44 protein-coding genes and 2 pseudogenes are annotated in these 49825 nt (G+C 40.0%); 23 read left to right on the top strand and 23 right to left on the bottom strand.

The features are described from left to right. Positions 1-1380 precede the first annotated feature (1380 nt). A pseudogene (locus ACP69Y_RS15330) lies at positions 1381-2128 on the top strand (IS5 family transposase). A gap of 387 nt (positions 2129-2515) precedes the next feature. Here ACP69Y_RS15330 and tyrS read toward each other — a convergent pair. Continuing rightward, complete coding sequence (tyrS, locus tag ACP69Y_RS15325) at positions 2516-3730, bottom strand: tyrosine--tRNA ligase (protein ID WP_425919323.1); 1215 nt, start codon at positions 3728-3730, stop codon at positions 2516-2518. 80 nt (positions 3731-3810) lie between these two features. Between tyrS and ACP69Y_RS15320 the strand changes: the two genes are divergently transcribed. Beyond that, on the top strand, positions 3811-4938 hold the full coding sequence (locus ACP69Y_RS15320) for an anhydro-N-acetylmuramic acid kinase (RefSeq protein WP_425919322.1): 1128 nt from the start codon (positions 3811-3813) through the stop codon (positions 4936-4938). A 70-nt stretch (positions 4939-5008) separates the two neighbouring features. Here the strand turns inward: ACP69Y_RS15320 and ACP69Y_RS15315 are convergent, their stop codons facing one another. The 4 genes from ACP69Y_RS15315 to ACP69Y_RS15300 form a co-directional block, all read right to left on the bottom strand. Continuing rightward, positions 5009-6295: a lytic murein transglycosylase gene (locus tag ACP69Y_RS15315; RefSeq protein ID WP_425919321.1), complete on the bottom strand. Its 1287-nt coding sequence runs from the start codon at positions 6293-6295 to the stop codon at positions 5009-5011. A gap of 643 nt (positions 6296-6938) precedes the next feature. Then, complete coding sequence (locus tag ACP69Y_RS15310) at positions 6939-8060, bottom strand: 5-(carboxyamino)imidazole ribonucleotide synthase (RefSeq protein ID WP_425919320.1); 1122 nt, start codon at positions 8058-8060, stop codon at positions 6939-6941. A 27-nt stretch (positions 8061-8087) separates the two neighbouring features. Then, a complete protein-coding gene (purE, locus tag ACP69Y_RS15305; protein ID WP_425919319.1) occupies positions 8088-8600 on the bottom strand; it encodes a 5-(carboxyamino)imidazole ribonucleotide mutase in 513 nt (170 codons plus the stop codon). Positions 8601-8996: 396 nt separating this feature from the next. Further along, complete coding sequence (locus tag ACP69Y_RS15300; RefSeq protein ID WP_425919329.1) at positions 8997-9335, bottom strand: DMT family protein; 339 nt, start codon at positions 9333-9335, stop codon at positions 8997-8999. 254 nt (positions 9336-9589) lie between these two features. On the opposite strand from ACP69Y_RS15300, the gene mpl reads away from it, so the two are divergent. Further along, complete coding sequence (gene mpl, locus ACP69Y_RS15295; protein WP_425919318.1) at positions 9590-10954, top strand: UDP-N-acetylmuramate:L-alanyl-gamma-D-glutamyl-meso-diaminopimelate ligase; 1365 nt, start codon at positions 9590-9592, stop codon at positions 10952-10954. Positions 10955-10996: 42 nt separating this feature from the next. Here the strand turns inward: mpl and ACP69Y_RS15290 are convergent, their stop codons facing one another. Continuing rightward, the gene (locus ACP69Y_RS15290; RefSeq protein WP_425919317.1) at positions 10997-11470 is read right to left on the bottom strand and encodes a BLUF domain-containing protein; all 474 of its coding nucleotides are present in this window, start codon (positions 11468-11470) and stop codon (positions 10997-10999) included. Between the two features lie 217 nt (positions 11471-11687). Here ACP69Y_RS15290 and ACP69Y_RS15285 point away from each other — a divergent pair, with 217 nt between their 5' ends. Both ACP69Y_RS15285 and ACP69Y_RS15280 read left to right on the top strand, forming a co-directional pair. Continuing rightward, positions 11688-12002 carry a hypothetical protein gene (locus ACP69Y_RS15285; protein WP_425919315.1) on the top strand — a complete coding sequence of 105 codons (315 nt, stop codon included), beginning with the start codon at positions 11688-11690 and terminating at the stop codon, positions 12000-12002. 479 nt (positions 12003-12481) lie between these two features. Next, positions 12482-13564 (top strand): zinc-dependent alcohol dehydrogenase family protein, encoded by a 1083-nt coding sequence (locus tag ACP69Y_RS15280; protein ID WP_425919314.1) that lies wholly within the window; start codon positions 12482-12484, stop codon positions 13562-13564. 54 nt (positions 13565-13618) lie between these two features. On the opposite strand, the gene ACP69Y_RS15275 is transcribed toward ACP69Y_RS15280, so the two are convergent. Then, positions 13619-13903 carry a GNAT family N-acetyltransferase gene (locus tag ACP69Y_RS15275; RefSeq protein WP_425919313.1) on the bottom strand — a complete coding sequence of 95 codons (285 nt, stop codon included), beginning with the start codon at positions 13901-13903 and terminating at the stop codon, positions 13619-13621. 52 nt (positions 13904-13955) lie between these two features. Beyond that, complete coding sequence (locus tag ACP69Y_RS15270) at positions 13956-14240, bottom strand: GNAT family N-acetyltransferase (protein ID WP_425919312.1); 285 nt, start codon at positions 14238-14240, stop codon at positions 13956-13958. Between the two features lie 173 nt (positions 14241-14413). Here ACP69Y_RS15270 and ACP69Y_RS15265 point away from each other — a divergent pair, with 173 nt between their 5' ends. The 5 genes from ACP69Y_RS15265 (at position 14414) to ACP69Y_RS15245 (ending at position 19581) form a co-directional block, all read left to right on the top strand. Next, on the top strand, positions 14414-15604 hold the full coding sequence (locus ACP69Y_RS15265; RefSeq protein WP_425919311.1) for a sugar transporter: 1191 nt from the start codon (positions 14414-14416) through the stop codon (positions 15602-15604). 312 nt (positions 15605-15916) lie between these two features. After that, positions 15917-16873: a TerC family protein gene (locus ACP69Y_RS15260; RefSeq protein ID WP_425919310.1), complete on the top strand. Its 957-nt coding sequence runs from the start codon at positions 15917-15919 to the stop codon at positions 16871-16873. A gap of 204 nt (positions 16874-17077) precedes the next feature. Further along, on the top strand, positions 17078-18415 hold the full coding sequence (guaD, locus tag ACP69Y_RS15255) for a guanine deaminase (protein WP_425919309.1): 1338 nt from the start codon (positions 17078-17080) through the stop codon (positions 18413-18415). A 201-nt stretch (positions 18416-18616) separates the two neighbouring features. Then, entirely contained in the window at positions 18617-19144 is a 528-nt protein-coding gene (gene hpt / locus ACP69Y_RS15250) for a hypoxanthine phosphoribosyltransferase (RefSeq protein ID WP_425919308.1), read from the top strand. 179 nt (positions 19145-19323) lie between these two features. Beyond that, complete coding sequence (locus ACP69Y_RS15245) at positions 19324-19581, top strand: GlsB/YeaQ/YmgE family stress response membrane protein (protein WP_425919307.1); 258 nt, start codon at positions 19324-19326, stop codon at positions 19579-19581. A gap of 87 nt (positions 19582-19668) precedes the next feature. On the opposite strand, the gene ACP69Y_RS15240 is transcribed toward ACP69Y_RS15245, so the two are convergent. Next, entirely contained in the window at positions 19669-20370 is a 702-nt protein-coding gene (locus tag ACP69Y_RS15240; protein WP_425919306.1) for a DsbC family protein, read from the bottom strand. A gap of 81 nt (positions 20371-20451) precedes the next feature. Further along, positions 20452-21423: pseudogene (gene dmeF / locus ACP69Y_RS15235) on the bottom strand (CDF family Co(II)/Ni(II) efflux transporter DmeF). Positions 21424-21478: 55 nt separating this feature from the next. On the opposite strand from dmeF, the gene ACP69Y_RS15230 reads away from it, so the two are divergent. Both ACP69Y_RS15230 and ACP69Y_RS15225 read left to right on the top strand, forming a co-directional pair. Further along, on the top strand, positions 21479-21745 hold the full coding sequence (locus ACP69Y_RS15230; RefSeq protein ID WP_425919304.1) for a metal/formaldehyde-sensitive transcriptional repressor: 267 nt from the start codon (positions 21479-21481) through the stop codon (positions 21743-21745). A 153-nt stretch (positions 21746-21898) separates the two neighbouring features. Next, on the top strand, positions 21899-23038 hold the full coding sequence (locus ACP69Y_RS15225; protein ID WP_425919328.1) for an MFS transporter: 1140 nt from the start codon (positions 21899-21901) through the stop codon (positions 23036-23038). 41 nt (positions 23039-23079) lie between these two features. On the opposite strand, the gene mnmE is transcribed toward ACP69Y_RS15225, so the two are convergent. The 5 genes from mnmE to rpmH form a co-directional block, all read right to left on the bottom strand. Beyond that, positions 23080-24435: a tRNA uridine-5-carboxymethylaminomethyl(34) synthesis GTPase MnmE gene (gene mnmE, locus ACP69Y_RS15220; protein ID WP_425919303.1), complete on the bottom strand. Its 1356-nt coding sequence runs from the start codon at positions 24433-24435 to the stop codon at positions 23080-23082. Positions 24436-24534: 99 nt separating this feature from the next. Further along, the gene (gene yidC / locus ACP69Y_RS15215) at positions 24535-26289 is read right to left on the bottom strand and encodes a membrane protein insertase YidC (RefSeq protein ID WP_425919301.1); all 1755 of its coding nucleotides are present in this window, start codon (positions 26287-26289) and stop codon (positions 24535-24537) included. A gap of 5 nt (positions 26290-26294) precedes the next feature. Then, positions 26295-26615, bottom strand: a complete 321-nt coding sequence (yidD, locus tag ACP69Y_RS15210) for a membrane protein insertion efficiency factor YidD (protein WP_424620776.1) — start codon at positions 26613-26615, stop codon at positions 26295-26297. 9 nt (positions 26616-26624) lie between these two features. Next, the gene (gene rnpA, locus ACP69Y_RS15205) at positions 26625-27014 is read right to left on the bottom strand and encodes a ribonuclease P protein component (RefSeq protein ID WP_004650901.1); all 390 of its coding nucleotides are present in this window, start codon (positions 27012-27014) and stop codon (positions 26625-26627) included. A 29-nt stretch (positions 27015-27043) separates the two neighbouring features. After that, positions 27044-27178 (bottom strand): 50S ribosomal protein L34, encoded by a 135-nt coding sequence (gene rpmH, locus ACP69Y_RS15200; protein WP_000831329.1) that lies wholly within the window; start codon positions 27176-27178, stop codon positions 27044-27046. Between the two features lie 659 nt (positions 27179-27837). Here rpmH and dnaA point away from each other — a divergent pair. The 5 genes from dnaA to ACP69Y_RS15175 all read left to right on the top strand — a co-directional run bounded on the left by dnaA (position 27838) and on the right by ACP69Y_RS15175 (position 34646). Further along, the gene (gene dnaA / locus ACP69Y_RS15195) at positions 27838-29217 is read left to right on the top strand and encodes a chromosomal replication initiator protein DnaA (RefSeq protein WP_425919300.1); all 1380 of its coding nucleotides are present in this window, start codon (positions 27838-27840) and stop codon (positions 29215-29217) included. Between the two features lie 108 nt (positions 29218-29325). Next, positions 29326-30471, top strand: coding sequence for a DNA polymerase III subunit beta (dnaN, locus tag ACP69Y_RS15190; RefSeq protein ID WP_425919298.1), 1146 nt, complete (start codon positions 29326-29328; stop codon positions 30469-30471). Between the two features lie 27 nt (positions 30472-30498). Beyond that, on the top strand, positions 30499-31581 hold the full coding sequence (gene recF, locus ACP69Y_RS15185) for a DNA replication/repair protein RecF (protein WP_425919297.1): 1083 nt from the start codon (positions 30499-30501) through the stop codon (positions 31579-31581). A gap of 54 nt (positions 31582-31635) precedes the next feature. Next, positions 31636-34107, top strand: coding sequence for a DNA topoisomerase (ATP-hydrolyzing) subunit B (gyrB, locus tag ACP69Y_RS15180; RefSeq protein ID WP_425919296.1), 2472 nt, complete (start codon positions 31636-31638; stop codon positions 34105-34107). Between the two features lie 173 nt (positions 34108-34280). Continuing rightward, positions 34281-34646 carry a hypothetical protein gene (locus ACP69Y_RS15175; RefSeq protein ID WP_425919295.1) on the top strand — a complete coding sequence of 122 codons (366 nt, stop codon included), beginning with the start codon at positions 34281-34283 and terminating at the stop codon, positions 34644-34646. A gap of 339 nt (positions 34647-34985) precedes the next feature. On the opposite strand, the gene ACP69Y_RS15170 is transcribed toward ACP69Y_RS15175, so the two are convergent. Continuing rightward, positions 34986-36920 carry an ATP-binding cassette domain-containing protein gene (locus ACP69Y_RS15170; RefSeq protein WP_425919294.1) on the bottom strand — a complete coding sequence of 645 codons (1935 nt, stop codon included), beginning with the start codon at positions 36918-36920 and terminating at the stop codon, positions 34986-34988. A gap of 234 nt (positions 36921-37154) precedes the next feature. On the opposite strand from ACP69Y_RS15170, the gene ACP69Y_RS15165 reads away from it, so the two are divergent. From ACP69Y_RS15165 to erpA, 4 genes are all read left to right on the top strand, one after another. Then, a complete protein-coding gene (locus ACP69Y_RS15165) occupies positions 37155-38162 on the top strand; it encodes a putative solute-binding protein (protein ID WP_425919293.1) in 1008 nt (335 codons plus the stop codon). Between the two features lie 229 nt (positions 38163-38391). Continuing rightward, the gene (locus tag ACP69Y_RS15160; protein WP_425919291.1) at positions 38392-39402 is read left to right on the top strand and encodes a putative solute-binding protein; all 1011 of its coding nucleotides are present in this window, start codon (positions 38392-38394) and stop codon (positions 39400-39402) included. Positions 39403-39639: 237 nt separating this feature from the next. After that, positions 39640-40650: a putative solute-binding protein gene (locus ACP69Y_RS15155; protein ID WP_425919327.1), complete on the top strand. Its 1011-nt coding sequence runs from the start codon at positions 39640-39642 to the stop codon at positions 40648-40650. 117 nt (positions 40651-40767) lie between these two features. Further along, positions 40768-41103 carry an iron-sulfur cluster insertion protein ErpA gene (erpA, locus tag ACP69Y_RS15150; RefSeq protein ID WP_067723871.1) on the top strand — a complete coding sequence of 112 codons (336 nt, stop codon included), beginning with the start codon at positions 40768-40770 and terminating at the stop codon, positions 41101-41103. 58 nt (positions 41104-41161) lie between these two features. Here erpA and ACP69Y_RS15145 read toward each other — a convergent pair whose 3' ends face one another. The 6 genes from ACP69Y_RS15145 to ACP69Y_RS15120 all read right to left on the bottom strand — a co-directional run bounded on the left by ACP69Y_RS15145 (position 41162) and on the right by ACP69Y_RS15120 (position 46823). Continuing rightward, positions 41162-41539: a hypothetical protein gene (locus tag ACP69Y_RS15145; RefSeq protein ID WP_425919326.1), complete on the bottom strand. Its 378-nt coding sequence runs from the start codon at positions 41537-41539 to the stop codon at positions 41162-41164. Between the two features lie 119 nt (positions 41540-41658). Then, positions 41659-42570: a matrixin family metalloprotease gene (locus tag ACP69Y_RS15140; RefSeq protein ID WP_425919290.1), complete on the bottom strand. Its 912-nt coding sequence runs from the start codon at positions 42568-42570 to the stop codon at positions 41659-41661. Between the two features lie 120 nt (positions 42571-42690). After that, positions 42691-44634, bottom strand: coding sequence for a molecular chaperone DnaK (dnaK, locus tag ACP69Y_RS15135; protein ID WP_425919289.1), 1944 nt, complete (start codon positions 44632-44634; stop codon positions 42691-42693). 122 nt (positions 44635-44756) lie between these two features. Further along, the gene (gene grpE / locus ACP69Y_RS15130) at positions 44757-45305 is read right to left on the bottom strand and encodes a nucleotide exchange factor GrpE (RefSeq protein ID WP_425919325.1); all 549 of its coding nucleotides are present in this window, start codon (positions 45303-45305) and stop codon (positions 44757-44759) included. Between the two features lie 447 nt (positions 45306-45752). Further along, positions 45753-46217 carry an IS30 family transposase gene (locus ACP69Y_RS15125; protein WP_425919324.1) on the bottom strand — a complete coding sequence of 155 codons (465 nt, stop codon included), beginning with the start codon at positions 46215-46217 and terminating at the stop codon, positions 45753-45755. Positions 46218-46322: 105 nt separating this feature from the next. Continuing rightward, entirely contained in the window at positions 46323-46823 is a 501-nt protein-coding gene (locus ACP69Y_RS15120) for a hypothetical protein (RefSeq protein WP_425919287.1), read from the bottom strand. A 202-nt stretch (positions 46824-47025) separates the two neighbouring features. Between ACP69Y_RS15120 and ACP69Y_RS15115 the strand changes: the two genes are divergently transcribed. After that, a complete protein-coding gene (locus tag ACP69Y_RS15115; RefSeq protein WP_425919286.1) occupies positions 47026-48096 on the top strand; it encodes an alpha/beta hydrolase in 1071 nt (356 codons plus the stop codon). Between the two features lie 57 nt (positions 48097-48153). On the opposite strand, the gene ACP69Y_RS15110 is transcribed toward ACP69Y_RS15115, so the two are convergent. Next, positions 48154-48822, bottom strand: a complete 669-nt coding sequence (locus tag ACP69Y_RS15110) for an acetoacetate decarboxylase family protein (RefSeq protein WP_425919284.1) — start codon at positions 48820-48822, stop codon at positions 48154-48156. A gap of 102 nt (positions 48823-48924) precedes the next feature. Between ACP69Y_RS15110 and ACP69Y_RS15105 the strand changes: the two genes are divergently transcribed. Beyond that, a complete protein-coding gene (locus tag ACP69Y_RS15105; RefSeq protein ID WP_425919282.1) occupies positions 48925-49494 on the top strand; it encodes a peptidylprolyl isomerase in 570 nt (189 codons plus the stop codon). Positions 49495-49825 lie beyond the last annotated feature (331 nt).

Genomic DNA, 49825 nt, shown 5'->3' with positions numbered 1-49825 from the left:
CAATGAAAATAATTTCGATCAATCAACCAGTAAAAATCCACACAAGTTGTTCTTCATAATCTCTTAATGATCTATCTCGCTCTTCGTCAGAGACAAGTTTCAACGCAATAAACTCAACAACTTAACCAAATCAGCTAAGTCCGTTTGCTGTATCGCGTCGGGATGCTGCGTATTCTATACAGTTTATTAAGGGACGCAACCCCTAAAATGATATATTTATCACGCATGTCTGTTTTTTCTACAAAATCAGTGAAAAAACATGTTTTTTAGTCATTTTCTATACTTTTCTGATGAAAAAAATTAGTTTTTTTCAATTTTCTTGGAATTTTATATTTTTAATTACCGTCCTAAATGCTCAATCCCTTCTTGATATACCTATATCTATCGTCAAAATTCCCAATAGAGCTAAAAACGCTATTTACTTAACTCAAATCTACATACACCCGCTAATCCATCTACCTAAATGACCTTTTATCTATAGCTAAGAATATTTAAAACCAAATATTTGTCATGAATGATTCCATCGTTACGAATAACGATCATTGCTTCAAAAAAGTGATTTTTATAACTATCTAGGTGAATAATAACAATCAAGCAGCTGCTTAAAATTGGTTTTATTTTTCTGTTTGAAATGATGCCAACTCAATTTCCATTGCGGCTCTTATTCTTTTAGTGGACTGGCCTTATTGGGCCTTGGTGTAGTTCTGACTATTCGCTCAAATTTAGGCACATTGCCCATTTCATCTATTCGCTAGGTTTACAGCTTTATTGTTCCATTTTTTATAGGAACGCTGACCATCATGATGAATATATTGATGATGGTATTGCAGATGATTATTCTGGATTCTAAATTTTTTAATGATATCAAGGGTTACCACTCCCAGTGGCCCTCATATTTGGTTTTTTGATTGATATCATTCTTGGGTTAATGCTGCCTTGGTCATTCGACAATTACGCCATTCAAGTATTGCTATGCTTATTAAGCTGTTTGATCACGGCATTTGGAGTGTGCTTAGTGGTAAAAGCAAGTTTAGTCTTTTTGACTCGGAAAGCTTTGTATTAAATATTTGCAACTCGTTTTAATTGCAGGAGTCAGCACTTATTTATGTTTACACATTATTATAAGTGGGGGAGAAGGAATCTCTATTACTGCCTTATATATCGGCAACTTAATTAAAATGATTTTACCCAAACTCAATTTCATTGACTTTGACGCCGAAACATCTATCACTCATGAAAAATGAACAAGCTCAGTAAAATCTTCTTAAATGTAGATTTTTTTACTATATAAGTAGTAGGAAAAATGAAATAAATTAAAATTGACTAGGGTCTGTCATCAATTAGGTTGATAAAATCTGACGATTCCTTATTATCATTTTTATGACGAAACGCTATGCATTACGAGATGATCAATGGGAACAGATTAAAGATCTGTTACCTGGACGGAAAGGCACTGTTGGAGTAACTGCAAAAGACAACCGATTATTTGTTGAAGCAGTACTTTATCGGTACCGTTCAGGTATCCCATGGCGAGACTTACCAGAACGCTTTGGTGATTTTAGAGTCATACATACTCGTTTTAGCCGTTGGGCTAAAACAGGTGTGTGGCAGAGAGTTTTTGAAGTACTATCACATAATAGTGATAATGAATATGCCATGCTGGACTCAACCATTGTGCGTGCTCATCAACACAGTGCTGGAAAAAAAAGATCAGGCAATCGGACGTAGTAAAGGTGGCTTAAGCACCAAAATTCATGCCCGTACTGATGCTTTAGGCAATCCTACAGGATTCCATCTCACTGCTGGACAGACCCATGACTTAAGTGGTGCTGATGTGCTACTGGACTTATCCATAAGCCAGACTTGGCTTATGGATAAAGCTTACAATTCTCAGGATCGGGTGATTGATCCGATTCATAAAAACAATGGTCAAGTTGTGATGCCGTCCAAAAGTAATGCGATTGAGCAGCGTGCTTATGACCATCATCTTTATAAGGCCAGACATTTAATCGAGAACTTCTTTGCCAAGCTCAAGCAGTATCGAGGTATTGCAACGCGCTATGACAAATTGGCTCAGAACTTCTTGTCAGCAATCTATCTTGCTTCAACTATAATTTGGCTTAATTGATGACACGCCCTAAATTTTAGATAGAAAAAAAGAAAGAGATCTCTCCCAAAACCTCTTCCTTGGAGTTGAATCTATAGTTCGATCCATGATGTCATTATTATAATTATCGGTAAAAAGTAAAAAAAGTCTCTTGGGGAAGAGACTTAAAACTGTGGAGCTTTTTGTTACACACTTAGCCTCTAGATATGTTTTCTACACAGTGTCTAGATGGATAAATCTTATACATAAGCAAAAGATAATGCAACAGGTTTGGAAAAATTTAACTGTTGTTTTTATAAGGTTTTTTTTGAATTTGCTTATTTAAAATATGAATATACGATATAAGAAACAAAAGCAGGCCAAAGCCTGCTTTTATTTCAATAACTTAAACGAAAGTTTAAGAAATCATTAGTCTGTGAAGGTCACTTTAGCGATCGCTTTTTTACCTGCCTGAATGATGAAAGTTTTATTCTCATTCACCGAGAAACCCGCATCAACCACTTCCCAATCGACTTTTACAGCACCACGTGCCACCGCATCTTTGGCTTGGGCAGCATTTTTAGTTAAACCGGCAGTACGTACAATAGAAGCAATAAACATTTCACCACCAAATTCAGCACGTGAAATAGTGACTTCTGGTGTACCTTCTGGCAGTTCACCTTCCGTAATAATATTACCCGCACCTTTATGCGCATGTTCAGCCGCTTCCGCACCATGGAAACGCTCTACCAGTTCTAATGCAAGGATCTTTTTAATCTCTTGAGGATTGCGACCTTGTTGCATTTCTTTCAATAACACTGCAATTTCTTCCAGTGATTTAAAACTCAGCAGATCAAAGTAACGCTCGATTAAAGCATCTGGCATTGAAAGGACTTTTTGGTACATCGCACCCGGTGCATCAAATACACCAATATAGTTGCCCAAAGATTTAGACATCTTATTCACGCCATCTAAACCTTCAAGAATAGGTACTGTAATACAGACCTGCGCTTCTTGATCATAACGACCTTGCAGCGTACGACCCATCAACAGGTTAAAGGTCTGGTCTGTACCACCCAGCTCGACATCTGCTTCAAGTGCTATTGAGTCATAGCCCTGTACCAATGGATACAGAAATTCATGAATCGCAATTGGTTGATGGTTGTTATAACGCTTGGTGAAGTCATCACGTTCAAGCATGCGTGCAACAGTTTGCTGAGACGCCAATTGAATCAGATCGGCTGCAGTTTTTTGTGCAAACCATTCAGAGTTAAAACGAACTTTGGTTTTATTCGGATCAAGAATTTTGAAGACTTGTTCTTGATAAGTTTTTGCATTTTCCAGCACTTGTTCACGCGATAATGGCGGACGTGTTGCACTTTTACCTGTCGGGTCGCCAATCATTGCCGTGTAGTCACCAATCAGGAAAGTCACTTCATGACCTAAGTCTTGGAACACTTTTAGCTTGTTAATCAGTACAGTATGACCTAAATGTAAGTCAGGTGCGGTTGGGTCAAAACCCGCTTTAATTTTTAATGGACGATTTTCTTTAAGTTTCTTTAACAGATCCTCTTCAGAAATAATCTCATGAGTGCCTCGTTGGATGAGGGCAAGTTGTTCTTCAGCCGGCAGGAAATTTGACATCACAAAACCCAATACATCAGTTATACAATTTGTGCGATATACTAACACTTTTTCAGCATAATGCAGGCTTAACTATCATCATGACAGCGATCTATATTGGGGTAATGACCGGCACCAGCATGGATGGCGTTGACATCGTGGCTGCTTCATTTAATCCATTACAGCTTCATGCCACCCTCACCTTGCCCTTTGATTTGGACTTACGTGATGAACTCATGGCACTGACTTTGCCGGGGGACAACGAAATTGATCGCATGGGCAAAGCCGATGTAGCTCTGGCACAAATGATTGGCCATGGCATTAACCAGCTGATTGAAAAAAATAATTTAGATCGTAGCCAGATTAAAGCCATTGGCTCGCATGGACAGACCATTCGTCACCGTCCTGAACATGGTTTTACCTTGCAAATTGGTGATCCGAATATCATCACTGAAATAACGCAAATTCCAGTGATTTCAGATTTTCGTCGTCGTGATATGGCCGCTGGTGGTCAAGGTGCACCTTTGGTTCCTGCATTTCATCAGGCCTTGTTCCAGCATCCTAGCATTCACCGGGTCATATTAAATTTAGGCGGTATTGCCAATGTCAGCATGTTACCTGCCGGCAATCCAGATGGCGTGTATGGTTTCGATACAGGTCCTGCCAATATTTTAATGGATGCCTGGTGTCATCGTTATACCGGTCAGCCCTATGATGAAAATGGTAACTGGGCAGCATACGGTCAACCGATTCGCAGCCTGCTCGATCGCCTTCAGGGTCATGAATATTTTTCTAAAGAACCGCCAAAAAGTACCGGACGTGAAGATTTTAATCTTGAATGGTTAGATGAACAGATTGCCGACTGGTATAATGATCTAGAATATGATGAGTTAGAAAACACACCGGAAAATGTTCAGGCAACTTTATTAAAACTGACTACACGTTCGATTAAAAAAGCCATTTACCGCTCCGACATGGATACCGGCGAAGTCTATGTCTGTGGCGGCGGGGCCTATAACTCACATTTACTGGAACAGTTGCGTTGGCGTTTACGTAAACACAATTGGTCAGTTCAAACTACTTCTGCAATTGGTTTAGCACCGACATGGGTTGAAGCGACCGCTTTTGCCTGGTTGGCGATGCGCTTTGTCAACCAACAAAGTGGTAACTTGCCTAACGTGACAGGCGCTGCAGGCTATCGTGTTTTAGGTACCATTACCGCTCTATAAATAGCTATTAAAAATGCTTCGCAATAAAGAGGGCCTGCCAAATGCAGACCTTTTTATTTCCAGAATATGATTATTGCATCATCTTCTGGGCATTTTCATTTCTAATTGCACGTAAAATTTGTTGACCTGCACGACCGGTTGGGCTTAAACCCAAACGTGTTTGTTCTTGGCGAATGGCTTGACGGGTTTTGTCACCAATCAAACCGTCTGCTGCACCAATGGCATAACCTTTATTGAGTAAAAATTGCTGAATTTCACGTCGTTCTGCACGCGATGTTCCGGCATCATCTGTTGGCCAGGCTTTGCTGAAACTACCCTGACCCTGTAAACGATCGGATAAATGTGCAATCGCCAAGGCATAACTTTCTGCCGCGTTATAACTATATATAGCATCGAAATTTTTAAAGACTAAAAATACCGGTCCATTTGCTCCTGCAGGTGCCATTAATCCCGCCGAACTACTTTCAGACAAGTTGCCCTGGATTAAAGGACTGCCATCGGCACGAACCACGCCACGACTTACCCAACTACTTAAAGCCTTTTTATTGCGACGCCCTTCACCACTAATCGACATGCCTTCAGGTATACGGACTTCAAAACCCCACGGCATGCCGGTTTGCCAGCCGCGTTTTTTCAAGAAATTTGCGGTCGAAGCCAAAGCATCAGTGGTACTGGAAACCAGATCGCGACGGCCATCGCCATCAAAATCAACCGCGAGCTCTTCATAGGTCGAAGGCATAAACTGGGTATGACCAAATGCACCGGCCCACGAGCCTTTCATTTGCTGCTCGGTTAAATCCCCGCGTTGTAAAATTCGCATCGTGGTAAAGAATTCTCCACGGAAATAACTCTGACGACGTCCCTCACAACTTAAAGTCCCCAACGCCCGTAATAAAGGATAACTTCCTGAAATACCACCAAAGTTACTTTCCACCCCCCAAACCGCAACCACGGTTTCAGCCGGCACACCATAGGCGGCCGCCACACGATTTAAAACTTCACGGTGCTGAGCCAATTTTTGTCGCCCCAGTTGCACACGTTCTTCATCCACTAAACCCGATAAATAATCCCAAATTGGGGTAGAAAATTCAGGTTGATAATTCAGTTTTTCAATCACGGAATAATCAGGCACTAAATTTTGCGTATAGCGATCATAGGTCGAAGCACTTACCCCAGAAGTGATGGCTTGAGTACGTAGATTTGTAATACATTGCTGAAAATTATTTTGGGGGCTAAAAATTGGAGTGGATGATGGGGTTGAAGTGGTCGTAACAGGTTGACCATTAATAATCAGCTCAGCATTGGCTTGAGTCATTGCAAGGAAAACTGAACCTAAAACGAAAGCTAAGCGATGCATAGTATCCCTTTACGATATTTGAATTTAAATTATGTTTTTACCTTACCATTAACCCTTCATAATTTCTGAATCAAATCGTAAATTTAAATTCATTTTCCTTCATTTTAAATTCATATTCTATTTTTAAATTTAAAAACTTATCCACAACCCCTATTTTTAAAACATTTAAATTCAAAAGTAATCAAAATATGAATTTAAATTTATTCCTTTAAATTTAAAACACGGTTTATAAATTCAAACATACTGTTGATAAGTTAATTTTCTTTATTTATATGTTTTTAAATGCATAGAACTTTAAATTCAAAAGTTTGTTTTTAAATTTAAAGTTTAAATTCATATGACAAAGTGCGAGTTTGAATTTAAATTCATATGACTTTAAATTTATTTTTTATCTTTTGAATTTAAAATTTTTTGCATTTTTTATTTATCGTTTTACAGCAGCAAAAATTAAATACAGCACAATTCTATTTGTTTGTTTTTTATGCAACATATTTATAATAGATTGTAAGAAATACATACAGTTATTTTCTATTCTTTCCGATAAACAATGTATTAACCCGAAAGAGGCGCAATCATGCCCGAACTTCAGGCATAAAAAAAGCGGTCATTGGCATGACCGCTTTTTTATCATTCAATCGAAGGATTAAATGCTCATATCTTGAGTTAATGCCAAAGGTTCTGGCAAAATTTTCGCCAATTGACGGCATAAACTCGTTAATTCAGCGCTATCGTTTGGCATTAGCGTGATATGACCAATTTTACGACCTGTACGTTCAGTTTTGTTATACAGGTGCAAATGGGCGCCATTTAAAGCCAAAACATCTTCAGATTTCGGATGCTTGCCAATAATGTTGACCATGACTGTTGGACGAACCACTTCAGTTGAACCCAGCGGTAAACCTGCCACCGCACGAATATGGTTTTCAAACTGCGAGCAGATAGCGCCCTCAATTGACCAGTGACCTGAGTTATGCACACGTGGTGCCATCTCATTGGCATACAAGCCTTTGTCAGTTACAAACAGTTCAAGCGTCAATACACCCACATAATTCAAATGATTGAGCAGGCGAGTGATGTAGTCCTGCGCTACAGGTTGTAAATCTGCACTGTTTGGCGCAGGAACAATTGAATGTGACAAAATGCCATTATGATGGTGATTTTCAGCCAATGGCCACGTTTTCACATCACCATTTTGACCACGCACTGCAATAATTGACACTTCACGCGAAAAGGTCACAAAGCTTTCAGCAATCAATGAACCCGCTGGCCCAAGTTCTACCCACGCTTGATCAATTTGATCGGTAGTACGAAGAACGAATTGACCTTTACCGTCGTATCCACCTGTTGCTGTTTTTAAAACAATCGGCAAACCGAGTTCGGCAACTGCAGCTTTTAAACTATCTAAAGAATCGACTGCTTTATACGGCGCAACAGGAATCTCGAGTTGATCGAATAAAGCTTTTTCCAGCAAACGGTGTTGCGCGGTGGCCAAAGCCTGACGTGGCGGATGCAGTTCTTTTTGCTGGGTTAAAACATCAACATCTGCCAGTGGGGTATTTTCAAACTCCAGACTGAAAACATCTGCGCTTTCGATGAACTGCTGTAAGCCATTTTCAGCTTTGCTTGAGATCACCTGACCCATCGCTGCGGAAGGGCAATCTGTATTGGCTTCAAAGAAGGTACATTGAATATTCAGCGGTAGGGCAGCTTGCGCCATCATACGGCCGAGTTGACCACCACCAAAAATACCGATGGTTTTATCCATAACGTGTGTCCCGTTTTAAGCTTGGCTTTAGATTTGACCAGGAATATTTTTGCTTGCCACTTTTTCAGTTTGCGTAGCACGGAATTGGGCAACATTTTTTGCAATTTCAGGACGTGTTAAACCTAAAATTTGCGCTGCCATAATCGCGGCATTGGTTGCACCAGCAGGACCAATCGCCAATGTACCCACTGCGATACCGGCAGGCATTTGCACGATTGAAAGCAATGAATCAACACCATTCAAGATTGAAGATTTTACGGGCACACCCAGTACTGGTAGATCAGTTTTTGCTGCACACATACCGGGTAAATGCGCTGCACCACCGGCACCGGCAATAATCACCTGAATACCGCGCTCACGTGCGGTTTCAGCATATTCGAATAAACGGTCTGGCGTACGATGCGCAGAAACAACTTCCGCTTCAAATGGGACGCCAAGTTGTTTAAGCATATTGGCAGTGTTTTCGAGAGTTGCCCAATCAGATTGAGAACCCATGATAATTCCAACGAGAGGTTGAGTGTCTGCAGCAGCCGCATTCATTGCAAATATTCCATAAACGAATGTAAGGAAGGATAAATCTCGACAAGTGCCAAGCTTTAAATGAATCACAAGCCCGATATTATAGACTGATTTTTCATCTCACCAAAATTTAACAGATACTTTACTGCTATATTTACGCTGCTTTATAGGTAAATAATAAAAAAATCATCAATTCTAAAAAAGTATTAGATTATTATTTCCAACGAGGCTATGGCGTAAAGGCGACATGAAAGTCGCCGCTGAGCTGTGATAGAAGGAAGTATTGTCAAATCAACAAAAGATTTTTGTTACTTTTGATCTCTCAAAAGTCAAGCCATGCCTCCACAAATTATTCTGGATCATAATCTGAGAGGAAAGCCGTTATGTAACTCAAATTCCAAATAAAATGATCAAGTTTTACTGACTTCTAAAAACAAAATATACACAACCTAAAAGACACAATCCTGCCCATAAATAATCCAGTTTAAAAGGCTGCTTAAACATAAAAATCATAAAGGGTACAAACACTAGCAAGGTCACCACTTCCTGGGTAATTTTCATTTGCCCCACCGCCCAGCCTTGTTGTGCAAGCAGCCGGGTGGCAGGAACCATAAAACTGTATTCCAGAAGGGCAATCACCCAGCCAAATAAAATCGCTTGCCAAAGCGGTGCGCCATGTAAAAACTTCAAATGACCATACCAAGCCAAGGTCATAAAACAGTTAGAAATAACTAAAAGCAGCAGCGGAAAGAACATAGTCAATTTATCTGAAACAATCGTGAATATTTTACGTTTTTTCACTAAAAAAGCATGTCATTTCATCCATGATTTTTCCAGCAAACCATAGCCATATAACAGCGATATAAAACCCATGATGCAATCCTATGAATAGATACAAGAAAGACTATCTTTTCCGCAAGACCCTTGATATCGTTGCTTTCAAATCGAATCAATAATGACACCACCAACAACAACGTGATGTGTCAAAAAAGTAGTGGAGTTAAAACGGAATGCATCTGCATATTTTGGGTATCTGTGGCACCTTTATGGGTTCGCTGGCGTTATTAGCACGTGATTTAGGACATAAGGTGACGGGTTCAGATGCGAACGTCTATCCACCCATGTCAACCCAACTGGAAAATGCAGGTATTACCTTAATGCAAGGCTATGACCGCAGTCATTTGCAACCGCATCCCGATTTGGTGATTGTCGGTAATGCCATGAAACGTGGCATTGATGCTGTGGAATATATGTTAAATGAAGGTTTACCCTATATTTCAGGTCCGCAATTTTTGGCAGATCACGTTTTACAAGGTAAGCATGTTTTAGGTGTTGCCGGTACACATGGTAAAACCACGACGACGACGATGCTGGCTTGGGTACTGGATCAAGCCGGTTTAAACCCGGGCTTTTTGATTGGTGGCGTACCACTCGGTTTTAATGAAAGTGCACGTTTAGGAGGTGGAAAATTTTTCTGCGTTGAAGCAGACGAATATGATTCTGCCTTTTTCGACAAGCGTTCCAAGTTTGTACATTACCATCCTAAAACGGCCATTTTAAATAACCTTGAATTTGACCATGCCGATATCTTTGATGATCTGGCTGCCATTCAAAAACAATTCCACCATCTAGTCCGTACCATTCCTAGTGAAGGTCGTATTATTGCACCGATTACTGAAAGCAATATTGATGAAGTTCTGGACATGGGTTGCTGGACACCAGTGGTTCGTACAAGCTTAGATGCCAATGAAAAAGCATCGCTTTCTGCGGAACAATTATCTGCTGATGGTTCTCACTTTAAAGTGCTAGAGAATGGTGTAGTTAAAGGCATCGTTAAATGGAATATGACTGGGCAGCACAGTGTAGCCAATGCCTTGGCGACCATTGCTGCAGCTGAACATGTGGGTGTTTCTATTGAAACTGCGTGTGAAGCACTTTCAAACTTTGGCGGTGTAAAACGCCGTATGGAACTGCTGGATACGATAAAAGGCATTGAAGTGTATGACGACTTTGCCCATCATCCAACCGCGATTGAAACCACTTTAGACGGTGCGCGTAAACGTTTAGGCGAACGCAAACTCTGGGCAATTATTGAACCGCGTTCCAACACCATGCGTATGGGGAGTCATAAAGATGGTTTGGCACATTCTGCACGTTTGGCGGATGAAGTCATCTGGTATCAACCGGAAGGTCTGGACTGGGATTTGCAACCCGTGATTGACGCTGCACCGAATAAAGCCATTGTGGTCCGTACACTGGATGACATCATCAAAACTGTGGCTCAAGAGGCAGGCGAGGGTGATGCTGTGGTGATTATGTCGAATGGTGGTTTTGGTGGTTTACATCAGAAGTTGATTACAGCTTTAAAATCATAAGTAGCGCAGTATTTAAAAGCCCACATCATGTGGGCTTTTTATTTAAAAATAATTTTGATAGCCCCGATTTTTTATACCCACCCTGGCTTTTGTACTATGTCCGGTTTCTTTCATTTTTAACAGTAAATCGAGAAACTGGTTGATTTGCTGATAATCTAATTGATGCGGCGAGAATTTATCTAAACCCATTCTCTTGAAAAGATTGGTGATTTTTCCATGCTGATTGACATATTTCATAGACCATTGCTTGAAGTGAATCTGTTCAATAACATGATCGGGAAAACGGTAAATCTGATTATGGCGAGCATCTTTCGAAATCTGTGCAAATAGCATTTCAACCTGATTTTGCTCGCCTTCCAAACATTGAAAATAAATCCCTTCTGCATAGTAAAGTACGCCATAAATGGTATGCGCTTGATTAAACGAACGCGCACTTGCCAAAATATCACTTAAATCCTGTAATAGATCATTGCCATCTTCAACACGACTACTGGCATAACACAACTGGGTAAGCATAAAGACCTATTATTATTCAGATGACTCTGAAATTTTCTGAGTGATACAGTTTAATTTTTAAAGTTCATTTCAAAATAATATTGACTGTTTTTTAATCAAATGTAATTTATTTCTTACACACAGCATAGCTTAAAATAACTTATTTTTTACCATTCGGTGTATTAAAATTGATTTAGCCAAATTAAAACAAATAATTACCTAGAATCAGGGGAAAAGCATGTTAAAAAAACTTTTCATCACGATGGGATTAGTTTGTAGCTATTTATGTCTAATCATCATCTTACATCGTAATGGTATTGAAGAAATACTGAACATTGCTATTTGCTCAGGTCTACTTGGCATTTCACTCAAAATTTGGGTTCAAAATAGTCTATATATATGTTCCAGTTTGGGTATTTTGGCTTTATGTTTTTTCTGGGTACAAGAATATGCCCTGCTGGAAATGATGCTAATGACCTCAGTGCTCGGTATTTTTTTAACCCAACTGATCCGCTCTCAAAGCCTGCAATTTAGTAAAACCCAATCCTTATAATCGTCTAAGGATTGGCAACGCTTTTAAGCGTATAACAGAATCATTGAACGATGCAGATGTTAAAGGATGACATCTGCAAAGCTGACGACTCATTAAGACATTTGCTCGACATGGAACATGTTTGGAATCATCTTTAATTATTTTTATAAGCTTATCCATCACAAACCCGCTGAAATAAAATTCCGGATTTATTATTTTTTTTTCGTAGCCAGTTTCACTCTCCCTTCAAATCAGATCTTTCTGTAAGCAAACCTGTACAAGTAATGACTTCATCCATCACTGTTGATAGCTTAGAAAGGCAATCTCTGTGTATTCATGCTCGAGACTTTAATATCCTATTAATACAGCAGAGCCAACGATGAACTTCTTTCATCCTGCCGTTAAGCTTTCCGCCTTTCATTGAATCTAGGGATTTAAATTTTTAAGAAGGAAATGAACGCGATAGCTTGAAAGAGAGGGAATAGAAAAGGAATAAGCAGATGACTACAATGAAAGCCATGGTCTACTATGGCGCAAATGATATCCGTTTTGAAGACCGTCCGATTCCCCAGATTATTGATCCAACCGATGCGGTTATCCGGGTCACCAAAACCACCATTTGCGGTACTGATTTAGGCATCTGGAAAGGTAAAAATCCTGAAATACAGGAACATGCCAAAACCATAAGCGGGCAATTTAATGGCCGCATTTTAGGTCATGAAGGCATCGGAATTATTGAAGAAGTCGGTTCCGCAGTCAAAAATTTCAAAAAAGGCGATCGGGTGATTATCTCCTGCGTCAGCCACTGCGGGACTTGTGAAAATTGTCAGAAACAACTCTATGCTCACTGCCTTAACGGAGGGGGTTGGATTATGGGCTATATGATTGATGGTGCTCATGCAGAATATGTACGGACGCCCTTTGCCGACACCTCACTTTATCCTTTACCTGAAGGTTTAAACGAAGATATCGCAGTTTTTTTATCCGATGTATTGCCGACCTCCCATGAAATTGGCGTGCGATACGGCGATGTCAAACCGGGCGATAGCATTGCAATCGTGGGAACAGGACCGATCGGGATGGGTTGCTTACTTACTTCACAATTCTATTCACCCGCAACCATTATCGCCATTGATATGGATGATAACCGCCTTGCACTTGCCAAAGAATTAGGTGCAACGCATACCATTAATTCCGGCAAGGAAGATGCGATCCAACGGGTACTTGATATTACCGAAGGACGAGGGGTCGATTGTGCAATAGAAGCTGTAGGTGCAGAGCCAACCTGGAATATTTGCCAGAATGTGGTCAAAGAGGGAGGTCATATCGCCAATGTCGGTGTACATGGCAAGCCGGTTAATTTTGAACTGCAAAAGCTCTGGATTAAAAACCTGACCATCACCACCGGTTTGGTCAATACCAATACTACCGGCATGTTGCTGAAAACCTGCTGTTCTGGAAAATTACCTTTGGAACGCTTGGCCAGCCATCACTTTAAATTTGCTGAATTTGAAAAAGCCTATGATGTGTTTAAACATGCCGCAGACGAGAATGCGATGAAGGTGATTATCGATCTTGCTTAATTGGCTCAAAAAACAAAAGCCCAATTTTTTGGGCTTTTTTACATCGCTGCCAACTCAGGCCACCACATCTGTAAAGCTTTTATCGCGTTTAAACATCACATCGACATAAGAACAGGTTGGGACAATTTTCAACCGCTTTTGACGTGCAAATTCTACTAATACATCTAGCAACTGGCGCGCTACGCCATGTCCACGCAAGGCATCATCCACCCAGGTATGATTGGCGATAATTTTATGCTCACCTGTCCAGATATAACTGATTTCTGCAATCCGTTGACCTGAATCATTCAAAGTAAAAAATTCGCCGTTTTGACCATTATCATCATGTTGAAACTGCATAGTTATCCCTCAATTTTTTATTTGACTGACATCCGAATACTTTAAAAATAACTTATTTCAACACATCCTGGATAGATGAATCTTTATCAAAAACCGATTTAGCAAAAGGGCAGAGCGGAATGATTTTGACATTTTTTTCTCGCGCAAAAGTGACTGCACAATCGAGTAATTTATTGCCTATTCCTTGTCCACGCAGGGAATCGTCTACATCGGTATGTTCAATAATAAATACGTTTTCACCCGCCCAGGTATAGATCATTTCCGCTAAATGATGATGATTTTCACCAATGTAAAATTCACCTTTTTTACCATCGTCATTTTGCTTAATTTCCAACATTTTTATTCTCTCATTCAGGTGAATATAAATAAACATGCCATAAATAGCTGCGCAATAGTGTTAAGTTTTTTGTTGTTTCTATAAATGTTTAGCACATTTCATCCTAATGATTAAACTTAACAAGTTTAGGATTTAAGCCTAAACTTTAACGCTACTTATCAAATTATCTGACTATGTCATCTCTATCTTCTGAAACACCACCCAATCCGACCCGGCAATGGATTTGTGTGATCACTTTAGCTTTTGCAGCCTTTATTTTTAATACCACCGAATTTATTCCTGTGGCCTTGCTCAGCGATATTGGTCACAGTTTCAATATGCAAGCCACTGACGTCGGCATCATGATTACCCTCTATGCGTGGGTGGTTGCCCCCATCTCACTACCCATGATGCTGATGACACGGAATATCGAACGGCGTTTTTTACTGATTGCGTTATTTTTCGTATTTATTGTCAGTCATGGCGTATCGTATTTCGCCTGGAACTTTAATGTGCTTTTGGCCAGCCGCATCGGCATAGCATTTTCACATGCGCTGTTCTGGTCGATTACTGCTTCTTTAGCGGTGCGTGTTGCCCCGAAAGGTAAAGAATTTCAGGCTCTGGGTTTACTGGCGACAGGCACAGCTTTAGCGATGGTATTGGGAATTCCATTTGGTCGCATGATTGGTGAAGCATATGGCTGGCGCAATACCTTTGCTTTAATTTCCCTTGGTGCGGCAATTGTCTGTCTGACCCTGGCAAAAACCCTACCGAAACTGCCCAGTGTCAATTCAGGTTCACTGAAAAGTATTGGCCTCTTATTTAAACGTCCAAGTCTGGTGATCGTGTTTGCTTTAACTATTATTATCATTAGCGCGCAATTTACCGCTTATAGTTATATCGAACCGTTTACCCTGAATATTGCCCATTTTAGTTCTAGCCAAACCACGACTTTATTGCTCATTTACGGCGGTGCAGGTTTTATTGGTTCTTATCTGTTTGGTAAATTTGGTAATCAATATCCCAAAATTGCGATTCCTTTAAGCAGTGCTTTATTGGCGATGTCCATGTTACTCATTCTGCCACTGGCGCAAGGTTTTAACAGTTTAAGTATTCTGAGCTTATTTTGGGGCATGAGCATCATTTGCTTTAGCCTGGCGCTGCAAGCCAAAACCCTGAACCTCGCTTCAGATGCTACCGATGTCGCTATGGCAATTTATTCAGGTCTTTATAATGTCGGTATTGGCGGTGGTGCATTATTGGGGGGAATAGTCACGGCACGTTATGGTTTAAGTCAGATTGGCCTGGTAGGGGGCTTGATTGCTGTCTTGGGTACAGTATTGGCATGCATTTTAGTGCAACGTAAAGACTTCATTAAAATGTAAGTAGAGTAGATAAAATTTGCACAATTTACATAAATATGCGATTCTTCTGCCATATTTGGATTAGATCCAAAACAAAATTGAGTTGAACAAGGGGAGTAGCCTCCTCCAAGCGTCCTTAGAAGCAATTCTGGCGGACGTGTCAGAATATCGTCATTACACTTTGCAAAAAGTCGGTATCTGAGCATCTGAAATTACAAAATATTGGTATTCAGATGTAGGCAAGACCTTGATCATGTTGACACAGATGTTTAAATCATCTGGCAACAGGTCAAGGTTTTTTTATGGCCAGTTGTCGGGTGTGGAGATTTTTTTATGGAAACCATCGGCAATCCTTGGTTGTATCTGGCATTTTTTGCGATGGTGGCAGTGATGCTCATCATCGACTTCATTGGCTTCAAACACAAAGAAGACCAACCGGTTAAAATTAAATCAGCAGCCTATTGGAGCATTGCCTGGGTCAGTGTGTCCATGCTGTTCGCTGGCGGTTTATGGCTTTATTTGCAGCAAACAGCGGGTGTTGCTTTAGCCAATCAAAAAACCATGGAATATTTCGCAGGTTATCTGTTAGAGAAATCACTGGCGATTGATAACGTATTTGTCTGGCTAATGATTTTTTCTGCCTTTGCTATTCCTCCCGCATTACAGCGTAAAATTTTACTCTATGGGGTACTGGGCGCTATTGTATTGCGAACCATTTTTATTTTTATTGGCGCGTGGTTCGTTCAGGAATTCTCCTGGATCCTGTATATTTTCGGTGCCTTCTTAGTCTATACCGGCTTTAAATTTCTTCAAGGCCATGAAGAAAACCCGAATATCGAAGATATGGCCTTACTCAAGTGGTTACGTAAACGTATGCGTATTACGCCGCAGCTAGAGGGTCATAACTTCTTCGTGCGTCAAAACGGTGTGCTCTGGGCCACGCCATTATTCTTGGTATTGATTTTGGTTGAAGCATCTGATGTGATTTTTGCAGTGGATTCTATTCCGGCTATTTTTGCAGTGACCAGTGATCCCTTTATTGTGTTAACCGCAAACTTAATGGCTATTTTAGGCTTGCGTGCCATGTTCTTCTTATTGGCAGGTGCTGCATCTAAAATGCATTATTTACCTTATGGCCTCGGGATTATCCTGCTGTTTATTGGTTTCAAAATGCTAATGCTCGATGTGTTCCATATGCCAATCTGGATTTCACTTGGTTTTATTGTGATTGTACTGGCGATTACCACCTGGTTATCAGTTCGCTACAACAAACAGCAAGAGCAACTGTAACCTTTAAATAAAATGATCAGCCTTCCATCGCATAGCTGGAAGGCTTTTTATTGCATCTTTTATAATTTATGAGCACTTTTTCCAATCCTAAATATCAGGTTTAATTTATAGGACAGGGGCAGGCTTAAAACTGATGGGATGGGGTTTAAAGGAAAAAATTCAGGTACAATCAATCGAAAAAATGAGAAATTAAAAGGTTATTGCATGTCTCCTCTTCAGGCTCAACGCGCCGTTCGTGGCCGCTTTCTTGATCTTCAACACACTGTCACTCAAGCCTCAGACATTGCCCCAGCCATCCGTTATGTTGAAGATGGCTTGCTCATCACTAATGCGGGAAAAATCACCTGGTTTGGAACATGGCAAGAAGGGCAGCATTTGCTGAATCAAGATACGCCCCTTGAACATTATCCTGAGCAACTGATTGTGCCGGGGTTCATCGATACGCATATTCATTTTCCACAAACCGAAATGGTGGGTGCCTATGGGGAACAGTTATTACAATGGCTGAATACCTATACATTCCCCACGGAATTGCAGTTTAAAGACAAAGCCTATGCCGATAAAATCGCGCAATTTTTTGTTCAGGAATTATTAAAAAATGGCACCACGACCGCTTTAGTTTTCTGTAGCGTCCATGCCGAATCAGTCAACGCCTTATTTGAAGCCGCAGAACAGCATCAAATGCGTTTAATTGCCGGCAAGGTAATGATGGACCGTCATGCTCCTGATAATCTGTGTGACACAGTAGAAAGTTCTTATAAGGACTCTAAAGCCCTAATTGAAAAATGGCATGGCAAAGGTCGTAATCTGTATGCGATTACTCCACGTTTTGCACCGACGTCTACCCCAGAACAACTTGCAAAAGCTGGGCAGTTAAAAGCTGAATATCCTGAAGTTTATGTACACACTCATTTAAGTGAAAACAAGAATGAAATTGCCTGGGTTAAAGAACTCTTTCCAGAACAAAAAGGCTATCTGGATGTGTATCACCACTATGGCTTAACAGGGCAGCGCTCGGTATTTGCCCACTGTGTCCATTTAGAAGATGCCGAATGGGACTGTATGCATCAGACCAACTCGGCGATTGCCTTTTGCCCAACCTCAAATCTATTCTTGGGCAGTGGTCTATTTCCTTTGAAAAAGACTTGGGAAAAACAGGTCAAAGTCGGCTTGGGTACTGACATTGGTGCCGGCACTTCATTTAACCAGCTGCAAACTTTAAATGAAGCCTATAAAGTGCAACAGCTTCAGGGCGATAAACTCTCTGCATTTGAGTCCCTGTATCATGCGACATTGGGTGGAGCCAAAGCCTTGGATCTGGACGATAAACTGGGTAACTTTCATCTAGGTAAAGAAGCTGATTTTATTGTGTTAAATTTAAAAGCCACAGCCCTTCAGGCACTGCGCCAAGAGCGCGCCAAAAGTATAGAAGATGCTTTATTTGCACTGATGACCCTGGGTGATGATCGTAATATTCAGGCGACTTATATTTATGGAGAACTGGTATATGTCAAAGAATCAGACAACAAAAACATCCCATAAAAATATTTTCCTGTGGATTGGAATAGGTCTGGCTTGTGCTGTGTTGCTTAAGCGTGATACCCCACAAATCAAGGCTTGATTACATTTTCAGCCGCAAAAAGGATGCATCTCTTGAGCAGATGTATTAAAATTAAAACATCTTTAGAGGTGTTGCTGGTCAACACCTTTTTTATTTTTTGATTTGCTTTTAGGTATCTACCCATGACCGTTCATATGAGCGTAATGATCTCAGCTGAAGAAATTCACGCTAAAGTCAAAGAGCTTGGTGCAAAAATTGATGCTCACTATGCCAATAGTGACAAAGAACTTGTTCTGATTGGTTTACTGCGTGGTTCAGTCATTTTTATGGCAGATTTATGTCGTGCAATTGCTAAACCGCATGAACTCGACTTTATGACGGTATCAAGTTACGGCGGCGGTACGGTTTCAACGCGTGATGTCAAAATTTTAAAAGATCTGGACGGCGAAATTCGCGGTAAAGACGTGCTCATTATCGAAGATATTATTGACTCCGGAAATACCCTCAGCAAAGTTCTGGAAATTTTGAGCACGCGTAATCCGAACTCTATTGAACTGTGTACCTTAATCAGCAAACCTTCACGCCGTGAAATTGAACTTGAAGTGAAATTTTTAGGCTTTGAAGTAGAAGATAAGTTTATTGTCGGTTACGGCTTGGACTATGACCAGAAATATCGTCACATTCCATTTATTGGTGAAATTGGTCTTTAAGATTGATCTCTTATATTTAAAGTGGTCACAGGCCACTTTTTTTATGTGCTGTATTTATTGCTAAACAAAAAAACAACAGTTTTTAGCAGGACTCAACTGTTTCCTTTTGCATAAATGATTAATTATAAAAATGAAAGCGTAATGAAAGTATATAAACAAACGATAAATGGAGAAGACATATGTGGACACTTATAGTTGCCATCGTAGTAGGTTTTATTGCAGGCTTAATTGCGCGTGCTATTCATCCTGGAAATGATAAGTCAGGATTTATTGTGACCGCCTTGTTGGGTATTGCCGGTTCTTTATTAGCGACTTACGGTGGACGTTTACTCGGCCTTTACGATGAAAACTCGGCAGCAGGCTTTATTGCTTCCGTGATCGGCGCCCTCATTATTTTGTTCATTTATAATATGGTCACTAAAAAATCACGCGTTTAAATGTTGATTTAAAATAATCAATCTCAGAATTAAAAAAAGCACCTGATCAGGTGCTTTTTTTATGGTTCTATTGAGAATTTACGATATTTATAAACCTAATTCTTTCCAGATTTGTTCAATTTCTGGCGCAGAACGAACACCCATCACTTTAAAACCATTAGAGAAAATAATTGCAGGGGTTCCGTTTAAACCTAATGATTTGCCCAAACTCAAATTACGCTCAATTGGGTTGGCACAGGAACCTTTAGAACTCGGTTGAATCCCTTTACTGATCAGATTTGACCACGCCAAAGCTGGATCTTTTTCACAAAACACCTGTTTCGAAACAGTAATAGATTGGGTTTTGATTGGATAAATAAAGGTATAAATGATGACATCATTTAACTTGTTTATTTCAGTTTCAAGTTGTTTGCAATACGGGCAATTTGGGTCAGAAAAGATTGCGATCTGGCGTTTCTCAATACCTCGCACACTTTTTACCGCATCCTGTAAAGGCAATTTTTTCCAGTCAATACTGTTTTGTTTAAGCACTAGATCTTTGGTCAAATTTTTCTGATCACTTAAACGGTACATTGAACCAACCAGAATATGTTGCACATCTTCACCTATATACACCACTTGACCATCCATTGAGCCGCTATAAATGCCTTTCATATCGGTGGCTTGAATATTTTGAATGTTCAATTTCGGATGTTGTTTGATAAGGTTGCTTTTAACCGTATCAACATTCGCCAAGCTTAAGCTTGAAATAAAACTGACCAGGGCAAATGCCAATGTTTTTTTAATCATCTTCTTTTGCTCGTAAATTCCAATTGTTCAACGCGATTCTACTTAAAATTTAACGAGAGATTCAGTTAATTTTAGAAGTCCTTACTTAAACCCCACACATTTCATCATCAAGGTTTCACGTGGAACACTGAGATGATTTATAGCGGATTTATTTCAACCGACACATGTACAATTTCATCATGGATAGATAATGCTTCACGGACTTGGTCTGCATTCAAATTAGAGTCTGTTGCCAAAGCCAAAATGCAGGAAAATTTTCCTTTGCCCACTTTCCAGACATGCAGGTCAGTAATTTCAACCCTAGAGAATTCATCAATCACTTCTCGAATTTCCTCAACGACGGGATGATCCATTTCTGCATCAAGTAAGGTTTTTCCTGTGTCCTTGATCAGGCCAATGGCCCATTTTGCCACCAGAATTGAACCTGCGATTCCGAGTACTGCATCCAGAAAACCCCAATCTAAACACTTTGCAGCAAACAGCGCAATAATGGTAAATACTGAAGTCACTGCATCTGCCACCACATGCATAAATGCCGCTTTCTGGTTTAAGTCATGATGTGCATGAGCGTGCTCATTTTTATGTTCGTGGTGAGGGTGAGGGTAATCATCATGCAGTAACCATGCGCAGATTAAATTAATCACAAGCCCAGAATTGCAATGGGAATAGCCTGGTTATAATGAATATCAATCGGGTTGAAAAGTCGTTCTATCGACTGGAATGCCATAAATATCGCCACCACCATCAACAAAATCGCGCTGCTATATCCGGCTAAAATTTCAATTTTCCAGGTGCCAAAACTGAATCGGGCATCATCTGCATAATGGCGCGCAGAACGATAGGCAAAATAAGCCAGTCCTAAGGCCAGCATATGCGAACTCATGTGCCAACCATCAGCAAGCAATGCCATAGAGTTGTAAATCCACCCCCAATCACTTCTAATAGCATCATCACTACCGTTAGAATAGTGGCCAATAGAATACGTTTTTGTGCGAGTGGATTACCTTCATCAAACTGATGAGCGTGTGTTCTGGTCAATGGGGTTTTTTGCATAATCTTAGTGTTTAAATATACTCCCTCATAGTATATTTATTTTTAGAGTATGGGGTTGAGTCACTTACATCAAGATAAGAAAATTCAGAATCGAGTCAAACGTTTACAAGAGCAGATTAACGCCGTGGATCAGGTCTTAAACAACCCTGACCCTTCATGTATTACGGTATTACAGCAAGTTGCTGCCATTAAAGGGGCTGTAAATGGTCTCATGAATGAATTGATCGAATCGCATTTGCGTCATCACGTGATTGGTGAACAGACTGAAATTAATGAGCAGCAGCTGGCTGAATTTTTAAAATTATTAAAGCGTTATAGTTAAATGATTTACATCTTCTAAATTGACCTCTAAGGCTGATAAGAATTAATCTATAATTCTTCTTTTCTTCTGTAAATATTCGCTATTTTCCACATAATCTAGCGGCTGTTTCTGTGACCCTACATGACGACTCAACAATCATGGCAACCATTTTTAATGGTCAGCCTGGCACTTTGTATTGGAACCATTGGAACCGCGCTTGCTAGTCCCTTATACCCGATCTATCAAGAGCTGTGGCATTTATTACCCAGCCATATTACTTATATCTTTGTCGCCTATATGTTCGGCTGTCTGGCGACCTTGTTATTTTTAGGTCGAACCAGCAACAGTTTCGGTTTTATACGTACATTACAAATCGGTATCGTGTTTGTGATATTGGGCTTAGCACTTTCCTCTGTTGCATCAAATGCACTTTGGCTGGGATTAGGTCGCTTTATTATTGGCATTGCTTCCGGACTGATCAGCACCTCGGCAATGCTCGGGTTAATTACCACTATTCCAGACAGTCATAAGCAAAATGCACCACAATTAAGTTCGATTATTACCGTGATTGGTTTTGGACTAGGGCCGTTTATTGGCGGGCTGATTGCCCAGTTCTCTAGCCAGCCGTTAGTTACCCCTTATTTGCCGATTATTGCCGCTGCGATTTTATGTTTTTTTGGTTTATTTCTGGTTAAAGTTCCCCAATTCAGAGCCCAGCCTTTTTCAATTGCACCACGTTTAGAAGTACCAGCAGCCCAGCATCAATCCTTGTTTTTTATTGCCGGCTTGACTGCATTCAGCGCTTTTGGGGCCTTTAGTTTATTTGCATCCTTATCCCCATCTTTTTTAAAAGATCTGATTCCCTGGCATGGACCTTTGGCCAGTGGTACAGCGATTGCCAGTATTTTACTGGTTTCTGCAATAGTACAATTTTTTGCTAAAAATTTACCGGCTGCCAAAAGCTTGAATCTAGGGCTAATGACTTTAGTGGTGAGCTTCATTCTACTGAGTTTATGCATGAGTATGCAGTGGAGTATTTTGTTCTTTATCAGTGACATTTTGGTCGGTGTAGGGCATGGGCTAGGGTTATTGGGTGCATTCGGTTTAATTCATCAGATGACCACCATGGATAACCGTGCAGCTGTGATGTCGACCTATTTGTTTATTGGTTACTTGGGCACGATTGTACCGATTATTGCAGTGGGTTATTTAGCCGATCATTTTGGTTTAACCATTGGGGTTTTAGGATTCTGCCTAGGCGTTGGTTTGCTGTGTCTTGCACTGATATTTTGGCATAAGAAAATTTCATCATAAAAAAAAGCCTTCATTTGAAGGCTTTTTTTAAATCGATTGGATTACTTTCCAATACAGAACGATCCAAAAATTTTCCCTAATAAATCATCTGCACTAAATTCACCGGTAATTTCAGACAAGGCATTTTGTGCCAGACGTAAAGATTCAGCCACTAACTCGCCTGCTTGATACACCACCAACTGCTCATGCGCTTCTGCCAAATACACCTGTGTACGCTTCATTGCGTCCAAATGACGGGTACGCGCAATAAAGGTATCTTCTTCTGGCTGGAAGCCTGCATGCGCTGTAATCGCCTCTATAAGCGATTGCACACCTGTTTCCTGCTTGGCAGACACCGTGATATGACGAAATCCCTGATAATCGCTAATCTCAGCTGCTGTACCCGTTAAATCACATTTGTTGGCAATCAACATTAAATGGCGCGGTTCCAGATGTTCCGCAAAATAGTTTTGGGCTAATTGCAGGGGATCTTCGCCTTGGCTTAAGTCATATACCAACAGCAACAAATCGGCTTGTTCAATTTCTTTAATCGCGCGGCGAATCCCTTCTTTTTCGACAATATCGCCGGTTTCACGTAGACCTGCAGTATCGGTCAGGGTTATCGGCAAGCCATTTAGGGTGATTTTTTCATGCAGGACATCACGGGTAGTACCAGCAATATCGGTGACAATGGCACGTTCATTTCCGGCCAAAGTATTCAATAATGAAGATTTACCCGCATTCGGTTTACCGGCAATCACCACCTGTAAACCTTCACGCAGCAACTGGCCCTGGCGGGCAGACTTTTGCACGGCAGTGACTGAACTTTGCACATCTTCCAGCAAAGCCAAAATTTTACCATCGGCCAAAAAATCGATTTCTTCTTCAGGAAAATCAATGGCAGCTTCGACATGCAAACGTAGATGAATTAACTTTTCTAATACGGTGTTCACTCGGGTCGAGAACGCCCCCTGCAGTGAACGTACTGCAGAACGGGCAGCGGCTTGTGAAGTCGCATCAATCAAATCGGCAATTGCTTCAGCTTGCACTAGATCCAGCTTGCCATTTTCAAAAGCACGCATGGAAAATTCACCGGCTTTGGCAGCAGTTGCACCCAATTCCAGCAAGCGACCTAATAAAGCATTTTGAATCACAGGTCCTCCATGACCTTGCAGCTCCACCACATCTTCACCGGTAAAGGAGTTTGGGTTTGGAAAGCAAATTGCCAAGCCTTCATCCATGACTTCGCCAGCTGCATCATAAAACTGACGGAAACCGGCAAAGCGGGCTTTAGGTAAAGCCTTTTGCGTCAAAGCTTCTGCAATGGCATAGGATCTTGGACCTGACAGACGAATTACCCCTACACCACCACGTCCGGGCGGAGTTGCAATTGCAGCAATCGTTGTTCGGTTTTGCATAAAATTCACCTAAAAAACCCCAAATCACAGCCAAATAAAAATCCGCCTAAGATTACCATCTTAAGCGGATTTATTCAGCTATTCGCAATCAGTCGTTACTTAAACAACTTCGCGTTTTGCTCGGTCTTTCTCAACAGCTTTGTTGATCAAACTTTGCTGCAAGATAGTAATACTGTTGTTGACAATCCAGTACAACACCAAGCCCGCAGGGAAGAACAACATAAATACGGTAAAGATAATCGGCATGATTTTGAAGACTTTCGCCTGCATCGGATCAGCCGGTTGCGGATTTAAAGACTGCTGAATGAACATGGTCAAACCCATCAATAAAGGCAGGATAAACCATGGATCCATTGCAGATAAATCTTGAATCCAGCCTAACCACGGTGCATGACGAAGTTCTACAGACTCCATCAATACCCAGTACAAGGCCAGGAAAATCGGCATTTGTAAAAGCAGGGGCAAGCAACCTGATAATGGATTGACTTGTTCACGTTTATACAGCGCCATCATTTCTTGTGAGAAACGCATACGGTCTTCACCGAACTCTTCTTTCATGCGTTGCATTTCAGGTGCAATCACACGCATTTTCGCCATAGAGCGGTAGCTCTTCGACGACAATGGCCAAAGAATCAGTTTGACCAATACAGTCAACAAGATAATTGACCAGCCCCAGTTGCCTACAATGTTATGGAAGAATTGCAGACCCAGGAACAATAACTTTGCAATTGGCCATAACCAGCCATAATCCACGGTTTGGTTTAAACCAATCGCCAGATCTTTCAATTCAGACTGAATTTTAGGACCTGAATAGAACGTTGCATCCAACTCAGCCGCAGTACCTGCAGGTACATTGATCATCGGTGAAGTAAAACCAATAATATTCATATTATCAGTTGATTGACGCGATTCTAATTTCGCACTATACGGCTGACCATTGGCTTGAGTCAGTTTAAGATCACCTGGAATCCAAGCACTGACGAAGTAATGTTGAACAACTCCAACCCAGCCACCTTTCGCTTCAACATTCAATTTTTCTTCATTGAAGTTGGCAAATTTAAGCTTGTTGTAGTGTTCATCAGGCGTACCCCAAGCCCCACCCAGGAATGTGCCTAGGGTGAAAATACCTTGGTCTGATTTACCTGGATCATCCGAAGTATCACGTTTGATTTGACCAAACATTTGACCTTGCCAGTTCTGAGCACTACGGTTCACAACTTTATGGTTCACAATAATCGGGTATTCACCTTGTTTAAAGGTAAATGTTTTGATGATTTCTACACCATCAGCCGTTTTATAAACCATCGGCACAGATAAAACTTTAACAGCTTTACCATCTTTGGTTTTTTCAGCTTTTGCATCAGCCAAAGTATAAGCTGCTTTTTCAACCTCATACACTGGACGCCCATTACGGTTGCTGTCCGGTCCATTTAAACCAATCAAGCCAGACTGAGCAACGTAAGTACGTTTTGCATCGCTTTCCAGCATGACAAACGGTTCATCACTGTCTTTATTTTTATCGTGGTTCAATAATTCAATACGAACAATGTCACCACCTTTAGGATTAATCCAAAGATGATAAAGGTCAGTTTGTACTGAAATAAGCTGTTGACTTACAGGTGCAGTGGCATCTGTTGTAGTTTGCTGAGTTGCAATATTTGCTTGCGGCACGTCAGACGCTGCTGGAGCTGTTTGACCATTTGGCAAGTCTGCAGATACTTCATGCGAAACCACGGCAGCTTCTTGCTGCGGTTTAGTCTCTGCATGACCATAATCTTTTTGCCAAGCCAAAATAAGCAAATATGCGACGACAAACATAGCCCCTAGAATTGCAAACCTGGCCCATTGTTGCATATCTATTATCCCAAGTAGTTAGAGTGATTTCGGTTCAATAAACGATCACGAAAGGGTACAGCAACGTGAAGCGTTTGAGAATCCATTTGCTGAAATGAAATAAAACGAATTGCTTTTTGCGGAACAGGGTCATAACCCGAACCACCCCAAGGATGACAACGACAAATACGCTTAGTAGCTAACCACGCACCACGCACAGCACCATAAGAATGGACTGCTTCTAAAGAATATTGAGAACATGTTGGAATATAACGACAGCGGGGCCCTAATAAAGGACTAATCGCGATCTGATAGAATCGAATCAACCAATGCAGTAAACGTACCATTGGCCTTCTCTACTTTTGTGGGGAGGGAGCTATCTTTTTATGCTTATTGGCAAGGCGTTGCAATTTCTGCCAAGCAAACTGTAATTGCTGTTGCAATTCTGCATTAGGAATTGCTTCAATGCCGACTTTAGGCATGACCACAATATCTAATAAATCTAATTGCTGTTGATGAAGGCGAAAACTTTCGCGAGCAAGACGTTTTACTCTATTTCTTTCATGTGCACGACGCACTTTTTTCTTGGCAACAACAATACCCAAACGGCTAGAAGGCTGTTCGGAATTTTTTGCCAAAAATAAGAAATGGGGTTGATGCACTTTAAAAAGCGCACCATCAAACACACTTTTATAATCGGCAGCACAGCGTATACGTACGTCTGTGCTGAAGCCATAAAGTGTCATAACACCCAAAATCGTAATAACTTAACTAATTAAACAGTTAAGCTATGACGACCTTTTGCACGACGGCGAGCTAATACTTGACGACCAGCCTTAGTAGCCATACGAGCACGGAAACCATGAACACGCTTACGCTTTAATTCTGATGGTTGAAATGTACGTTTCATATTGAAACTCCAAAAATGATCTTCTATGAAGGTTCGCGATTTTAGTGATCATTCCATAAGCTGTCAATCAAAAACAAACTTTCTTTCAAAATAAGGCATTTTTTTGAGAAATGAAGAATCTAAGATTTTTTTATCACATTAAAAATTGTTTTAATTTTACACACAATATAAGTTGTTGATTAATAATACAACATAAGTTATAAACAGAAATATTCACAACATTATCCACAACTTAGTGTTGATAAGATTATTTTCCTGACTTTTGAATTCAAATTTAAAAATATTGGAAGTTATCCCCATGAACAGGTGTTCTTATAAATAAATTCAAATTTATAAATTTAAATTTATTACTATTAGGGAGCCGTTTTTCTGTGGAAAAGCCATATTTAATTTTTATAAACATAAAGTTATGTTGTGGATATCCATGTTTCTATAAGTTTGTTAAATTGTGGATAACTTTGTGATATATTTTATCCACAGCTTGCGGATAATCTTATCCACATCGCAATTTAAATTTAAATTTAAACCGAAATTTACTTTTCTGAGTGATATTTCTTTAATTTTGCCATGACAGATGTGGATAACTTCGATAGAATGGCGACCCGCTTGGTCGGGCTCAAATGATTTTTTATAACTAATGGAATAAATAGGGGTTTCACATGCTTTGGACTGACTGTTTAACTCGTTTGCGACAAGAGCTTTCGGGAAATGTCTTTACAATGTGGATTCGCCCTTTGGTGGCTGAAGAGCTTAACGACACATTAAAACTTTATGCCCCCAATCCTTATTGGACCCGTTATATTCAGGAACATCATCTCGAGCTGATCACTATTTTGGCAGAGCAAATGTCTGAAGGTCGGGTGCGCAAAGTTGAAATTTTGGTCGATTCCCGTCCAGGTGCAATTCTGTCCGCCCATGAACAACCGGCAACGACCACTGCTGCTTTGCAATCTGTGGTTACACCGATTGCTAGACCCCGGAAAGAAAAAGAAGAAGCAGGCCCTAAAAATAGCCGTAAGCGTTTATTAAACCCATTATTTACTTTTTCGTTATTTGTTGAAGGCCGCTCGAACCAAATGGCCGCGGAAACCTGTCGTAAAGTTTTGACTCAGTTAGGGGCTTCTCAACATAACCCCTTATTTTTGTATGGCCCTACAGGTTTGGGTAAAACGCACTTAATGCAAGCTGTGGGGAATGCCTTATTACAAGCCAAACCCAATGCACGCGTGATGTATATGACTGCCGAAAGTTTTGTGCAAGATTTTGTCAGTTCATTACAACAAGGCAAAGTGGAAGAATTTAAGAAAAATTGCCGCTCGCTGGATTTGTTGTTGGTCGATGATATTCATTTGCTTGCCGGTAAAGAAGCCAGTTTGGTGGAATTCTTTTATACGTTCAATGCGTTGTTGGATGAATCGAAACAGATCATTTTAACCTCGGATCGTTATCCTAAAGAATTGACCGAATTGGACGCGCGTTTAGTTTCACGTTTTTCTTGGGGCTTATCTGTTGGTGTGGAACCACCGGATATTGAAACCCGGATTGAAATTTTATTGAAAAAAGCGGAAAACATCGGGGTTGAGTTGCCGCGTAATTGTGCTTTGTTTGTGGCTCAACAAGTCGTCGCCAATGTGCGTGAACTTGAAGGTGCACTGAACAAAGTCGTGGCTATTTCACGTTTTAAAGGCACCCCGATTGATTTGGATGTGGTGCGTGAATCGTTAAAAGATGTATTGGCGATTCGTGCCCGAACCATCAGTACTGAAAATATCCAGCGTGTGGTAAGTGAATATTTCCGGATTCCGCTGAAAGAAATTGTGGGGCCTAAACGTACCCGTATTTATGCGCGTCCACGTCAGTTGGCGATGGGGCTGGCGCGTGAACTCACTGGCGATAGTTTCCCCGAAATTGGCATGGCCTTCGGCGGTCGTGATCACAGTACTGTGATGCATGCCTGTGAGAAAGTATTGAGCCTTCGTGAGGAAGATCCGATCTTTAATGAAGACTATAAAAACTTGCAACGTTTGTTGCAAAGTTGATCGAATTTGATCAAATTCTATTCTTGCAATGCGGCATATTCTGCCGCATAGTACACTGCTAAAAAACATTTATTTATTATTTATCTTCAGTTGTTAGAGGAATGTACCGTGCGTTTGAAAATCGCGAAAGAAAGCTTACTTAATGTTCTGTCACATGTCGTAGGAGCGGTTGAACGTCGCCACACTTTAAACATTCTGTCTAATGTAAAAATTCAAGTCAGTAATGAATCATTAACCATTACCGGTTCAGATCTGGAAGTGGAATTGGTTGCCAGTACCACGTTAGCCGAAGGTGCGTGTTTGCAACCTGGTGAAACGACTGTGCCTGCGCGTAAGCTGATGGACATTTGTAAATCATTACCGGCTGCTGCATTGATTGACCTTCAAATTACTGAAGATCGTTGTATTTTAAAATCGGGTAATAGCCGTTTTGTGTTGGGAACTTTGCCTGCTGAAGACTATCCGTTATTGAGCAGTGAAAATGCTCAAGGTACGCAAGTGACGGTGACTCAGCGCGAGTTAAAACGCTTGTTTGAAAAAACTGCTTTCGCGATGGCAGTGCAAGATGTGCGTTTTTATTTAACTGGTACCTTGCTTGAAATTGATCAAAACCAGCTTCGCGCAGTGACTACTGATGGTCACCGTTTAGCTTTATGTGAAACAGCAGCAACGTCAACCACCACCCAAGCCATTCAAGCGATTGTGCCACGCAAAGCGGTTGCAGAGTTACAGCGCTTACTCAGCATTGAAGATGAGCAATTGTCTCTACTAATTGGCCGTGAATTATTGAATGTCACTATTAGCACACCAAGCCGTGATAAAGAGCAGAGCAATATCACGGTTCGTTTCACCACCAAGTTAATAGATGGAAAATTCCCGGATTACCGTCGTGTAATTCCACGTGGTGGCGATAAAAATGTATCGATTGCTCATGATGTATTTAAACAGTCCCTGCAACGTGTCGCAATTTTAAGTAATGAAAAATTACGCGGTGTATTCCTGAATTTTGGCGCTGATTCTTTACAATTGCGTGCCAATAACCCAGAACAAGATGAAGCGATTGAAGATCTAGCCATTCAATATGCGGATGCACCGATGGAAATGTCGTTCAATGCACAATATTTATTGGATGTACTCGGTGCGTTGGATGGTGATGATGTCTATATGACCATGACTGAAGCCAATCAATCTGTATTGGTACATGATCCAGCACAACAAGATCAAACCTATGTTGTAATGCCAATGCGGGTTTAATTTGCAGATTTTTTACCAGATCAAATTATGTTTATCACGCGTTTAAATATAGAACGTGTTCGAAACTTAAAAGCGGTTGCACTCCAAGGGTTGCAGCCGTTTAATGTCTTTTATGGCCAAAATGGTTCAGGTAAGACCTCGATTCTAGAGGCCATACATTTGCTGGCAACCGGACGTTCTTTTCGAACCCATATCCCGAAAAACTATATTCAAAATGAAACAAATGACGCGATTGTTTTTGCGCAATCTGCGACTGAAAAAATTGGTATGCAAAAACTGTTATCCGGTGAGCAACTGATTAAAGTCAATGGCGACAATATCGCGACCCAAGGTCAGTTGGCTAAAATTTTACCCTTACAACATATTGATCCACAAAGTACCGACATTATCGACTACGGAGCGAAACCACGTCGCCAATTGATAGACTGGTTGATGTTCCACGTGGAACCGGATTTTTATCATGCTTGGCAGTATTATTCGCGCGCTCTAAAACAACGCAACAGTTTGTTGAAGTCGAGACGAAATCTTAATCTGAATGATTTAGAGCCATGGAATAAAATGCTAGCCGAATATGGCGAAATGCTGCATTCACAGCGCAGTGGAATTGTGGAACAGTGGAAGGTCTACTTTGAGCAGGATTTAAAACATTTATTGCCCAATCTCGAAATTCAAATGGAATATGTTCCTGGTTTTCATACCGAGCTTGGATTGCTGCATGACCTCACTGTGCATCACCAAAAAGACCTAGATAGACGCTATACCGAGTATGGTCCACATCGTGCAGATTTACGTTTAAAAACAACGCTGGGCGATGCTGATGTGGTGCTTTCACGCGGTCAGAAAAAACTGTTAATTGTCGCCTTAAAACTGTCACAGATTGCAATGCTACATGCCTGTAATAAGGAAACTGTGGTATTATTAGATGATGTGACAGCAGAATTAGATTTAACTGCACAACGACGATTAATTGAGCGATTGAGCCAGCTGGGTAGTCAAGTTTTTATTACCACTTTAGAGCACGAATCAGTAAAAAAACATTTACATGATTTGTCTATTTCATATCAATTATTCAATGTTGAAAACGGTCAAGTTCAAGTTGTCGTGCAATAGTTTTTTAGATTTTACCCATCTTTGGATAGACCTATATTTCACTAGGGAGAAACCATGAGTTCAGAAGATCAAGCTGCTTCTCAAACAGAACCAACCAATGAAAAGGCTTATGATTCCTCTAGTATCAAGGTATTACGTGGCCTCGATGCTGTTCGTAAGCGTCCAGGTATGTATATTGGTGATACGGACGATGGCTCAGGCTTACATCACATGGTGTTTGAGGTGGTGGATAATGCCATCGATGAAGCCTTGGCAGGTCATTGTGATGAAATTTTAGTCACCATCCATGAAGATGAATCGGTCAGTGTTTCAGACAACGGTCGTGGTATTCCAACTGATATTCATCCAGAAGAAGGCGTATCTGCTGCTGAAGTGATTTTAACCATTCTTCATGCCGGCGGTAAGTTTGACGATAATAGCTATAAAGTATCCGGTGGTTTACACGGGGTGGGCGTTTCGGTTGTAAATGCCTTGTCAAGTAAATTATTACTGAATATTCGTCGTGCCGGTAAAGTGTATGAGCAAGAATATCATCATGGTGATCCAGTTTATAAATTACGTGAAATTGGTGAAACAACCGAATCGGGTACCACCGTCCGTTTTTATCCAAGTGAGTTAACCTTTAGCCAGACCATTTTCAATGTTGATATTTTAGCGCGTCGTTTGCGTGAACTTTCATTCTTGAATGCCGGGGTTCGTATTGTATTACGTGATGAACGTATCGATGCTGAACATGTATTTGATTATGAAGGCGGTCTGTCTGAATTCGTAAAATATATCAATCAGGGCAAAACCCATTTGAATGATATTTTCCATTTCACCAACCAAGTTGCGGAAACAGGGATTACTGTTGAAGTCGCTTTGCAGTGGAATGATACCTATCAGGAAAATGTGCGCTGCTTCACCAACAATATTCCGCAAAAAGATGGTGGTGCGCATTTAGCCGGTTTCCGCGCAGCATTAACCCGGGGCTTAAACCAGTATTTGGATAGCGAAAATATTCTGAAGAAAGAAAAAGTCGCGGTGACTGGTGATGATGCACGTGAAGGCTTAACTGCAATTGTTTCAGTGAAAGTGCCTGATCCAAAATTCTCTTCACAAACCAAAGAAAAATTGGTTTCAAGTGAAGTGAAACCTGCTGTAGAGCAGGCGATGAACAAGGAGTTTTCTGCCTATTTGCTGGAAAATCCACAAGCGGCAAAATCAATTGCTGGCAAAATTATTGATGCGGCGCGCGCACGTGATGCGGCGCGTAAAGCGCGTGAAATGACACGTCGTAAGAGTGCACTTGATATTGCAGGTCTTCCCGGTAAATTGGCCGATTGCCAAGAAAAAGATCCAGCATTGTCTGAGTTATACTTGGTCGAAGGTGACTCTGCGGGCGGTTCAGCAAAGCAGGGCCGTAACCGCAAGATGCAAGCGATTCTGCCGCTGAAAGGTAAAATCCTGAATGTGGAGCGTGCACGTTTTGACAAAATGATTTCTTCGCAAGAAGTCGGTACTCTGATTACCGCACTGGGTTGTGGTATTGGTCGTGAAGAATACAATCCGGATAAATTGCGTTATCACAAAATCATTATCATGACCGATGCTGACGTCGACGGTTCGCACATTCGTACGCTACTGTTGACTTTCTTCTTCCGTCAAATGCCTGAACTTGTGGAACGCGGTTATATTTATATTGCACAGCCACCATTGTATAAATTGAAAAAAGGTAAGCAGGAGCAATATCTTAAAGATAATGATGCTCTAGAAACCTTCCTGATTTCAAATGCGATTGATGATTTATCTTTGCATATCAGTGCTGAATCTCCTGCAATTTCAGGTCAAGCACTGGCAAAAGTCATTGAAGATTACCAAGTTTCACAGAAAAGTTTGAACCGTTTAACCGTACGCTATCCTGCAAGTTTGCTGGATGGTTTATTGGGTCTGGATGCATTCAAACTTGATCAAAATCATGATGAAGATTATGTGAAACAATGGTCTGAACAGTTACGTGCTGCGATTGAAAAATATCAACCAAGTTTACGTCCTGAAATCAGTTTAGAAGTGTTTGAAAAAGAACATGCTGATGGTTCTAAAGTGGCACATTACTGGCCACGTGTGACCATATATGTACATAACTTGCCGCACTCGTATTTACTTGATTCTGGACTACTGGCTTCTGGTGAATATAAGCGTTTACTGCAAAATTCGAAGAGCTGGTTTAGCTTGCTTGAAGACGGTGCGTATTTGCAAAAAGGCGATCGTAAAATTAATGTCATCACTTTCCATCAAGTGTGGCAGCATATTTTGGCCGATTCACGTCGCGGCATGATGATCCAGCGCTATAAAGGTTTGGGTGAGATGAATGCGGAACAGCTTTGGGATACGACTATGGATCCTGAAAACCGTAACATGTTGCAAGTCACCATTAATGATGCGATTGAAGCAGATCGTATGTTCTCTTGTTTGATGGGGGATGATGTAGAACCACGTCGTGCCTTTATTGAAGAAAATGCCTTAAACGCGGATATCGATGCTTAATGTATTGATAAGTTAAATTGTAAAAAGCACCCTTCGGGGTGCTTTTTTTATGCTATTTTTATCTAAATACGATTAACTTTTAGCCATCTTTGTTTTATAAAAGTGACTTATTCCTCTGTCATGATGAGTCCTGCGCAAAGGATATCATCATGCAATATTACGAGGTTAGTACAATGGATAATCAACTGGAACAGATCCGGGACATATGGAGCAATGCATTTTTTACCGGTAATTTTGAGGTGTTGGCTCAGTATGAACATGAACAGTTTAAGGTGGTTTATGAGCAGGAAAGTCGAGTTGAAAGCAATTTTACCCGTTATGAACGTATTGCTCATGCTGTGAAAAATGGCGTATGGAAACCACAAAAACCCAGCATTGAATTTGAAGAGTTTGAGTTTGATCGAGATTTGAAGCATTGTAAGGTTTTACTTGGTTTGGAAGATCAAAGACAAATTCAGGAATTATGGGTCAACGAAGGTGATTGGAAAATTATCGAACTCAGGTTTTTAAAACGTAAAAAGCCTCAACAAGATGAATAAAAAGTCTTATTTTCTTTAAAAATACGAATGTGGATAAGTCTATTTTGTTTAATAAAAATATGAAAATTAATTTATCCACAGCATAAACTGGTATTTTATTTTAAATTCAAAGTTGGTTTTATGAATATTGTGGATAATTTTTTTAAATTTAAAAGTTAGTTTTGAATTTAAAGTTAATAGATGAGGATTTTTAAATTTAAAGATACTGACATCTTGGTGAGGGATATCGCTATAAAAGTGTTGTGTAGAAAAATTAAAAAATCGCAGTACACGTTTGAAATTGTACTGCGATCATAAAATAAGCATCACTTTAGTTTTGCTTAAGAGTGGTGAATTGGCTTATTCGAACGCACCTTCCAGTTCTTCCAACTCCATCATTAGCTCTAACATTTTTTCTTCAGCTTCAGCTAATTTCGCTTTTAACTCGGTTTGTTCGTTCATGAGCTTCAGCAAATCATCTTTGCGATTCGCCTCATATAAAACAGTATCACCGAGCAATGTTTCGATTTCTGTTAAACGAGTTTGCGTTTTAGCAATCTGAGTTTCAATTTTTTCAATATTCTTGCGAACAGGACGACTGAGTTCACGACGACGCGCAGCTTCTTTACGTTGTGCCTCTTTGTCCAGTTTAGAAATCGTGGGTTTGACTTCAACTTGTGACTTCACTGGAGCAGCAGGTTGTTGACCGTTTTTCATCATGTCGATACGCGCTTGACGTAACCAATCTGCATATGCAGTTAAATCGCCATCAAACTCACGGCTTTGACCGCCATGAACTAGAATCAACTCATCACATACACTGGCAATAAGTTGACGTTCATGCGATACCAAAACCACAGCCCCTTCAAAATCTTGTAATGCCATGGTTAATGCATGACGCATATCCAAGTCTAAATGGTTGGTCGGTTCATCCAGAATGAGTACATTTGGACGTTGCCATACAATCAGTGCCAGTGCTAAACGGGCACGTTCACCCCCCGAGAAACTTTCACTTGGGGTATCCATGCGTTCGCCACTAAAACCGAAACTGCCAAGGAAAGAACGCAAACTGGCTTCACTGATTTTTTTATCGGCAATACGAGACAATTGCAGCATTGGGCTGGCCTTACCATCCAAAGCATCCATTTGATGCTGTGCAAAATAACCGATATTTAACAATTCAGAATCTTTACGGGTACCTTGAAGCAGTTGTAAGTCACCCACCAATGATTTAATCAGCGTCGATTTACCTGCACCATTCATTCCCAGTAAACCAATACGGCTGGTCGGGGTAATTTGTAGGCTCACATTGGTCACAATCAGTTTGTCACCATAACCAATATCCGCATGCTCAAGTTCGAGCAGTGGAGAACTCATTTTAGTCGGTTCACGGAATGAGAAGGTAAATGGTGTATCAACATGCGCTGCAGATAACTCTTGCATACGTTCAAGTTGTTTAATACGGCTTTGTGCTTGTTTGGCTTTGGTTGCTTGTGCCTTAAAGCGGTCGATATATTTCTGCAAATGTGCGCGTGTTTCTAATTGCTTTTCATAAGCTTGCTGTTGTTGAGCCAAACGTTCACTACGAGTACGTTCGAAAGTTGAATAGTTACCGGTATATAGAATCAGTTCTTGATTTTCAATATGTAAAATATGATCGGTAATGGCATCTAAGAAATCACGGTCATGCGAAATCAGAATCAGTGTACCTTCATAGGCTTTTAACCAGTCTTCTAGCCATAAAATCGCGTCTAAGTCTAAATGGTTGGTCGGTTCATCGAGTAACAACAGATCTGAACGGCTCATCAAGGTACGCGCAAGGTTCAGACGCATACGCCAACCGCCGGAGAAGCTTGAAACATCCAGTTGTGACTGATGTTCAAAGAAACCTAAACCCGCCATTAATTGTGATGCTTTAGACGGTGCAGAATAGCCATTAATTTCGTCAAAACGACCATATAAATGTGCAAGTTCATCATCGCTTAAGCTCTCTGGGTGATCTAATTTTTTTTGAATTTCCCAAAATTCTTCATCGCCTGACAAAACAAAATCAATCGCTTTCATCTCTAACGCTTTGATTTCCTGCGCCATATGCGCAACGGTCCAAACCGCAGGGCGAGTTAAAGAACCTCCATCGGATTCCATACCACCGAGCAGGGCAGAAAATAGCGTGGATTTTCCTGCACCATTTACACCAGTTAAACCAATTTTCCAGCCTGGATGGAGTTGCATGGATGCTTTTTGAAATAAAACACGTCCACTGCGACGTATAGAAAGTTGATCTAACTGAATCATTAAAATATCTAAATGAGAAAATGGTGTACGTATTCTAAAGGAAGTGACTGAGAAAAGAAAAAGACTAAGACATTATTATGTGGATAAAAGAGGGGCTTTACGTAAATAAATAAAAATGTGACAAGTTGTGCAAAAAAAGCCTTTCATCAGAAATAGAATTAAGTCTCTATTTTTACCTTTAAAACAACATTATAGTCATTTCATAAGGGAATATATAAAAAATTAGGGATGAGCATGAAAAAAGAGATTTTGATTTTATCCACTGGACTATTATTCAGTTTTTCAAATTTGGCACAGGCAAAACAAAATATATGTGTTTTTGATTTGTTGGGAAAAGCCGGTGAATCTTATAAATTGCTCGAAGAATGGGCCTTGGCCAGTAAGCAATGGGGTGGGGACGTCACTCTTATTTCTTATCAAGATGAAACCAAAGTTGAACAAGATTTTAAATCTGGTCAATGTGATGCCTTTTATATGACCTCAATGCGTGCGCGTGCCTATAATAAATTTGCTGGCTCAATTGATGCGATTGGTGGCGTACCAAGTAATGATATAGCACAAAAATCCATAGCCTATGTACTTGATAAACGTAATGAAAAACGTCTTATCAATAGCATGGGTAAAGAAACCTTTGAAGTGGTAGGGATTGGGCAAATTGGTTCGGCGTATATTTTTGTTCGTGATCGTTCAATTAATTCTTTAGCTCGCGCAGAAGGCAAAAAATTCGCTGTATTACATTATGATTATGCTCAAAAAATTATGGTCACGCGTGTTGGGGCTGTTCCTGTCATGTCCGAGATTTCAAATTTCATCAAAAAATTTAATCAAGCTGAGGTCGAGATTGTTGCCGCACCTGCTTATGCCTTTAAACCACTAGAAATATATAAAGGTTTAGGTACCCAAGGAGCGATGATTAATTTTCCAGTGGTGAATGTCACCGCCGATTTGATTATACGTAAAAATAAATTCCCTGAAGGTTTTGGCATGCAATCTCGTAGTTGGTTCGTCAAACAGTTACCGAAAAGCTTTGCCATGGTTAAACGTATGGAAGCTGCAATTCCGGCAAAATACCGCATGAATTTAAGCAAAGAAGACCAAGTGAAATATCAAAAAATTCTGCGTGAAGGACGAATTGATTTAACCAAACAAGGAATTTATGAACCAGCGATGATGACGGTATTGAAAAAAGCCCGTTGTACTGTGGAAAGAACCAATTTTGAGTGTTCTTTGAGTGGTGAATAAGAAGGATGTTCTGTAGTAATTTGTAAAATCTTTAGAATTTTCCATTTAGTCTCTGAAACTATTTTTATTTAAGTTTATGATTTAATTATTGATTTAAGAAATTAAAAACGGACTGTATGTATAAAGTAAAAATGGAGTAAATACTCTATTTTTTTTAATAAACTTGCATAATATTTGTGCCATGAATGGACACTCGTCAAACAACAAGATTCTGAAAAGGACCCTTACAATGAAAAAAACGATTCTCGCATTAGCAGCATTTTCTGCTATTGGTTTCGCGACAACAGCCCAAGCAGAAAAGGTGAATGTTTGTGTATTCGATTTACTGGGTAAATCTGGTGAGTCTTATCAAATGGCCCAGGAATGGGCATTGGCGGCCAAAGGTTGGGGAGCCGATATTAATTTAATTCCACGTCAAGATGAAGCTGTTGCGGATAATGATTTTAAAGCTGGCAAATGTGCCGGCGTTTTTATGACGGCGATGCGTGCACGTCAATACAATAAATTTGTGGGTTCTATTGATGCTTTAGGGGGGGCACCAAGTAATACCATTGCTCAGCGTGCGATTACATTTGCGCTTGATAAGCGTAATGCTCCAAAAATGGTCAGTAATTTAAGTGGTAAAAAATATGAAGTTGCTGGTATTGCACCTTTAGGTTCAGCTTTTATTTTTGTACGTGATAAGAGTATTGATTCAATTGAAAAAGCCGCAGGCAAAAAATTTGCAGTATTGGGTTATGACGATGCGCAAAAAATTATGGTGCAACGTGTAGGGGCACAAGCTGTGATTTCAGATGTATCGAACTTTGTGGCGAAATTTAATAATGGTCAGGTCGATATGGTAGGTGCGCCCGCCTATGCATACAAACCTTTAGAAATCTATAAAGGTCTAGGTGCAAATGGTGCAATGTTCAATTTCCCGGTACTGCAAGTGACGTCAGATTTTGTGATTCGTCCTGATCAGTTCCCAGCGGGTTTTGGACAAAAATCACGTGATTGGTTCGTGAAAAACTTGCCAAAAAGTTTTGCGATGATTAATCGCCTTGAAGCCAGTATTCCAGCCAAGTTTAAAATGAACTTAACCGCAGATGATAAAACCAAATATCAAAAAATGTTACGCGAAGGTCGTATGGATATGACCAAACGTGGCGTTTACGATGCTAGCATGATGACGGTGTTGAAAAAAGCACGCTGTTCTGTCGATAAAGCGAATTTCGAATGTTCACTTGGCGGCGAATAACCTTGATTTTAAAAAAGAAAGCCTAGCTTAACTCTAGGCTTTTTTGTTAAGTTGAATATGTCATTTTTGCCATTGTTGTCAGTCCAAAAAGGCGTAATCTCAAAAAATAATGATAAAAATTTTTATCAGAAAAAGAAAAACAAGCCTAGAAAGCATGTGATTCGCGATGAATAAAAACTCAAAAAAATTTAGTCTTTAACTGAATAAAAACAAAGACACAAGGAAGAAAAATTCATGATGCAATGGTCTAAAGCGCTGCTACTTGGTGTAGGTCTGTGTGCTGTAACTGGTGTTAGTCAAGCAAAACAGGTGATGTGCGTATTCGATTTGGTGGGTAAAAGTGGTGATGTCTTTACCTTAATGAAAGATTATCAATTAGCAGCCAAAAACTGGGGGGCTGATATTGAATTACGTGTGGGTCAAAACGAAGCAGTCATTGCTGAAGACTTTAAGGCAGGTAAATGTGATGCGATTAGTGTCACAGGTATGCGGGGTCGCCAGTTTAACGATTTTACCGGTTCTCTAGATGCCATTGGCGCGATTCCTGATTTAAAACTTGCGGTTAAAGTGATGCAAGGTTTAGCCAGCCCGACTTTTGCCAAACATATGCTACGTGGAAAATATGAAGTGGTGGGTGTCATTCCAGTTGGAGATGCTTTTTTAATGGTTAATGATCGTAGCATTAACACGGTCGCTAAAGCTGCAGGTAAAAAAATTGCAGTCCTAGATTATGATGAAGCACAAAAAATCATGGTTCAGCAAATTGGTGCACAGGCAGTCAGTGCGGATGTTACCAATTTTGGGGCCAAATTTAACAATGGTCAGGTCGATATAATTGGTGCGCCTGCTGCCGTATTTAAACCTCTAGAATTATATAAAGGTTTAGGTAATAAAGGCGCGATTGTAAATTATCCAATTTTACAAGTGACTGGTAATATTATTATCCGTCCAGATAAATTTCCAACAGGCTATGGACAAAAATCACGTGAATGGGTAAGAGGTCAGTTACCGCGTGCATTTGGTATTTTGGGTAAAATGAAAGCAGATATTCCACAAAAATATTGGATGCAAATTCCTGCAGTGGATAAGCCAGGCTATCAAAAAATGATGCGCGAATCGCGTGTCGATTTAACCAAACGTGGGGTATATGATAAGCGTATGATGAAATTGTTATGGCAATTCCGTTGTAAGGAAGATCCGAAGAATTTTGAATGTAGTCTTCAAGATGAGAACTACAAACAATCTTGAGAAAAATATTCAGATTTAACTTTAAATCTTCAAATACTGACCATATATTGGGTATGCTATACTTCAAATATGGTCTTTATCTTTTAAAGACAACTGAATTGAACAGAGGAAACCAACATGAATGCCCAAGCTCTGGTGCTAACCGACAATGCTGCGAATAAAGTACGCCAATTGCGTGATAGTGAAGGCAATCAAGAATTAATGTTACGCGTTTATGTTACAGGTGGCGGTTGTTCTGGTTTCTCTTATGGCTTTAACTTCGCTGAAAGCATGAATGAAGATGATGCTGAATTTGTCAATGGCGACGTGAAAATGCTGGTTGATTCTTTAAGCTATCAATATCTTGTGGGTTCAGAAGTGGATTATATTGAAGGTCTAGAAGGTTCACGTTTTGTGGTTCAGAACCCAAATGCAACCACAACCTGTGGCTGTGGTTCTTCCTTCTCACTTTAATAAAAAAATTTAAAAAACCCTCCTGATTTGGAGGGTTTTTTATGAAATAGAGAATTTATTATGGTTCTAATTTAGCCGCTTCTAAAATATCAAAAATAACAGTTGTCACATCTTGGCTTAAATCACGATTGTTAAAAATTTCATGCGCTGTAATGGTGACATCTGTATCGCTTGGCAATAGGCGTTGTTCTTCTTCAATCAAATGCTGAATAGGTAATAGGGTCTGTTTTATTTCCAAATGTAGAATATCTTTAAACTCAAGATTTTCATCTTCCAGCTCAATCAATTGTTCGTTTAAAAATGGCAATAAAATAGAATGGAGGTAAGGTCTAATCTCAATAATATCAAAAATTTCAATCTCACGTGTTTGCTCAATTGTACTAATGTGATCATTCATTTCAATCAGAATATGGTAGTAACTCACACGCGTCTCCAGAGATTTTATGTTGTCATTTATTGACATCACAATAACATGAAATGAGCTTATTTGCCGCTCTATTGCTATGCATATACTTATAAAAAGTAAGGGATTTTTGCATTGTATCTCGTATTGGCCTAACGTGCCTGGAACAAGGCCAAATCCGCTGCCGATAATCTGAAATTTTGCATCTGTTGATCTTTCATTACAGGATACATCAGTGCTTGAGGATCTTGATTGTGTTCTAAGCCCAGTGCATGTCCAAATTCATGTGCAAGGGTTAGGCGTAAATCGTCTGCTGACTCGAACTCATAAATATTAATTTGTTTACCATTAAATAAGCCTTTATCAAATAAATGCGGTTGAAAGCGTTGATTAAATTGCTCGACCGACTGGCTTAACTGATGATTGATTTGATTCAGTTCATCCACATGGCTATTCAGTTGCTGAATTTTTTGGTTATACAGATTAATTTCCTGCTCTAGGGCAAAAATTTGTTGTTGTAACTGATGACGTTGTTGTATGAACAGATCCCGTTGTGCAGGACTTACACTTTTGTTTTGATTGATCAGGGCAATTTGCTGATTATATTGACTTAATTGGTTATCAAGTTGGTTTTTTTTAGCATCGAGCAGGGCATTGTTGCGGTCTATTTCCTCTTTGAATTGCTTGAGATTTTGATTTTTATTCGACCATATTTTTTGATTTTGTTCGATATTGCCCAGTTGTTGGCGACGTTGATTCGATTCATCTTGGCGTTGATCATAAATTAAATGAATCGCCAGTTTGGCATTTGGATCATAGACAAAATAATCTTTGGCTGTACCTTGTTTCCAAATATCCGTGGCTTGTTGGCTAATGAGTTGCAATTCATTCTTAGTTAAACCAAAACGTGGATCGACTTCTGCAATACGATAACGCAGGCGTGTATCGAACGGATGCTGAATACGATCCAACACGTTATTGTGCCGAATTTGGGGATGATTTCGAGTTTGATAAGTCATGAGCAAAAAGAACATGACCAAAAGGCAGAGTACAACCAAGCGCATAATAGCTGGAAAAGTTATTTATTTTAATTACTGTATAACATTTATCCACATTGTAGAAATAAAAAAACCGCGCTTTCGCGCGGTCTTTTTAACTCTTTCGAGCCAAATTAAAGCGACAAATTATTTCTTGTCATCTTTAACTTCAGTGAACTCAGCATCAACTACGCCGTCGTCCGCTTTTTGAGATTGACCTGCATCACCTTGGAAAGCGTTAGGATCAAAACCTTCAGCACCACCTTGAGCGCCTTGGGCAGCTTCATAAGCACGTTGGCTAATTGGCATGATGATGTTTTGAAGTGTTTCAGTTTTTGCTTTGATTTCTTCAACGTCATTTTCTTTAGTTGAAGCTTCAAGCTCTGAAACCGCAGTTTCAATTGCAGTTTTTTCGTCGCTAGTCACTTGTTCACCAAGATCTTTCACTGCTTTTTGAGCAGAAGAAACGAGGGCATCTGCTTCGTTACGTGCTTTAGCCAGTTCTTCGAACTTACGATCTTCTTCAGCATTCGCTTCAGCATCTTTAATCATTGCTTCAATTTCAGCATCGCTCAAACCAGAGTTTGCTTTAATTTGAATTGACTGTTCTTTACCAGTGCTCTTGTCTTTCGCAGACACTTTCAAGATACCATCAGCATTGATGTCAAAAGATACTTCAATTTGTGGCACACCACGTGGAGCAGGTGGAATGTCGCCTAATTGGAAGTTACCCAACAATTTGTTTTGCTGAGCCATTTTACGTTCACCTTGGAACACAGAAATGTCTACAGCAGGTTGGTTGTCAGCAGCAGTTGAGAACACTTGAGATTTCTTCGCAGGAATCGTGGTGTTTTTCTCGATGATTGCAGTTAACACGCCACCCATTGTTTCGATACCAAGAGTCAGCGGAGTCACGTCTAGAAGCAATACGTCAGTTTTGTCACCAGACAATACCGCACCTTGAATCGCAGCACCCATTGCTACTGCTTCGTCAGGGTTCACGTCTTTACGTGGCTCACGACCGAAGAATTCTTGTACTTTTTGTTGTACAAGTGGCATACGAGACTGACCACCCACAAGGATTACGTCAGAGATGTCGCTTGTTGAAAGACCCGCATCTTTAATCGCAATACGGCAAGGCTCAATGGTGCGAGCAACTAAATCAGCAACCAAACCTTCAAGTTTAGAACGTGTTACGTTGATCACCAAGTGTTTAGGACCAGTCGCATCCGCAGTGATATATGGAAGGTTGATTTCAGTTGCGTTAGAAGAAGAAAGCTCGATTTTTGCTTTTTCAGCAGCTTCTTTCAGACGTTGTAACGCAAGTGGATCTTGTTTTAAGTTAAAGCCTTGTTCTTTCTTGAACTCTTCAACTAGGTATTCAATTAAAGCGTTATCGAAGTCTTCACCACCCAGGAAGGTATCACCATTAGTCGACAATACTTCGATTTGTTGGTCGCCATCTAGGTCAGCGATTTCAATGATGGATACGTCGAAAGTACCACCACCCAAGTCGTAAACCGCGATTTTACGGTCGCCTTCTTTTTTGTCCATACCGAACGCAAGCGCCGCAGCAGTTGGTTCATTGATGATACGTTTAACATCAAGACCTGCAATTCGACCAGCATCTTTGGTGGCTTGACGTTGCGCATCATTGAAGTAAGCAGGAACAGTAATCACCGCTTCAGTGACAGTTTCACCCAAATAATCTTCTGCGGTTTTTTTCATCTTTTTCAAGATTTCAGCAGAAACTTGTTGTGGTGCTAATTTTTTATCGTTTACATCAACCCAAGCATCGCCATTGTCTGCTTGAATAATTTTGTACGGTACAAGACCGATATCTTTTTGAACCGCTTGGTCTTGGTACTTACGACCGATCAAACGTTTGATTGCGAATAATGTATTTTTAGGATTGGTTACTGCTTGACGTTTAGCAGATTGACCTACCAAAATTTCGCCATCTTTATATGCAATAATCGATGGAGTTGTACGAGCGCCTTCAGCGTTATCGATAACTTTAACTTTGTCGCCTTCAAGTACTGCTACGCAAGAGTTTGTAGTACCTAAATCAATACCAATGATTTTAGCCATTTGGATGCTTCCTCAAAATTATTTTTTGCAATGTTTTTGCTTGTTATCCGATATGAGAGCCATTCAAAATTTTTCAAGTTTATTTCATTAAAAAAAGTGAAAAACTCTCGAATTTCTTTACCTTATTGACCGACTAAGACCATTGCTGGACGAAGTAAACGGTTCGACAAGGTATAACCTTTTTGCAATACGGTGCCAATTTCACCTGCTTTAACATCAGGTGCGATACCCACTGCTTGGTGCAAGTCTGCATTGAAACCATTACTCATATTCACTTCAACTACCCCGAATTTTTCTAGTGTAGTTAGCAGTGATTTCAATGTGAGTTGCACACCCTCAAGTAATGGAGATTCAATATCACCTGCAGCTTGAATGGCGCGTTCTAAATTATCGACAGTGTCGAGTAATTCTTTGGCGAACTTCTCGATAACAGTTTCTTTATGCTTTTCAGCATCACGTTGAATGCGTTCCACGCTTTTTTGCGCTTCATATACCGCATTTGCGGTACGGGCTTTCTCAAGTTTTAAACTTTCTTGCAAATTAGTGATCTGTGCTTGTAAATCTTCAACTGAAACTTCAACTTGTTCTGTCTCAGCTTGAGTTTGTGTGGTTTGTTGATCAGCTTGCTCTTGTCCTAGATCTTGAGCGTGTTCATTATGCTCAGCCGCCATAGATTTACTCCGTTTAAATGGGTTCTTAAACATGTACAGTCCTTTTGGCTTCAGTGCTAACTGGGTTAATCCTGAACTGCCATGAGTGATAAAATTCATGATTAATACAAAGGTCGGGGCAGGCGATAAAAAATCAAGCGAGACAATCAATTAAATCTGTTTAATTTGAGTGAAATTATCAAAAAATCTGGTTTTTCGAACATTAAGGTAAAAACTATGAGGTTCTTTTATAGGTCAATATTGAGTGAATAGATAAAACAACAAAGCAGCTTATGTGAAAGCCTGCTTATAAGTTAACGGAAGAATCAAGTTTTATTGCACTACATCAGTCTGTATGTGAGATAGGGGAAAGAAGGATAGGAAAACGCAAAGTGGAATTAATCTTGTAAGGTGTAATATCAAACTTAGACTTAAAAAGCGATCAATATGAAATAACTTATATATTTCTTAGATTAGCATTTGAAGTGCAATACCATGCTCTTGAAATAATACCTGACTCGGACTTCTAAAGCCGAGTCTTTTTCTTGGACGGTGATTCAAGCGGTTCGTGATCTCTGCAATATATTCATCTGTGTAGTCATTCAGATTACTGCCTTTTCTAATATATTGGTGTATCAACCCGTTTGTATTTTCATTCGTGCCTTGTTGCCATGCACTGTAAGGATCAGCGAAATAGAACTCTATTTTTAATTCTTCAGCAATATGATCATGCAGACTAAACCCCTTCCCATTATCTACTGTAATTCTTTCTAACTGACCTTTGAGTGGTTTAAGTAAATCAACAGTTGCCTGACAGCCCTCCTCACTCTTACGAGAGCTACACTTTTTAAGCCATAGACAACCTGTTTTCCGAGCGACAAGGGAGACTAGAGACTGCTGATGCTTCTTGCCTACACTCGTATCTATTTTCAGATCACTAAAGCGTAACGGTTAAATCTTTACAGCATTATATTTTGATGCTCATGATTTTTATAAAAAAACCTTTGTTGAAAAGGGCATTGAACAGATAACAGGATTTTAATTGTCGCGACGATCTCGAACGCGCTTATCAGTATCGCGGCGATGATCATCCCAACGTTTTTCTTGAAATTTACCTGGCTGTTGGATTTTTTGACGATGTTGTTCTGAGCGTTGGCGTTCAAGTTCACGCTTTTTGCGATCCCAATTCGATTGGTTGTTTCGATTTTGTTCGCTAGCTCTCTTGCGCTGTTCTAATTGATGTTGCTGTTCACGTTTTTTACGCTCCCAATCAGACTGTTTTTGACGATTTTGTTCCCACTGGCGACGTTCAAGCTCACGTTTTTTACGTTCAAGCTCAATTCGGTTTTGACGTTGTTGATATTCCCAACGTTGTCGGTCTCGCTCTCGGTCATATCGATCGTCAGAATTCCGATCATAACGACGGTCATAGCGATTATCATAACCCCCATTGTAATAACCCCCATCCTCTGGCAATGCCACACAACCTACAGCTAAAAATGTAGTGGCTAAACAGAGTATGATCAGTTTTTTAGTCATGGTTTGCACCCTTCTTCTTTTAAGGAGTAGCAAAAAACTCCGAAATATATATGGAAATTGTCAATGACAAGGTATAAAAAGAAGATTAGCGTATGAATGTTTTTACTGTGTATACAGATGATTAGACTTATATAAGAGTATGGTCACTTATTTGCTGATCATGTAGAAAATGTGAAGAATATAATAAAAGGAAGGAATAGTGATGGTTGCTTTTAATCGAACGCTACAGACAATGATAGAAAAAGGGCAAGGCACCGCAGCACGTACCTTGGATCGATTACCGAGTTTTGCGCAAAAGTCTTTAGTTAAAATTTTAAGATATCCGCACCAATATCCTGAGCTTGATCCTTTAATTCAATGCATGATGGCAGCCCAGTTAAGACAGGGCAATAGTGGTTTCATTGGTGAAGATGTTATCCACGCGCGTAAAACTTTTGATTTACAAATGCAGGCGATTAAAAGCAAACCCACGCCAGTAAAGCGGGTTGAAGATTTAAGGCTTGCTTTACATAGTGGCACGATCTTCGCGCGGCATTATCATCCTGCACCGAATAAGAAACTTCCCATGATGGTATTTTATCATGGCGGTGGTTTTGTGGTGGGAAGTCTAGACTCTCACGATGAAGTGTGTCGTTTACTTGCAGTACATGCAAAGGTTCAGGTGCTGAGTATTGACTATCCCCTGGCGCCAGAAGCAAGCCCAACCAAAGTAATTCAAACCTGTGAAGATGCACTGGCATGGGTATATCAAAATAGAAAACAGTTTAAAATCTTAAAAAATAGAATTTCGGTGGCAGGAGATAGTGCAGGCGGCAATATTAGTGCAGTCGTTGCCCAGCGTAGTGCCAACAAAGTTCATGCACCTCAAGCGCAATTATTGCTCTATCCTGCGGTAGATTTTAAAAGCCGTCATCCATCCTTCCATGCTTATAAAGAAGGCTTGATTCTGACCGGTGAAGATGTCGATTTTGTAACGCACTATTATGCACAAACTCATCAAGTTGAACTGGATGATCCGATTGTTTCACCGACCTATGGCAAACATGACAAACTAGCTCCTGCATTTGTGATTACTGCGGGTCATGATGTATTGCATGATGAAGGTGAAATTTATGCCTATAAGTTACGTCATCGGGGCGTGAAAGTGCATTATCAGGAATATAGTGATCAAGCGCATGGCTTTGTGAATCTAACTCCAGTTTCTTATCGAGCTAAAAAGTACTTTATTGAAATTAGTAAAAACTATAGAAAGTTTTGGGATAAACACGCTTAAGCTTTTTTTAATAAATTCGACTATTTATGTAAAAGGTGTTTCACGTGAAACATCTTTTTATTTTTTATTCATTTTGGCTGCAGGTAGCGTGAGTTTAAATTCGGGAACATAAAAACTCTGTAAATATTTAGCTTGAGAAAAATCTGGAAAGATATCCAGCGTATTTTGCCAAGAGGCTTGTTTGAGTTTACACAGCTTGCCACGAAATTGGGGACTGAACTGATAATGTAAACCTTGCCAGGTCTGATGAATATTGAGCAGCCGTGCGGGTACGTGATGGCTATTAATGTAAAAAGCCTGGCTATGCTTGTACTTCTGCAAATGCAAACTCATTTCTTGTTGCTGAAATGAAATATTGCAATACACCACATCATCTTTTATCACCCATTCGAATTGAGCCAATTGTTTCGGAATTCCCCAAAAATGTTGACCATTCACCACAGATGCCTCGGTAGATACATAAATTTTAGGAATCAAAGATAAACGTCTTTTGCTCATTAATGGATGATCTAGAATCAGAAGCTCATCATATGGCCCCACTGGGGATTCATGATAACGAACCAACATGATCTGTATAACACGTCCAATCGGAGAGGGAGCAAGATGGAAAGCTTGATTAGATTTAATAAAGTTCGGTGTTAACCAGTAATTCAAAATAAAGGCATCACCATATAAATGCCAAGGTGGATGGTGATGAAAATTTTTAGCAATTAATTCTTCACTCATTGTCATTCTCGTTTTATCTCAAAAAGAGATGCTGTTTTATTTATAATGAATGATTAATATATAGACATTCACAATTACAACTTGAAGTAGAAGAGTAAAGAAATGTTAAAACAAACGTTATTCGCTGTCGGTGCTGCCTTTATGAGTTTGCAAGCAATCGCGGCAAACTCCATTGTAGAAATGAAAACATCCATGGGAAATATTGAAATAGAGCTCTTTAATGATAAAGCCCCTATTTCAGCGAAAAATTTTGAAGGCTATATAAAGGATAACTTTTATAACGGCACCATTTTTCATCGCGTGATTCCGGGCTTCATGATTCAGGGGGGAGGAATGGATGCCAACATGGTAGAGAAGCAAACCAAAGCCCCAATTCAAAATGAATCGTACAATGGTTTGAAAAATATCCGTGGCACTTTAGCGATGGCGCGTACCAATAGTCCAAATTCTGCAAGCAGCCAATTCTTTATTAATACAGTAGATAATGACTTTCTAAATAAAAGCCAGATGAATGCAGGATATGCCGTGTTCGGTAAAGTTACTAAAGGTATGGATGTGGTCGATAAAATTACTCAAGTACCGACTGCAAACTTTGGAATGCATCAAAATGTACCCAAGCAAGTAGTGAAAATCGTTAGTGTGACTGTTAAAGCAGCACCTGAGAAAAAGTAATACAAATTAAAGCAGAAATATAAAAATTAATATTTTTGCTTTAAAACAAGATCTTATAATTATTTTGTATAGAATTGACCCAATTTGGTGCATAAAAAAACTACACTCGATAAAGCAAGCAGTTAAAAGCGCTTGCACGTGTAGGAAATTGCCCTATAATGGGCGCATACCAACGAGATATGTTGAAACGAACGAAGCGCGAAGCGTTAAGTTGTTAAGATTATCTTGTTGTTTCTTGTCTCTGACGAAGAGCAAGATAGATCATTAAGAGATTATGAAGAACAACTTGTGTGGATTTTTACTGGTTGATTGATCGAAATTATTTTCATTG

Source organism: Acinetobacter sp. TSRC1-2, from assembly GCF_049895885.1.
Taxonomy (GTDB): Bacteria; Pseudomonadota; Gammaproteobacteria; order Pseudomonadales; family Moraxellaceae; genus Acinetobacter.
The sequence above is the reverse complement of the archived record's forward strand: the minus strand, read 5'-3'. Positions and strand labels throughout refer to the sequence as shown.

Coding starts and splice junctions, on each gene's coding strand:
- ACP69Y_RS15285 (WP_425919315.1), top strand. CDS start 11,688: ATGTTAAAAAAACTTTTCATCACGATGGGATTAGTTTGTAGCTATTTA.
- yidD (WP_424620776.1), bottom strand. CDS start 26,615: ATGGTACGTTTACTGCATTGGTTGATTCGATTCTATCAGATCGCGATT.
- ACP69Y_RS15105 (WP_425919282.1), top strand. CDS start 48,925: ATGTTAAAACAAACGTTATTCGCTGTCGGTGCTGCCTTTATGAGTTTG.
- ACP69Y_RS15110 (WP_425919284.1), bottom strand. CDS start 48,822: ATGAGTGAAGAATTAATTGCTAAAAATTTTCATCACCATCCACCTTGG.
- ACP69Y_RS15225 (WP_425919328.1), top strand. CDS start 21,899: ATGGTCAGCCTGGCACTTTGTATTGGAACCATTGGAACCGCGCTTGCT.
- ACP69Y_RS15155 (WP_425919327.1), top strand. CDS start 39,640: ATGCAATGGTCTAAAGCGCTGCTACTTGGTGTAGGTCTGTGTGCTGTA.
- erpA (WP_067723871.1), top strand. CDS start 40,768: ATGAATGCCCAAGCTCTGGTGCTAACCGACAATGCTGCGAATAAAGTA.
- ACP69Y_RS15260 (WP_425919310.1), top strand. CDS start 15,917: ATGGAAACCATCGGCAATCCTTGGTTGTATCTGGCATTTTTTGCGATG.
- ACP69Y_RS15310 (WP_425919320.1), bottom strand. CDS start 8,060: ATGGATAAAACCATCGGTATTTTTGGTGGTGGTCAACTCGGCCGTATG.
- purE (WP_425919319.1), bottom strand. CDS start 8,600: ATGAATGCGGCTGCTGCAGACACTCAACCTCTCGTTGGAATTATCATG.
- grpE (WP_425919325.1), bottom strand. CDS start 45,305: ATGGCGGCTGAGCATAATGAACACGCTCAAGATCTAGGACAAGAGCAA.
- gyrB (WP_425919296.1), top strand. CDS start 31,636: ATGAGTTCAGAAGATCAAGCTGCTTCTCAAACAGAACCAACCAATGAA.
- ACP69Y_RS15300 (WP_425919329.1), bottom strand. CDS start 9,335: ATGTTCTTTCCGCTGCTGCTTTTAGTTATTTCTAACTGTTTTATGACC.
- recF (WP_425919297.1), top strand. CDS start 30,499: ATGTTTATCACGCGTTTAAATATAGAACGTGTTCGAAACTTAAAAGCG.
- ACP69Y_RS15170 (WP_425919294.1), bottom strand. CDS start 36,920: ATGATTCAGTTAGATCAACTTTCTATACGTCGCAGTGGACGTGTTTTA.
- ACP69Y_RS15275 (WP_425919313.1), bottom strand. CDS start 13,903: ATGCAGTTTCAACATGATGATAATGGTCAAAACGGCGAATTTTTTACT.
- guaD (WP_425919309.1), top strand. CDS start 17,078: ATGTCTCCTCTTCAGGCTCAACGCGCCGTTCGTGGCCGCTTTCTTGAT.
- ACP69Y_RS15165 (WP_425919293.1), top strand. CDS start 37,155: ATGAAAAAAGAGATTTTGATTTTATCCACTGGACTATTATTCAGTTTT.
- ACP69Y_RS15290 (WP_425919317.1), bottom strand. CDS start 11,470: ATGCTTACCCAGTTGTGTTATGCCAGTAGTCGTGTTGAAGATGGCAAT.
- ACP69Y_RS15245 (WP_425919307.1), top strand. CDS start 19,324: ATGTGGACACTTATAGTTGCCATCGTAGTAGGTTTTATTGCAGGCTTA.
- dnaK (WP_425919289.1), bottom strand. CDS start 44,634: ATGGCTAAAATCATTGGTATTGATTTAGGTACTACAAACTCTTGCGTA.
- hpt (WP_425919308.1), top strand. CDS start 18,617: ATGACCGTTCATATGAGCGTAATGATCTCAGCTGAAGAAATTCACGCT.
- ACP69Y_RS15265 (WP_425919311.1), top strand. CDS start 14,414: ATGTCATCTCTATCTTCTGAAACACCACCCAATCCGACCCGGCAATGG.
- yidC (WP_425919301.1), bottom strand. CDS start 26,289: ATGCAACAATGGGCCAGGTTTGCAATTCTAGGGGCTATGTTTGTCGTC.
- ACP69Y_RS15140 (WP_425919290.1), bottom strand. CDS start 42,570: ATGCGCTTGGTTGTACTCTGCCTTTTGGTCATGTTCTTTTTGCTCATG.
- ACP69Y_RS15115 (WP_425919286.1), top strand. CDS start 47,026: ATGGTTGCTTTTAATCGAACGCTACAGACAATGATAGAAAAAGGGCAA.
- mnmE (WP_425919303.1), bottom strand. CDS start 24,435: ATGCAAAACCGAACAACGATTGCTGCAATTGCAACTCCGCCCGGACGT.
- ACP69Y_RS15240 (WP_425919306.1), bottom strand. CDS start 20,370: ATGATTAAAAAAACATTGGCATTTGCCCTGGTCAGTTTTATTTCAAGC.
- ACP69Y_RS15315 (WP_425919321.1), bottom strand. CDS start 6,295: ATGCATCGCTTAGCTTTCGTTTTAGGTTCAGTTTTCCTTGCAATGACT.
- ACP69Y_RS15160 (WP_425919291.1), top strand. CDS start 38,392: ATGAAAAAAACGATTCTCGCATTAGCAGCATTTTCTGCTATTGGTTTC.
- ACP69Y_RS15120 (WP_425919287.1), bottom strand. CDS start 46,823: ATGACTAAAAAACTGATCATACTCTGTTTAGCCACTACATTTTTAGCT.
- tyrS (WP_425919323.1), bottom strand. CDS start 3,730: ATGTCAAATTTCCTGCCGGCTGAAGAACAACTTGCCCTCATCCAACGA.
- dnaA (WP_425919300.1), top strand. CDS start 27,838: ATGCTTTGGACTGACTGTTTAACTCGTTTGCGACAAGAGCTTTCGGGA.
- mpl (WP_425919318.1), top strand. CDS start 9,590: ATGCATCTGCATATTTTGGGTATCTGTGGCACCTTTATGGGTTCGCTG.
- ACP69Y_RS15320 (WP_425919322.1), top strand. CDS start 3,811: ATGACAGCGATCTATATTGGGGTAATGACCGGCACCAGCATGGATGGC.
- ACP69Y_RS15280 (WP_425919314.1), top strand. CDS start 12,482: ATGACTACAATGAAAGCCATGGTCTACTATGGCGCAAATGATATCCGT.
- rnpA (WP_004650901.1), bottom strand. CDS start 27,014: ATGACACTTTATGGCTTCAGCACAGACGTACGTATACGCTGTGCTGCC.
- rpmH (WP_000831329.1), bottom strand. CDS start 27,178: ATGAAACGTACATTTCAACCATCAGAATTAAAGCGTAAGCGTGTTCAT.
- ACP69Y_RS15175 (WP_425919295.1), top strand. CDS start 34,281: ATGGATAATCAACTGGAACAGATCCGGGACATATGGAGCAATGCATTT.
- ACP69Y_RS15270 (WP_425919312.1), bottom strand. CDS start 14,240: ATGTTGGAAATTAAGCAAAATGACGATGGTAAAAAAGGTGAATTTTAC.